Origin of the sequence: Flavobacterium sp. N1994 (genome assembly GCF_025947145.1) — a bacterium.
Taxonomy (GTDB): Bacteria; Bacteroidota; Bacteroidia; order Flavobacteriales; family Flavobacteriaceae; genus Flavobacterium.
This window is the reverse complement of sequence record NZ_CP109999.1, coordinates 3,286,227-3,343,897: the sequence shown is the minus strand read 5'-3', so window position 1 is coordinate 3,343,897 and position 57,671 is coordinate 3,286,227. Positions and strand designations below refer to the sequence as shown.

The following is a 57,671-nucleotide window of genomic DNA, read 5'->3' as shown; positions in this document are numbered from 1 at the left end:
GTTCACCAATAAATGGTTTAACTGGTGGTCAGTCTTTAGCTAATGTATTAGTTAATGATACTCTTAATGGTAACCCTGCAACTTTAGCAACTATTAACTTAACTCAAGTTTCTACAACTAACTCTGGTGTTACTCTTAATCCAGTAAATGGTTCTGTGAATGTAACTCCCGGAACTCCAGCTGGTTCATACACAGTTACCTATCAAATTTGTGAAAAATTAAATCCAACGAATTGTGATACAGCTACTGTTTCTGTTTCTGTTTCAGCTGCTCAAATCATCGCTAATGATGATGCGGGTACTCCTGTAAATGGTTTAACTGGTGGTACGGCTTTCACTAACGTGTTGGTTAACGATACTCTTAACGGTGTGCCGGTTTTAGCTTCGCAAGTAAATACTACTTTCGTATCTTCTACTAATCCTGGAATTACGCTTTCAGGTACTAACGTACTTGTAGCTCCTGGAACACCTGCTGGTTCTTATACTTTGGTTTACCAAATCTGTGAAATCTTAAATCCAACGAATTGTGATACAGCTACTGTTTCTGTTTCTGTTTCAGCTGCTCAAATCATCGCTAATGATGATGCGGGTACTCCTATAAATGGTTTAACTGGTGGTACGGCTTTCACTAACGTGTTGGTTAACGATACTCTTAACGGTGTGCCGGTTTTAGCTTCGCAAGTAAATACTACTTTCGTGTCTTCTACTAATCCTGGAATTACGCTTTCTGGTACTAACGTGCTAGTTGCGCTTGGAACACCTGCTGGTTCTTATACTTTAGTTTACCAAATCTGTGAAATCTTAAATCCAACGAATTGTGATACGGCTACTGTTTCTGTTTCTGTTTCAGCTGCTCAAATCATCGCTAATGATGATGCGGGTACTCCTGTAAATGGTTTAACTGGTGGTACTGCTTTCACTAACGTATTGGTTAACGATACTCTTAACGGTGTGCCTGTTTTAGCTTCGCAAGTAAATACTACTTTCGTGTCTTCTACTAATCCTGGAATTACGCTTTCTGGTACTAACGTGCTAGTTGCGCCTGGAACACCTGCTGGTTCTTATACTTTAGTTTACCAAATCTGTGAAATCTTAAATCCAACGAATTGTGATACGGCTACTGTTTCTGTTTCTGTTTCAGCTGCTCAAATCATCGCTAATGATGATGCGGGTACTCCTGTAAATGGTTTAACTGGTGGTACTGCTTTCACTAACGTGTTGGTTAACGATGCTCTTAACGGTGTGCCGGTTTTAGCTTCGCAAGTAAATACTACTTTCGTATCTTCTACTAATCCTGGAATTACGCTTTCTGGTACTGATGTACTTGTAGCTCCTGGAACACCTGCTGGTTCTTATACTTTGGTTTACCAAATCTGTGAAATCTTAAATCCAACGAATTGTGATACAGCTACAGTTACTGTTACGGTAACACATGCTCAAATCATCGCTAATGATGATGCGGGTACTCCTGTAAATGGTTTAACTGGTGGTACGGCTTTCACTAACGTGTTGGTTAACGATACTCTTAACGGTGTGCCGGTTTTAGCTTCGCAAGTAAATACTACTTTCGTGTCTTCTACTAATCCTGGAATTACGCTTTCTGGTACTGATGTACTAGTAGCTCCTGGAACACCTGCTGGTTCTTATACTTTGGTTTACCAAATCTGTGAAATCTTAAATCCAACGAATTGTGATACAGCTACAGTTACTGTTACGGTAACACATGCTCAAATCATCGCTAATGATGATGCGGGTACTCCTGTAAATGGTTTAACTGGTGGTACGGCTTTCACTAACGTGTTGGTTAACGATACTCTTAACGGTGTGCCGGTTTTAGCTTCGCAAGTAAATACTACTTTCGTGTCTTCTACTAATCCTGGAATTACGCTTTCTGGTACTGATGTACTAGTAGCTCCTGGAACACCTGCTGGTTCTTATACTTTGGTTTACCAAATCTGTGAAATCTTAAATCCAACGAATTGTGATACAGCTACTGTTTCTGTTTCTGTTTCAGCTGCTCAAATCATCGCTAATGATGATGCGGGTACTCCTGTAAATGGTTTAACTGGTGGTACGGCTTTCACTAACGTGTTGGTTAACGATACTCTTAACGGTGTGCCGGTTTTAGCTTCGCAAGTAAATACTACTTTCGTATCTTCTACTAATCCTGGAATTACGCTTTCTGGTACTGATGTACTTGTAGCTCCTGGAACACCTGCTGGTTCTTATACTTTGGTTTACCAAATCTGTGAAATCTTAAATCCAACGAATTGTGATACAGCTACTGTTTCTGTTGCTGTTGGTGCTGCTGCAATTGAAGCTATAGATGACAACTATCTAACTGTTCAATGTTCTAGCGTTGGTTTAATTGGAAATATCTTAACAAATGATACTTTAAACAGTACTGTTGGTTTATCAACCAATGAAGTAAATCTGACTGTACTAAGTGGAAGTTACAATAATTTGAATATTGATACTACTGGAAATGTAAATTTAACTAGTATTGGAAGTTGTGGATCGTATACTTTTACTTATAGAATATGTGAGATCTTAAATCCAAATAATTGTGATGAAGCTACTGTAACTGTTGTTATTCAAGATTTAATTGCTCCTACTTTCACTGCCCCTGCGAATACTGAAATATTCACAACAGCTGATTGTACTTTCGATGCATCGGTAGCTCTAACTGGTGATGTAACTAATGAGGCTGACAACTGTTCGTCTGATTTACAAGCTACATTTACTGATAGTGTGGCTAACGGTCAATGTGCTGGTTCTAAAATAATTACTCGTACTTGGACTCTTGTGGATGCTTGTGGTAATGCTGCGGCTCCTCAAACTCAAACGATCACAGTAACAGATAACATTGCTCCTACTTTCACTACTGCAGCTACAAATATAGTTGTACAATGTAATGGTTCTGGTAATACAGATGAGCTACAAGCATGGTTGAATTCAAATGGTGGAGCTATTGCATCTGATAATTGTTCAAATGTAACTTGGACTAATAATTTCAATGCTATCTCCAACAATTGTTCAGCCGCTGTAACAGTAATATTTACTGCTACTGATGCTTGCAACAATTCATCTACATCTTCAGCTACATTTACAATACATGATACTGTAGCACCTACTTTCACTGCCCCTGCGAATACTGAAATATTCACAACGGCTGATTGTACTTTCGATGCGTCTGTAGCTCTAACTGGTGATGTAACTAATGAGGCTGACAACTGTTCGTCTGATTTACAAGCTATATTTACTGATAGTGTGACTAACGGTCAATGTGCTGGTTCAAAAATAATTACTCGTACTTGGACTCTTGTGGATGCTTGTGGTAATGCTGCGGCTCCTCAAACTCAAACGATCACAGTAACAGATAACATTGCTCCTACTTTCACTGCCCCTGCGAATACTGAAATATTCACAACGGCTGATTGTACTTTCGATGCATCGGTAGCTCTAACTGGTAATGTAACTAATGAGGCTGACAACTGTTCGTCTGATTTACAAGCTACATTTACTGATAGTGTGGCTAACGGTCAATGTGCTGGTTCTAAAATAATTACTCGTACTTGGACTCTTGTGGATGCTTGTGGTAATGCTGCGGCTCCTCAAACTCAAACGATCACAGTAACAGATAACATTGCACCTACTTTCACTGCCCCTGCGAATACTGAAATATTCACAACGGCTGATTGTACTTTCGATGCATCGGTAGCTCTAACTGGTGATGTAACTAATGAGGCTGACAACTGTTCGTCTGATTTACAAGCTACATTTACTGATAGTGTGGCTAACGGTCAATGTGCTGGTTCGAAAATAATTACTCGTACTTGGACTCTTGTGGATGCTTGTGGTAATGCTGCGGCTCCTCAAACTCAAACGATCACAGTAACAGATAACATTGCTCCTACTTTCACTGCCCCTGCGAATACTGAAATATTCACAACGGCTGATTGTACTTTCGATGCATCGGTAGCTCTAACTGGTGATGTAACTAATGAGGCCGACAACTGTTCGTCTGATTTACAAGCTACATTTACTGATAGTGTGGCTAACGGTCAATGTGCTGGTTCTAAAATAATTACTCGTACTTGGACTCTTGTGGATGCTTGTGGTAATGCTGCGGCTCCTCAAACTCAAACGATCACGGTAACAGATAACATTGCTCCTACTTTCACTGCCCCTGCGAATACTGAAATATTCACAACAGCTGATTGTACTTTCGATGCATCGGTAGCTCTAACTGGTGATGTAACTAATGAGGCTGACAACTGTTCGTCTGATTTACAAGCTACATTTACTGATAGTGTGGCTAACGGTCAATGTGCTGGTTCTAAAATAATTACTCGTACTTGGACTCTTGTGGATGCGTGTGGTAATGCTGCGGCTCCTCAAACTCAAACGATCACAGTAACAGATAACATTGCTCCTACTTTCACTGCGCCAGCGAATACTGAAATATTCACAACGGCTGATTGTACTTTCGATGCTTCGGTAGCTCTAACTGGTGATGTAACTAATGAGGCTGACAACTGTTCGTCTGATTTACAAGCTACATTTACTGATAGTGTGGCTAACGGTCAATGTGCTGGTTCAAAAATAATTACTCGTACTTGGACTCTTGTGGATGCTTGTGGTAATGCTGCGGCTCCTCAAACTCAAACGATCACAGTAACAGATAACATTGCTCCTACTTTCACTGCCCCTGCGAATACTGAAATATTCACAACGGCTGATTGTACTTTCGATGCATCGGTAGCTCTAACTGGTGATGTAACTAATGAGGCCGACAACTGTTCGTCTGATTTACAAGCTACATTTACTGATAGTGTGGCTAACGGTCAATGTGCTGGTTCTAAAATAATTACTCGTACTTGGACTCTTGTGGATGCTTGTGGTAATGCTGCGGCTCCTCAAACTCAAACGATCACAGTAACAGATAACATTGCTCCTACTTTCACTACTGCAGCTACAAATATAGTTGTACAATGTAATGGTTCTGGTAATACAGATGAGCTACAAGCATGGTTGAATTCAAATGGTGGAGCTATTGCATCTGATAATTGTTCAAATGTAACTTGGACTAATAATTTCAATGCTATCTCCAACAATTGTTCAGCCGCTGTAACAGTAATATTTACTGCTACTGATGCTTGCAACAATTCATCTACATCTTCAGCTACATTTACAATACATGATACTGTAGCACCTACTTTCACTGCCCCTGCGAATACTGAAATATTCACAACGGCTGATTGTACTTTCGATGCGTCTGTAGCTCTAACTGGTGATGTAACTAATGAGGCTGACAACTGTTCGTCTGATTTACAAGCTATATTTACTGATAGTGTGACTAACGGTCAATGTGCTGGTTCAAAAATAATTACTCGTACTTGGACTCTTGTGGATGCTTGTGGTAATGCTGCGGCTCCTCAAACTCAAACGATCACAGTAACAGATAACATTGCTCCTACTTTCACTGCCCCTGCGAATACTGAAATATTCACAACGGCTGATTGTACTTTCGATGCATCGGTAGCTCTAACTGGTGATGTAACTAATGAGGCTGACAACTGTTCGTCTGATTTACAAGCTACATTTACTGATAGTGTGGCTAACGGTCAATGTGCTGGTTCTAAAATAATTACTCGTACTTGGACTCTTGTGGATGCTTGTGGTAATGCTGCGGCTCCTCAAACTCAAACGATCACAGTAACAGATAACATTGCACCTACTTTCACTGCCCCTGCGAATACTGAAATATTCACAACGGCTGATTGTACTTTCGATGCATCGGTAGCTCTAACTGGTGATGTAACTAATGAGGCTGACAACTGTTCGTCTGATTTACAAGCTACATTTACTGATAGTGTGGCTAACGGTCAATGTGCTGGTTCTAAAATAATTACTCGTACTTGGACTCTTGTGGATGCTTGTGGTAATGCTGCGGCTCCTCAAACTCAAACGATCACAGTAACAGATAACATTGCACCTACTTTCACTGCCCCTGCGAATACTGAAATATTCACAACGGCTGATTGTACTTTCGATGCGTCTGTAGCTCTAACTGGTGATGTAACTAATGAGGCTGACAACTGTTCGTCTGATTTACAAGCTACATTTACTGATAGTGTGACTAACGGTCAATGTGCTGGTTCGAAAATAATTACTCGTACTTGGACTCTTGTGGATGCGTGTGGTAATGCTGCGGCTCCTCAAACTCAAACCATCACGGTAACCGATAACATTGCTCCTACTTTCACTGCCCCTGCGAATACTGAAATATTCACAACAGCTGATTGTACTTTCGATGCATCGGTAGCTCTAACTGGTGATGTAACTAATGAGGCTGACAACTGTTCGTCTGATTTACAAGCTACATTTACTGATAGTGTGGCTAACGGTCAATGTGCTGGTTCTAAAATAATTACTCGTACTTGGACTCTTGTGGATGCGTGTGGTAATGCTGCGGCTCCTCAAACTCAAACGATCACAGTAACCGATAACATTGCTCCTACTTTCACTGCGCCAGCGAATACTGAAATATTCACAACGGCTGATTGTACTTTCGATGCTTCGGTAGCTCTAACTGGTGATGTAACTAATGAGGCTGACAACTGTTCGTCTGATTTACAAGCTACATTTACTGATAGTGTGGCTAACGGTCAATGTGCTGGTTCAAAAATAATTACTCGTACTTGGACTCTTGTGGATGCTTGTGGTAATGCTGCGGCTCCTCAAACTCAAACGATCACAGTAACAGATAACATTGCTCCTACTTTCACTGCCCCTGCGAATACTGAAATATTCACAACGGCTGATTGTACTTTCGATGCATCGGTAGCTCTAACTGGTGATGTAACTAATGAGGCCGACAACTGTTCGTCTGATTTACAAGCTACATTTACTGATAGTGTGGCTAACGGTCAATGTGCTGGTTCTAAAATAATTACTCGTACTTGGACTCTTGTGGATGCTTGTGGTAATGCTGCGGCTCCTCAAACTCAAACGATCACAGTAACAGATAACATTGCTCCTACTTTCACTACTGCAGCTACAAATATAGTTGTACAATGTAATGGTTCTGGTAATACAGATGAGCTACAAGCATGGTTGAATTCAAATGGTGGAGCTATTGCATCTGATAATTGTTCAAATGTAACTTGGACTAATAATTTCAATGCTATCTCCAACAATTGTTCAGCCGCTGTAACAGTAATATTTACTGCTACTGATGCTTGCAACAATTCATCTACATCTTCAGCTACATTTACAATACATGATACTGTAGCACCTACTTTCACTGCCCCTGCGAATACTGAAATATTCACAACGGCTGATTGTACTTTCGATGCGTCTGTAGCTCTAACTGGTGATGTAACTAATGAGGCTGACAACTGTTCGTCTGATTTACAAGCTATATTTACTGATAGTGTGACTAACGGTCAATGTGCTGGTTCAAAAATAATTACTCGTACTTGGACTCTTGTGGATGCTTGTGGTAATGCTGCGGCTCCTCAAACTCAAACGATCACAGTAACAGATAACATTGCTCCTACTTTCACTGCCCCTGCGAATACTGAAATATTCACAACGGCTGATTGTACTTTCGATGCATCGGTAGCTCTAACTGGTGATGTAACTAATGAGGCCGACAACTGTTCGTCTGATTTACAAGCTACATTTACTGATAGTGTGGCTAACGGTCAATGTGCTGGTTCTAAAATAATTACTCGTACTTGGACTCTTGTGGATGCGTGTGGTAATGCTGCGGCTCCTCAAACTCAAACGATCACGGTAACAGATAACATTGCTCCTACTTTCACTGCCCCTGCGAATACTGAAATATTCACAACGGCTGATTGTACTTTCGATGCATCGGTAGCTCTAACTGGTGATGTAACTAATGAGGCCGACAACTGTTCGTCTGATTTACAAGCTACATTTACTGATAGTGTGGCTAACGGTCAATGTGCTGGTTCTAAAATAATTACTCGTACTTGGACTCTTGTGGATGCTTGTGGTAATGCTGCGGCTCCTCAAACTCAAACGATCACGGTAACAGATAACATTGCTCCTACTTTCACTGCCCCTGCGAATACTGAAATATTCACAACAGCTGATTGTACTTTCGATGCATCGGTAGCTCTAACTGGTGATGTAACTAATGAGGCTGACAACTGTTCGTCTGATTTACAAGCTACATTTACTGATAGTGTGGCTAACGGTCAATGTGCTGGTTCTAAAATAATTACTCGTACTTGGACTCTTGTGGATGCGTGTGGTAATGCTGCGGCTCCTCAAACTCAAACGATCACAGTAACAGATAACATTGCGCCTGTAGCTCCTGCAGCTCCAGCTCCAATATTTGCAACTTGTAGTGGTGAAGTTCCTGCTATGATATCACTTACAGCTATGGATAATTGTACTGGTGCTATAACTGTACTAGGAGTTGATACTACTGTTCCTGGACTTTGTCCAAATTCATTCACTGTAACTAGAAAATGGACTTTTGTTGATGCTTGTGGTAACACATCTTCAACATCACAAACGATTAGTGTTAATGATACTATTCCTCCAACGTTCGATCAAAGTGCTCCAGCAAATGTAGCTGCATCTTGTGATAACATTCCAGCTCCTGCAGTTATAACAGCGAGTGATAATTGTGGAACGGCAACTGTGAATATGATTCAAACTGTATTACAAGGAAGTTGTCCATCTAATTATAAAATAATAAGAACTTGGGTAGCTACCGATGCTTGTGGAAATGAGAATCCAATTCGTTTAACTCAAGAAATTGATGTAACTGACAAAACTGGTCCGCAATTGATACCTGTAATTCCTGTTAAAATACCTGCAACTTGTAATAATATCCCAAGTGCTCCAGTATTAACTGCTTCAGACTTTACAGATAATTGTTCAGCAGTTGAACAACCAACGTTCACTCAAACACAATCTCAACCAATAAATGGTGTTTACACTATTACATGGACATGGATAGTGCGTGATGCTTGTGGAAACGAAACTCAAATTATTAGATTTGTTACCGTAACACAAGTAGCTGATGTAACGAATATAAACGTAACTAATGAGATTTGTAATGACCAAATTGGAGTTACAACTGATTTAGCCACTTATTTACCTACTGGAACTCCAACAACTGGAACATGGGTAAACGAGAATAATGTTGGTAGTTTAAACGGTTCAGTTCTTAATGCAGAAGGTGTAGCTGATGGTACTTATACATTCTCATATAATATTCAAACAGGTACTTGTCCTCAAAAAATAAATATAGTTGTACCGATTAAAGAATGTGGTGTTGTTTTACCTTGTGAAAACATAAAAATACATAATGCAATTACACCAAATGGTGATGGACTGAATGAGTTCTTTGATATTGAACATATTGAAGATTTCGGGTGTTATCCAACCAATAAGGTTGAAATTTACAACCGTTGGGGAGTATTAGTATATGAAGCAGACAACTATGATAACAGTTCTAAGAAATTCATTGGTATCTCTGAAGGAAGAGCAACTGTAAGCAAATCTCAAGAATTGCCAACTGGAACGTATTTCTATATTGTACAGTGGACAACATCGGATGGACAAACTGTTAATAAAGACGGATACTTATACCTTACTAGATAAAAAACCCTACTAATTCCTGAGGGTTGAAAAACCCTCAGGATAAAAAATAGAAAATATGAGAACAAAAATTTTAATTTTCGCTTTGATGTTAACGTGTTACACTGGTTTTGCTCAACAAGATGCCCAGTTTACCCAATACATGTATAACACCATAAATATTAATCCCGCCTATGCAGGATCGAGAGGAGTAATGAGTATTTTTGGATTGCATCGTACCCAATGGGTAGGTTTAGATGGTGCACCAGTTACCAATGCTTTCTCTCTAAACACCCCAATCAACAATAGTAATTTAGGTATTGGACTTTCATTAGTTAACGATAGAATCGGACCAACAACTGACAACACTATTTCGGCTGATGTATCGTATACCATTCCAATGTCTGAAGATTACAAATTATCGTTTGGTATAAAAGCTTCTGGAAATATGTTTACTTTGGATGCAGATAAATTAGATCCACAACACCTAAATGATCCAAATCTTCAAAATTATAATAGTAAACTTAAACCAAACTTTGGTGCTGGTCTTTATTTACACTCTGAAAAATTGTATTTTGGACTTTCTGTTCCTAACTTTTTACAAGAAACCAAATACAACGACAATGATGTAGCTGTTTTTCAAGAAAGAATGAACTTCTATGCTATTGGAGGATATGTATTTGATTTATCTGAATCAATAAAGTTCAAACCCGCTTTCTTGACTAAGGTAGTAACTGGTGCGCCATTACAAGTAGATGTTTCAGGTAACTTCTTATTCTTTGATAAATTGATGCTTGGAGCTGCTTATCGTTGGGATGCAGCAGTAAGTGGATTAGCAGGTTTTCAAGTAACTGATGGTTTATTTATTGGTTATAGCTATGATACAGAAACAACCCATTTGAGAAAATATAACTCTGGTTCACATGAGATATTTTTAAGATTTGAGTTGTTCAATAAAGTAAGTAAAATGGTATCACCTAGATTCTTCTAATAACAAGACGATTATGAAAAATAAAATTATATACTTAGTACTAATAACTTTAACTTGTGTTAATAGTTATTCACAAACTAGTAAAAAAGAAGTAAAAGGAAATAAGGAGTATGACAAACTTGCTTATATAGATGCTATTAAAACCTATGAGCGTATCTACAGTAAAGGATATAAATCTCCTGACATGTTACTTAAAATAGGTAATGCGTATTATTTCAATGCTGAATTAGAAAAAGCTAACAAATGGTATGACGAACTTTATGCAACTGCTCCAGATCAAGAAGCGGAATTCTTTTATCGTTTTTCTCAAACATTAAAAGCAACCAAAGATTATACCAAGTCTGATGCCATGATGGCAAAGTTTGGTGAAAAAAGCGGTAATGATACTAGAGCAAAATTATTCTCAAAAAACAGAGATTATTTAGCCGAAATCAAAAACAATTCTGGTCGTTACAAAATTGAAAACGCTGGAATAAATACTAAATATTCTGATTATGGGACTGCCTACATGGGCACTAAAGTAATTTTCTCTTCGGCCCGTGATACTGGAAACTTCTCGAAAAGAATCCATACTTGGACAGGACAGTATTTTACCAATCTTTACGGTTCAACTATGTCAGAAGATGGTTCATTAGGAGCTGTTGAGCGATTTGGCAAAAAGATTAATACCAAGTTTCACGAAGATACTCCAGCCTTTACAAAAGATGGAAAAACAGTTTACTTTACAAGAAACAATTACCTTGACGAAAGAGGATTTGATGCTAGCAAAGTAACCCTTTTGAAAATCTATTCTGCTAAAGTAGACAAAGATGGTAATTGGAATAATATAACTGCACTTCCTTTTAACAGTGATAGTTATCAAACAGCGCATCCAGCATTATCTCCAGATGAAAAAACTTTATATTTTGCATCTGATATGCCGGGAACTCATGGTTTATCCGATTTATACAGAGTAAAATTAAATGAGGATGGTAGTTTTGGTACACCAGAAAATCTTGGCGATGCCATAAATACTGCGGGTAGAGAAACTTATCCTTTTGTAAATGACGATAACGAATTATACTTTGCTTCTGATGGTCAACCTGGACTTGGTGGTTTGGATATTTTTATCACCAGACTTCCTAAAGATGGTAGCCTTAATTTCAAACAAGTATTAAACGTAGGTGAAGAAGCCAATAGTCCAAAAGATGATTTTGCTTTAATTATCAATTCAAAATCTAAAAAAGGATTCCTAAGTTCTAATAGAGATGGTGGTCAAGGAAATGATGATATCTATAAGTTTTTAGAAACAAGACCAATTTGGTGTGAACAACTTCTATTTGGAGTGGTTACAGATGCTAAAACTAAAGTGATTCTTCCAAATGCTAAGTTGATTTTATTTGATGAAAAATTCAAACAACTTAAAGAGACTACTTCTGATAAAGATGGAAAATACCAATTCACTGAAGTGGAATGTGGTACAAAATATTATGTAAGAACATCACTTGAAACTTATACTACTAAAGAATCTCCAGTAATTATAGGTAAAACGGATGGTAAAACTGAGTTGAATATTGAACTTGAAAAAACTCAAAAAGAAGTTAAACCAGGTGATGATTTAGCAGATGTATTTGGTATCAACCTAATCTATTTTGATTTAGACAAATGGAATATTCGTCCAGATGCTGCGGTTGATTTAGCTAAAATCTTAGATGTATTACAACAATATCCAACTATGAAAATTGATATTCGCTCTCATACCGATAGCCGTGCTTCTTTTGCATACAATGAAAAATTATCAGAAAGAAGAGCGAAATCGACAAGAGATTGGTTAATCAAAAACGGTATCTCTGCTGATAGATTAACAGCTAAAGGATATGGAGAAACACAACTAGTTAATAAATGTGCTGATGGCGTACAATGTACTGAAGCAGAACACCAACTTAACAGAAGAAGTCAATTCATCATTACGAGTTTGTAACACAACAAACCCTTATGTCATAAAAAGAAAAGCATCCAGAAATGGATGCTTTTTTTTATCTTTGAAGTATGAATATTACAAAGCTTTTTAGTGATTTTTTTGAGAGTGAAAAAGCTGGTGGATTCATTCTTATTGCCTGTACCCTACTTTCTCTTTTTTTAGCAAACTCTGCTTGGAGTGAAAGCTATTTACATCTTTGGCATCAACCTTTAGGAAATCATTCGATAGAACATTGGATAAACGATGGCCTGATGACAATTTTCTTTTTATTGATTGGTTTAGAATTAGAGCGCGAAATCTATGCTGGAGAATTATCTAACCTAAAAAACGCTCTGTTGCCAATTTCTGCAGCTATTGGTGGGATGTTAATTCCTGCCGGAATATATTTATGGATGAATTACGGAACCGTAACCCAATCGGGAGCAGGAATTCCTATGGCGACAGATATTGCTTTTGCTTTGGGAATTTTATCTTTGTTGGGCAATCGGGTTCCCACTTCCCTGAAAGTATTCTTGACAGCCTTAGCTGTTATTGATGACTTAGGGGCCATTCTGATTATTGCTGTCTTTTACACAAAATCCTTAGTCTGGAGCAATTTATTCATCGCCTTAAGTATTTTTACGTTCCTACTTTTATTAAACCGATTAAAAGTTCGCAATCTAATTCCCTATCTAATTGGAGGCATTGCCATGTGGTATTTTATGCTTAACTCAGGTGTTCATGCTACAATTACGGGTGTATTGTTGGCCTTTGCTATTCCGTTTGGAAACGGAAATGAGAATTCAACATCTTATATTTTACAACACTTTTTACACAAACCCGTTGCCTTTATTATTTTGCCTCTTTTTGCTTTAGCAAATACTGCAATTATTTTAAATTCAAACTGGCATTATGCTATGCTCCATCAATATACTTTGGGAATTGCTCTAGGATTATTAATTGGAAAACCATTGGGAATATGGTTATTTAGTTTTCTTTCCGTTAAACTAAAAATAAGTAGCCTTCCAGAAGATTTAAATTGGAAGTCTATTTTAGGAGTAAGTTTTTTAGGTGGCATCGGATTCACCATGTCAATCTTTATCACGCTACTCGCCTTTTCAGATGAAAATCATATCAACAATGCTAAAATCATGATTCTGATTTCGTCATTAATAGCCGGAATCATTGGGTTACTTTATTTAAAAACAACTCTTAAAAAAGATAATTCGTAATTAATAATTTTTTAATACCATTTCTTCTTCTTGAAATAATAAATCATTCCCAAAAGCAATAGGAACATTAATCCTATAATTATAAAATAACCATATTGCCAATGTAATTCGGGCATATTATCAAAATTCATTCCATAAACACCCACAATAAAAGTAAGTGGCATAAAGAAAACGGAAACTACAGTCAGAGTTTTCATCACCTCATTCATCTTATGGTTTTGGGTTGAAAAATAAAAATTGGAAGCACTATCTAACGTTGTCAAATCGTATTCTATTTGTTCCAAAAGTTCCAAACACTTTTGATGTAATCGTTCAAAAAAACTATAATTATTAGTTTCAATAGCATTGAAAACATTATCGTCTTTGATACTTTTAATGGAATATAAAGAATCGCGTAACGGAATGATAGAGCGTTTCAAAAAGTTATAATTATCTCGGTGTTTTTCTATTTGTTCTAAAATTTGTGGATTAGTGCTTGTCTTTGACAAATTGATTAATTCCTCTACCCTGTCCTCTTCATTTTCGATAGTTATGTAAAAATTCTCCATGACCGAATCAAGCAAAAGAAACAGTAAATAATCTGCTTTTTTATCTCTTACAATACCTGAATGCACTCTCATTCGTTCTCGTATGTGAGTAAAAAAATCACTTCTCTTTTCTTGAAACGAAACTAAAATCCCATTCTTCAACAAGAAACTGATTTGTTCAACGTTGATGTTATTCGAATCTTCTTCGGGTAAAAGCGATTTGATATTGAAAAAAAGCGTGTCGTGATATTCATCTAGTTTGGTTCGTTTGGTAGTGTTTAGAATATCGGAGAGCATAAAATTATCCACTCCCAAATAATCTCCAATGCTTTTTATAACCACCGTATCATTTAAACCATGCACATTTAACCAATTGGTTTTATCAAGATTGACGTGTTTATGGATTTCACTAACTTCAAATTCATGAAACTCGGCTAAATCATTGGTGTCATAAACAAACAATTGTATTTCGGTTTGTGTATACTTGTGAACCCCTGTGTATTCTAATAAAGTGGGTTGCACTTTTTTTCCTTTTTTGTATTTAATTTTTCTCACGAATTCTAAATTTGTTTAAATTTAATACTATTTCTTTTTTTAGAACTATTTTTACCAAAAATCATTATGCAAACCTTACTCATCAACATAAAAGAATTATTGCAAGTTAGAGAAGCCAACATAGAAAAAGTCTCTGGTGCTGCCATGGCGGTTTTACCTTCCTTAAAAAATGCTTTTCTTTTAATTGAAAATGATGAGATTGCCGATTTTGGTTTGATGGAAAATTGTCCCAAAATAAAGGCAGACAAGACTATTGATGCCAAAGGAAAAATGATTTTACCTTCATGGTGCGATAGTCATACTCATATTGTTTATGCGGGCAACCGAGAACAAGAATTTGTGGATAGAATTAATGGATTGACTTATGAAGAAATAGCCAATCGTGGTGGAGGTATTTTGAATTCTGCTAAAAAACTAAATGAAACTTCCGAAGAAGAAATTTATAATCAATCCAAGAAAAGATTAGAAGAGGTAATACAACAAGGAACTGGAGCTGTTGAAATTAAATCAGGTTATGGTTTGACTGTGGAAGGCGAATTAAAAATGCTTCGTGTCATCCAAAAATTAGCAAAAAACCATCCAATTACCATTAAAGCTACCTTTCTTGGTGCTCATGCCTTCCCAACTGAATACAAAGAAAATCATGCTGCTTATATCGATTTAATCATCAACGAAATGCTTCCTAAAATTGCCGAAGAAAAATTAGCCGATTATATTGATGCTTTTTGTGAAACGGGTTATTTTTCAGTAGCTGAAACTGAAAGGATAATGCAAGCTGGAGCAAAATATGGTTTACGTTCCAAAATTCATGTGAATCAATTTACTGCTATCAATGGAATTGCAGCTTGTGTCAAACATAAAGCCCTTTCTGTTGATCATTTAGAAATCGTAACGGATGAAGATATTGAAGTTTTAAAAAACTCTGAAACTATGCCAGTAGCTTTACCAAGTTGTTCCTATTTTATTAGTATTCCTTACACTCCTGCCCGAAAAATGATTTCCGCAGGATTACCATTGGCCCTTGCTTCTGATTTTAATCCGGGTACTACTCCTTCAGGAAATATGAATTTTGTGGTGGCTACTGCTTGTATTAAAATGAAAATGACTCCAGAAGAAGCCATTAATGCCGCCACATTAAATGGTGCTTATGCCATGGGGATTTCAGCTACACATGGAAGTATTACTGTTGGCAAAAAAGCCAATCTCATTATTACAAAAGAGCTTAATTCCTTCTATGAATTGCCTTATGCTTTTGGTTCTAATTTGATTGAACAAGTAATTCTTAATGGAGAAAGTATCTCATAAAAAAGCCCCGATACTTCGAGGCTTCCTATTTTATTTCTTTAAAAAGTTTAGTTTATCTTAAAGAGAAACTACTCTTTGATACCAATTCTCCTTTATCAAACACATTGACAAAATAAGTTCCTTTAGCAAAATCCTTTCCAGGTAATTGTTCTGAAACTTCTACCGTTTTATTTTCATATTTAACAGTAGTTGTAAAACTGTACGTTAATGAATTATCTCCAAAAGTCACTGTAGCTTTGTCGCCTAAAACATTGTTTTTAGAATCGATAACTTGAACATAATACGTTTTATCACCTGATTTGGCAATTTTATTTTCAGCAATAGTAAAACTTACTTGAAGCATGTCAGTTCTGCTAGCTTTGTCGGTAGCAATTTGTTTTCCAGAACTTCTCACTTTATAAGAAGCCGTTTTTAAATTGGTAACGGTAAGTTTAGACCCTTTTTCAACAGTCTTAGCTAATTCTTCATTTTGACCCACTAACACTTGGTTATATTTTTTAGAATCTTCTAATACTACTTTGGTGCTATCTAAGTTAGTCGTCAAGTTTTGATTTTGTGTTTTCAAAACTGCAACTTCTTGCATCAAATTCTGCATTTTTTGCTCTAATGATTTGTATTGGGTTTTGTATTTCAAAAGCGTAGCGTTATCTCCTTTGGCTTGCTTTAATTCGGTCATCAATTTTACAACTTTATCTCTTTCTGCGATGAGTTCATCAGACATTGAAGTGTTTTCTGCAATCGCTGCATCGTAAGTCTTTTTCAAATCGGCCAAGTCTTTGAGAACAGATTCTTTCTCAGATTTTACAGAAGTAACAGTAGTTTGCAACGTTTTTGCATCCGACGTTAATTTAAAAATGTAAACTAAACTAATTATCAATAAAACAGCTAATATTCCTATAATAGCTTTTAATTTCGAATGACTGTTTTGATTTTCCATGTGGTGAATTTTTTATTACTCAAATGTAATACTATTTAGTTTTAGTAACGCAGAATAAGCAATTTTATTATATTTTTGATAAAATATTTTTTTTCAAATGGACAAAATAATTCCTTTTTCTATAACCGATTTAGCAAAAGTTACTAATCACAGAAGTGGTGAAGTTAAGTTTGGTGAAAAAATGCTAACCATTCCCAAAGGGGAAGATTATTACGACTATTTGAAAAACTGCGATGCCCAATATGTGTTAATAGGAATCCCAGAAGATGTTGGTATTCGGGCCAATTTTGGTCGGCCTGGCGCTGATTCTGCTTGGGAAAGCGCTATTAAAAGTATAGCCAACATTCAGCACAATCGCTTTTGCAAAGGAAGCCAGATTTTGGTTTTAGGCAAATTGGATATTGCAGAAGAAATGAATGAAGCTAAAGATTTAGATTTTCATACTACCGCCGACAGAAAAAAACTAAGTTCACTTGTTGAACGTATTGACAAGGAAGTCGTACATGTAATTAGTGGTATCATCAAATGTGGTAAAACACCTATTATTATTGGTGGTGGACATAACAATGCTTACGGAAATATTAAAGGAACTGCACTTGGATTAGGAAAACCTATCAACGCTATTAATTTTGATGCCCATTCTGATTTCAGAATTCTGGAAGGAAGACACAGTGGTAATGGATTTTCGTATGCTTATGAAGAAGGCTTTTTGAAGAAATATTTTATTTTTGGGTTACACGAAAATTATACTTCCAAAAATGTGTTGGATAATCTAAAGAAAATAGAAGACCGGGTTACTTATAATACCTATGACGAAATCAAAGTACGCCAACAAAAGAACTTTCAACAAGAACTGATAGTTGCCTCAGAATTTATCAAAAATGATACATATGGGATTGAAATTGATTTAGACTCTATTCCTAATATTGCTAGTAGTGCTATGACTATGAGCGGTTTTTCGGTAGAAGAATTACGTCAGTTTATTTACTTTTTTGGTAATTCTAAAAATGCAGCTTACCTTCACATTTGCGAAGGTGCTCCCGATTTAGGAGAAGAAAAAAACAATCACCTCATCGGAAAACTGATTGGCTATTTGGTTACGGATTTTATCAAGTCGAGACGAGAATTAGTATTCTAATTTGTCCCAAATTTAAAAACCTTATCTTTGCCACGGCTTACGCTTAATTGTAAGCATATTATATGTTATTCGAAGATTTATCATTATCCAAAAGTATTCAAAGAGCCGTCTTTGAAGAAGGATACACCAGCCCCACTCCAATTCAGGAAAAGGCTATCCCATTTATTTTAGCAGGAAAAGATTTAGTAGGTTGTGCTCAGACTGGTACAGGAAAAACGGCAGCTTTTGCTATTCCTATCATACACAATTTGCATCGTATGATTGGGTCATCCAAAAAAACAAAAGAAATTCGTTGTTTAGTGGTGACTCCAACACGTGAATTAGCCGTTCAAATTGGTGAAAGCTTTGATACTTACGGAAAATATACCAACATTCGACAGTTAACTGTTTTTGGTGGTGTTTCTCAAGTGCCGCAAGTAGACCAATTAAAAAAAGGAGTGGATGTATTAATTGCTACTCCAGGAAGATTATTGGACTTACACAAACAAGGTTTTATCAATTTTGACAGCTTGCATTATTTGGTTTTAGACGAATCGGATTTGATGTTGGATATGGGTTTTATCAATGATGTTAGAAAAATTGTGAAATTGGTTCCCTCTAACAGACAAACTTTATTGTTTTCGGCTACCATGCCGATGGCGATTAGAGAACTAGCTGATACGTTTTTAAACAAACCCGAATATGTATCTGTAACACCTGTTTCATCAACCGCTGAAATTATTGAACAGCAAATTTATTTTGTAGATAAAGAAAACAAACGTGGTTTATTATATCATTTGATACGCAATGAAAACCTAAGTAATGTATTGGTTTTTGTTAGAACTAAGCATGGTGCAGACAATGTGGTAAAAGCATTAAAAAAGCATGGTGTAAATGCAGAAGCTATTCATGGCGACAAATCTCAAACGGCGCGTCAACGAGTTTTAGATAATTTCAAAAGCAAAGAAATTTCGGTTTTGGTAGCTACAGATATTGCAGCTCGTGGTATTGACATTGAAAGTTTGCCTTATGTAATCAATTTTGATTTGCCTAATATTCCTGAGACTTATGTTCACCGTATTGGTCGGACCGGTCGTGCAGGTAATGGTGGGATTTCGATTTCGTTTTGCGGAAGAGATGAAGAACCGTATTGGAAAGATATTTTGAAATTGATTAAAGTCAATGTCAAAACAATGAAAGACCATCCGTTTCCTTGGAAAGAAGGAGAACCTAATCCGGATGCTAAACCTGATTTGAGAAATAAAAAGAAACCCGAAGGAACTAATTCTAGGAAATCGGAAGCTTCTAAGAAAAATAAAAAACGCTGGTATTAATCAGCGTTTTCTTTGTTTTTAACTTGGTTATGAATCACTTGAAACAACTTTGAAGGCTCAAATGGTTTGACCATTATATCGTTCATTCCCGCCGAAATTGCTTCTTCCATTACTTCTTGTTTGTCAAAAGCCGTAAGAGCAATAATCGGAATTTTGATGCCTTTCTCTCTAATTTTTCGGGTGGTTTCAAAACCGTTGATTAAAGGCATATTGATATCCATCAAGATCAAATCAAAAACTTCCCTTTCAATGGCCACCATTGCAGCGTAACCATCATCTACTATAGTGCAAGTCATATTACTGCCTTGTATAATCTTTTTAGTGACTACTTGATTGATTTTATTGTCTTCTACCACTAGAATGTTGTATAAACCTGTAGTAGATAAATCGACTTCAATATTATTGATGATTTCAATTGATTTTTCTTCATCAAATTCAAATCCGATAGTAAAGGAAAAAGTAGTTCCAACGTTTTCTTCACTTTCTAAATGAATTTCACTATCAAATAATTTCACTAAACTCGATACAATTGACAATCCTAATCCGGTTCCTTGATAATCTTCTTCTTTACGTTCTATTTGAACAAATTTGTCGAAGATTTTACTTTGATGCTCTTTAGCAATTCCGATTCCAGTATCTTTGATTTTAAATTCGATAAAATAAACTTTTCCTTCCACTTTTTTCAAATCGGCAATGATAGAAACCTCTCCGTTTTTGGTGAACTTCAACGCATTACTTACTAGATTCATAATGATTTGAGACAATCGTAATTTATCTCCAATTAAAAATTCGGGAATAGCAGTATCGATTTCTAGTGTAAGTTTATCGTTGTTTTTATCTGCAATGTATTCTACAGAGTTTTTGATTAAGGTGATTTCATCTGTTATGTTAAAAATCAAATTCTCTAGTACAATTCGCTTTTCCTCAATTTTATTGATTTGAAGAATATCGTTTACGAGCGACAATAAATATTTTGCCGAAAATTTCAATGATCTCAAATGTGGGCTGTTGCCGAGTTCTTTGTGTTCGTCTAAAATAATATTAGTAATTCCGATAACCCCATACAAAGGCGTTCTCAATTCGTGTGTAATAGTTGATACAAATTGCGATTTGAGTTGAGAGGCTTCTTCGGCTTTTTCTTTGGCAATTAGGAGTTCTTCGTTGGCTTTCTTTAATTCGAGATTTGCTTGTTCTCTTAGTTTTATGTTTTTATAAAGTGTCAATAAAAATAGCAACAAGACAATCAGAATAACTATAAAGAGTATTACCACTAACTTAGATTCTTTAAGGCTTTTTCTGTGAGTCTGATTTATCTTTTCAATTCGTTCTAGTTGAATTTTATATTCATCTAGTTCAATTTGCTGTGCAGCTTTTTGAATATTATTGAGCTTGTCTTTAGAATAAACTATTTTGCTAAGTGAATCTAACTTTGCCTTGTATGCCTGTGCTTTTTGAGGCTCATTGAAATGTTTATGATGTCTAACTAGATTTTCGTATATATTGATTAGAAACGAATCAAACTTATTTTTTTTGGCAATTTTTTCAGCAATGGAATAATATCTTTCAGCTTCTGCTTTTTGATCTCTATTGGTGGTGTAAATACCCATTAACAGATTCATTGACATCTTTGAATCTTCTGATCCGTTTAGCAAGATATTCTCTTTGATGTCTTTCACATAATAATTGCCTTCATCAAACTTATCAATAGAAAAGTAAGCGCTGGCAATATTAACTCGGGTATAATTTATTTCAGTGGTGTCCTTAATTATAGTAGCATAGTACAAAGCCTTTTTATAATAACCAATTCCTTTATTGACGTCAATTTCGTTGAAATAATAGGCGCTTCCTAGATTGCCATAAATCCAATTATAAAGTTTATCCTTGTTGGCTTTTTTTGCATAAGTGAGTGCTTTTTCATAAAACTCGATAGCTTTTTTAGCATCAGAACATTCGTTGTAAATAACCCCAATAGTATTGTAGGATTGTGCTATATAGGAATCATCATTAATCGCAAAAGAATTAATTAATGCCGTTTTTGAAGATTGCAAAGCTTTATCAAATTTCGCATCGTTAAAATCGGCTACAGCTTGATTAAGTAATCTCTCTATCTCATCTTGCTCTGTTTTAAAATCTTGTGCAATGACATTCGAAACAAAGAAAAATAAAAACAATAGTAAACGGATGGATTTGGCTTTAATCATAGGGTCAGTTCATCTTTCAAATATAATTTTTTTATTCAAAAAAAAATCTCGTTTAAACGAGATTTTCAATGTATTGAATTAATTTCTAATTAATTTACGATATTTTATTCGTTTTGGTGTTGCATCTACTCCTAAGCGTTTTCTTTTGTTCTCTTCATATTCCGAGAAACCACCTTCAAAATAGTATACTTCAGAGTTTCCTTCAAAAGCTAAAATGTGAGTGCAAATTCTATCCAAGAACCATCTGTCGTGGCTAATTACAACAGCACAACCCGCAAAGTTCTCTAAACCTTCTTCTAAAGCTCGTAGCGTATTAATATCCAAATCATTGGTTGGTTCATCCAATAACAAAACGTTTCCTTCTTCTTTTAAAGTCATAGCTAGGTGTAAGCGGTTTCTTTCTCCACCAGATAATGCGGCGACTTTTTTGTTTTGATCGCTTCCTCCAAAATTAAATCGGGACAAATAGGCTCTTGAGTTTACTTGTCTTCCGCCCATCATGATTAATTCTTGTCCGTCACAGAAATTCTCCCAGATGGATTTGTTAGGATCAATATTCGAATGTGATTGGTCAACATAAGCAATTTTAACAGTTTCCCCGATTTTGAATTCACCACCATCCGGTTTTTCTTCTCCCATAATCATACGGAAAATAGTCGATTTACCAGCTCCATTAGGGCCAATAATTCCCACGATTCCAGCTTGTGGTAAAGTGAAATTTAAGTTGTCGTATAATAACTTTTCTCCAAAAGCCTTAGCTACTCCTTTCGCTTCGATGACATTAGTTCCTAATCTTGGTCCGTTAGGGATGTAAATTTCTAACTTTTCGTCTAGTTCTTTTTGGTCTTCGTTTAAGAGTTTGTCATAGTTTTGCAAACGTGCTTTTTGTTTGGTTTGTCTTCCTTTAGCACCTTGACGAACCCAGTCCAACTCACGTTCTAACGTTTTTCTACGTTTGGAAGCGACTTTTTCTTCTTGTTCCATACGTTTTGATTTTTGGTCTAGCCAAGAAGAATAATTCCCTTTCCACGGAATACCTTCTCCTCTATCCAATTCTAAAATCCAACCTGCTACATTATCTAAGAAATATCTATCGTGCGTTACGGCAATTACGGTTCCTGAATATTGTGCCAAATGTTGCTCTAACCAAAGTACACTTTCTGCATCTAAGTGGTTGGTTGGCTCATCCAATAACAATACATCTGGTTGTTGCAAAAGCAAACGACACAAAGCCACACGACGTTTTTCACCACCTGACAATACGCTGATTGGCATATCACCTTCAGGAGTTCGAAGAGCATCCATGGCTACTTCTAATTTATTGTCAATTTCCCAAGCACCGCAAGCATCAATACGGTCTTGCAATTGCGCTTGACGGTCCATCAGTTTGTCCATCTTATCCGCATCTTCATACACTTCTGGCAAACCAAACATATCGTTGATTTTATTGAACTCGTCTAAAAGTGCCATCGTTTCAGCAACTCCTTCTTTTACGATTTCAATAACGGTTTTGGTCTCGTCTAGTTGTGGTTCTTGCTCTAAGTAACCTACTGTATATCCTGGTTGAAAAACTACGTCTCCTTGGTAGTTTTTATCTACTCCAGCAATAATTTTTAACAAAGAAGATTTTCCTGAACCGTTTAGTCCGAGGATTCCAATTTTCGCTCCGTAGAAGAAACTTAAATATATATTTTTTAAAACTTGCTTATCACTTCCTTGGTACGATTTGCTCAATCGTTGCATGGAGAAAATTACTTTCTTATCGTCAGACATTTTTTAGATTGTTAGATTAATGAATTATTAAATTGAATTATAGTCGTCCTTTTAGAGAGCTGAACACCCAAGCATTGGCTAAAAACCCAACACCTACAGCTCCAAAGCCCCAACCTGCAACATCGGCATAACGATAAATTCCTAATCCTATTAGAATAAATCCCATGATAATCATAATTAAGGTTGCCCATCCTAAGACGGTATTTTTATTCATTCCCATATTCTGTGGTTTTTAATTTTGGAGAGCAAATTTAGTGAAAAATGTTGATAATTTATGGTTTGTAAACAACTCCTTCTTTCATTACAAAAACTACATTATTTACTGTAGTTATATCTTGTGTTGGATCCCCTTCAGTAGCAATAATATCGGCCAAGTAGCCTGATTCAATAACTCCGATTTGCTTATCCATATCAAGAAGTATAGCATTAGTTACAGTAGCTGCTTGTAATGCTTTCATAATTGGCATTCCTGCTTCGGTCATATAGATAAACTCTCTAGCGTTTTGACCATGTTCAAAAACACCAGCATCAGTTCCGAAAGCTATTGGCACACCTTTTTTGTAGGCTTTGGCAAAAGTCCCTTGGATTCTTGGCCCGATGGAAAGTGCTTTAGGAACGACAATTACAGGATAGTAATTAGGTTTTTTAGCATTTTCCTCTACTGTTTTTCCAGCTATAATTGTTGGTACTAAATAGCAATTGTTTTTTATCATTAAATCCATGGTAGCTTCACTCATTTCGGTTCCGTGTTCAATGGTTTTTACACCAGCTCTTACGGCTCTTTGCATTCCTTCATCACCGTGGGCATGGGCTGCTACTTTCATTCCATAATCTTTAGCCGTAGTGACTATTGCTTCAATTTCTTCTTGAGTAAACTGTGGGTTTCCACTGCTTTTGGCAACACTTAAAACCCCACCAGTCGCTGTAATCTTAATCCAATCGGCTCCATTTTTATACCTTTGACGTACGGCTTGACGAGCATCTTCTACACTATTTACCACCCCTTCTTTTGGTCCTGGATTACCCATTAAATCTTTGCGATATCCATTAGTTGGATCAGCATGACCACCCGTTGAGGCCAATGCTTTTTCGACAGTAAATATTCTGGGTCCTATAACTTTCCCAGCATTGATAGCATTTCTCAAAGAAACATTTACTCCGCTTCCTCCTAAATCTCTCACTGTAGTAAAACCTGCCATTAAAGTTTTTTTGGCGAAACCTTCGGCGTTATAAGCAACATCGGCGTCATTTAATGTAAACTCTTCTAAATAAGCTGTTGGACTAGTTTGTTCTTCTAAATGCACGTGCATGTCTATCCATCCGGGCATTACTGTTTTACTTTTTAAATCGATTACTTTTGAACTGGAATCCGTGGGGGCAATAAATCCATCTTGGATACTTTTGATGGTTTTCCCGGAAACAATAATGGTTTTATTTCCCAATACTTTTCCGTTTCTAGTATCGATAAGTTTGCCACATTGAATAAAGGTTTCTTGACCAAAAACAAATGTGGCCATTAGTAATGAACTGAATAGTAGTAGTTTTTTCATTGGAATAAAATTAAACTGATAAAGATAGTAATTCTTAGGAATGAAAGCCTTCTTCAAAAAAGAAAATCTTCCTTAGGTTAGTTGAATATACTAACCAGCATCTCTTTGTATAAATCCGAATCACTTAGATTAGCGGCTCCTACCCCTTTGCTCTTTACATCTATATCACGTAAAGTAGCTACTATACCGCTTACTTTTCGCATAGGGTAATTTTTGGCTGCTCCAATATAATCATTAACAAAATACGGATTAACCTTTAACGTCTTGGCTACATTACTGGGAGACTTGTCTTTTAATCCGTGGTATTGCAACAAGGCTGAAAAAAAGCTAAACACTAATCCGGTTGTTAGAACCAAAGGATTGTCTTTGGTGTTTTGGGCAAAATAACTAGCAATTTGATAGGCTTTTAGTTGGTTCTTTTCCCCGATAGCTTTTCTGAATTCAAAGACATTAAAGTCTTTACTGAAACCAATATTTTCTTCAATATGATTGGGAGTTATCGTGCTGCCTTTCGGTAAAATGATTTCAAGTTTGGTTAATTCGTTGGCAATTCTACTCAAATCATTTCCTAAAAATTCAACCAACATAGCATTGGCTTTAGGTTCTATAGTAAAGCCTCTTCCTTGCAGTACTCTGTTAATCCATTGCCCTACTTGGTTTTCATATAGTTTTTTACTTTCGTAAACTAAACCATGTTTGTCTAAAGTCTTGGTGATTTTTTTGCGTTTATCTAACGTTTTGTATTTATAAGCTAGTACTAAAACCGTTGTAGGTTGAGGGTTTTCAGCATAACTTTCGAGTTTATCAATGGTCTTAGCCAAATCCTGTGCTTCTTTGACAATCACCACTTGACGCTCTGCCATCATTGGATATCGTTTAGCATTGCTCACAATATCATCAATGGTTGTATCTCTTCCATAGAGCACCATTTGATTGAACCCTTTTTCATCCTCTGAAAGTAAATTTTCTTCTAAGTATTCTGTTATTCTATCAATATAATAAGGCTCTTCTCCCATCAAAAAATAGATAGGCTTAATGTTACCGGCTTTTATGTCGTTGATGATTTTTACAACCTCATCCATTTTATGGAAATTTTTAAATTTTGACCCGTGCTATAGCGAACGGATGTTAATAATTTTAAATTTTAAATTACATTTGCTTTATGCAAAAACTTAATTTTCCTTCGTATTCGTTTCGCTTCAAAAATAGTGAAAATAAAGTGGCTATTTTTGATGAAATCAGGAAAAAATTTATTCTTCTTACTCCCGAAGAATGGGTGCGTCAACACACAGTTCAATTTCTGTTACAAGACAAAAATTATCCAAAATCGTATCTTAACGTTGAAAAATTGATTAAAGTCAATGATTTAAAGAAACGCTATGATGTGGTTGTTTTTCAACCTGATGGCGGTATTTATTTACTTATAGAGTGTAAAGCTCCCGAAGTGAAAATTACTCAAGATACATTTGATCAAATTGCTCGTTATAATTTGACCCTTAAAGCTACTTACTTGATGGTAACCAATGGTCTAAATCATTACTTTTGTCAAATGGATTTTGAAAAGGAAACTTATATTTTCTTGAAGGAATTACCAAATTTCTCAAACGATTAACTTTTGAAAAAAATAGCTGTTGTCATATTAAATTGGAATGGAGCCAAACTGTTAGAAGAATTTTTACCTTCGGTAGTTCGATATTCTGATGAAGCTAAAGTATACGTTATTGATAACGCTTCAACTGATGATTCTATTACCATCCTTAAATCCCAATTTCCATCCGTTACCATTATTAAGAATGATGGTAATTATGGGTTTGCCAAAGGGTATAATGTAGGTTTGGAACAAGTAGAGGAAGACTATTATGCCTTAGTGAATTCGGATATTGAGGTAACTGAAAATTGGCTTACTCCCATTCTGTCAATTTTTGATTCCGAATCCTCTGTTGGTATCATTCAACCTAAAATTTTAGATTATAAAAACAAAACTTACTTTGAATATGCTGGTGCTGCTGGAGGTTTTATAGATCAATATGGCTATCCTTATTGTAGAGGGCGTATTTTTGAAACTATTGAAAAGGATGCTGGGCAATACGATGACGAAGTTGATATCTTTTGGGCCAGTGGGGCTTGTTTTTTTATTCGGAAAGAAGTGTATCGAAACCTAAACGGATTTGATAGTGATTTTTTTGCGCATCAGGAAGAAATTGATTTGTGTTGGAGGGCCTTTAACTTGGGTTATAAAGCTAAATATACCTTCAAATCAAAGGTCTATCATGTTGGTGGCGCCACGTTAAACGAAAGCAATCCAAAGAAGACTTTTCTAAATTTCAGAAACTCCCTTTTAATGCTCACTAAAAATTTGCCTAAAAATAAATTAGTGCCCATCCTTTTTATACGTCTTGTTCTTGATGGATTAGCTGGAGTACAATTTATTTTTAAAGGAAAATTTATTCATTGTTGGGCTATTATCAAAGCTCATTTTGCTTTTTACAGCTTGATAAACAAAACTTTAAAGAAACGAAAAGGAAAAACCTTAAATAATTACTATCATTTTAAAAGTATTGTATACCGCTACTTTATAAAAAGTGGCACTATTTTTGAAAGGTAATTTTAACAAGAGTTTATCATTTAATTTGATTCTCTTAGACTGAAATAATCCGTACTTTTGTTAAAATTTTAATCAAACACTTATGAAAAAAGTAATTTTTGCCCTTTCGTTACTAGCCCTAACATTGACTTCATGTGGCTCCAAGAAAAAAATTGCCGCTTTAGAAGCTCAAAACAAAGAATGTCAAGATTTATTGAATTCAACTACCATGAAATTGAATTTGTGTTTGTCTGAAAAAGACGCACTTTCTAAACAAAATGATTATTTAAAACAAAACAATTCCGATTTGATTAATAACTCAAAAGAATTAACCGTTTTAACTACTAAAGGGGCTCAAAACCTGGAGAAATCATTAGAAAGTTTGAAAGAGAAAGATTTAAAAATCTCTAGGCTTCAAGATGCTTTAACCAAAAAAGATAGCGTAACCTTAGCCTTAGTAACTAGCCTAAAAAGTTCTGTAGGCATTGCTGATCCAGACATTGAAATTAACGTAGAAAAAGGGGTAGTTTTCATTTCTATTGCTGACAAATTGTTATTCAAAAGCGGCAGTTATACTGTAAGTGATAAAGCCAAAGATGTATTAGCTAAAGTAGCTAAAGTGATTAATAGTCGTCCAACATTTGAATGTATGGTAGAAGGTCATACGGATAACGTTCCGTTTACTGGCAATGCTGTTTTGCTTGACAACTGGGATTTAAGTGTTAAGCGTTCCACAGCTATTGTTAGAGTTTTGACAAAAGATCTAGGTGTTAAACCTTCTCAATTAATCGCAGCTGGTCGAAGTGAATTTATTCCGTTAGTAGATAACACAACAGCCGATAATAGAGCCAAAAACAGAAGAACTCGTATAGTAGTATTACCAAAAATTGACGAATTCTACGATATGATTGAAAAAGAAATGAAGAATCAGAAGAAATAAAATCGGATTACGAAATAGCAAACGTCTCAAGAAATTGGGGCGTTTTTTTTATTAAAAAATATCAGGATCTCCTTTTCCTTCACGAACAACAATTGGTTCGTAGCCTGATAGATCAATAATGGTAGACCCAATATTATCGCCATACCCGCCATCAATAACCATATCGACAACATGTTGCCATTTTTCAAAAATCAATTCTGGGTCGGTAGAATATTCTAATACTTCATCATCATCGTGGATGGAAGTGGAAACTATTGGATTTCCAAGCATCTTTACAATTTCTAACGCGATATTGTTAGCTGGAATTCTGATTCCGACGGTTTTCTTTTTACGGAATTCTTTAGGTAAATCATTATTCCCTGGAAGGATAAAAGTATAAGGGCCTGGCAAGGTTCTCTTCAAAATCTTAAAAGTAGCAGTATCAATTTGGCGAACATAATCAGAAAGATTACTCAAATCGCTACAAACAAAAGAGAAGTTCGCTTTTTCTAATTTGATGCCTTTGATTTTAGCAATTCTTTCAAGCGCCTTCGTGTTGGTAATATCACAACCTAATCCATAAACCGTATCGGTTGGGTAAATTACCAAACCTCCGTTACGCAATACCTCCACTACTTTTTTGATAGCCGCTTCGCTGGGTTTGTCCTCGTATATTTTGATGAATTCGGCCATTACTTTTATTTATCTGTTTTTGGAGTTACTAATAATCCCATTAGTAAGGAAATTACAATACCCACTGCAACACCAATTATAACTCTTTTGGTGGTAATTGCTTGATGATTTATGTATTTTGGAATGATATAAACATTCATAAGTGTCATTACCACAAACCAATAGATTACAAATTTCCAATTCGATTTTAGTTTTTCCATAGCTACTTTATCCTATTACATCCAACTTAGCAAAACGCAGTAATAACTTTTTTATACCTCCTACTTCAAATTTAATTTCAGCTTTTTTATCTGCTCCTATCCCTTCCATGTTGAGCACCTGTCCTTTGCCAAAACGTTCGTGCATTACGATGTTTCCTATAGTTAATTTACTATCAAATAAATTAGTATTATTCGATGGCGCATTGCCTACAGGTTTCAATTTACGAATATTAACCGAAGAAACGGGTTCTTCTCCATATCTTTTGGGTGGCGTTCCAGCAACTGGTTTTTCTAATCTGAGTTTTGATTTATCAATATCACCAAAAATATCCAAATCGATACTAGGTTTGTATTTATAACCACCAGCATCAGATGGATTGATGTATTCTAAATACTCGTCTTTGATTTCTTCAATGAATCTAGATGGTTCTGCATCTGTCAATTTCCCCCAGCGGTAACGAGATTGCGCATAGGTTAAATACGCTTGATGTTCCGCTCGAGTTAAGGCCACATAAAACAAACGTCGCTCTTCTTCTAATTCACTTCGAGTATTTAAACTCATAGCACTTGGGAATAAATCTTCTTCCAATCCAACTACAAATACATACGGAAACTCAAGACCTTTGGCTAAGTGAATCGTCATCAAGGCTACTCTGTCGTCATCACCAGTATCGTTATCTAAATCAGTAGCCAATGCCACATCTTCCATGAATTCTGATAAGGCTCCACGAGCTCCATCTATTTCTTTTTGACCTTCAATGAAGTCTTTGATACCCCCATCAAGGTTTCGATATTTTCAATTCGGGCAATCCCTTCTGGAGTTCCGTCTTTTTTGAGTTCTTGGATTAATCCTGTCTTCTTAGCAACGTGTTCTGTTAAAACAAACGCATCTTGTTGTTCATTGATGATTTGAAAACTTTTAATCATGTTTACAAAATCTTCCAACTTTTGTTTGGTTCCTGAATTGAGTTTTAAATCAATTTTATCAATGTTTTCCATTACTTCAAAAATGGAACGCTTGTAATGATTGGCAGCAATAGTTAGTTTTTCGATAGTAGTATCTCCAATTCCTCTTGCTGGATAGTTAATTACACGCACTAAAGCTTCTTCGTCTTTTGGGTTGATGACCAAACGCAAATAACACAATACATCTTTGATTTCTTTTCTTTGATAGAAAGACAAACCACCATAAATTCTATAGGGTATATCACGTTTACGCAAAGCATCTTCCATAGCACGAGATTGTGCATTGGTACGGTATAAAATGGCAAACTGTCCGTTTCGCATTTGATTGCGCATCTTTTGTTCAAAGATTTCACTGGCTACAAATCGGCCTTCTTCTCCATCGGTAATGCTGCGATGAACTTTTACTTTGGGTCCGAAATCATTAGCAGTCCATACTATTTTCTCGAGCTTGGTTTTATTTTTATCGATAATGGAATTGGCTGCTTCCACTATATTTTTGGTGGAACGATAGTTTTGTTCGAGTCGATAGGTTTTTACATTCTCGTAATCCTTTTGAAAGTTGAGAATGTTATTGATATTCGCCCCACGGAAAGCATAGATACTTTGAGCATCATCGCCTACGACACAAATGTTTTGAAATCTATCCGATAAAGCGCGAACAATTAAGTACTGAGAATGATTGGTATCTTGGTACTCATCTACTAAAATATATCTAAATCTATCTTGATATTTAGCCAAAACATCTGGAAAACGATTCAGTAATTCATTAGTTTTTAATAATAAATCATCAAAATCCATCGCCCCAGCTTTGAAACATCGGTCTACATAATTGGCATAGATTTCACCCAAGCGAGGCTTTTTGCTCATAGCATCTTGCTCTTGTAACTCGGGATTATTTAAGTACGCTTTGACCGTGATTAAAGAGTTTTTATAAGATGATATTCTGCTCAAGATTTGTTTGGGTTTGTAGATATCTTTATCCAACTGCATTTCCTTGATAATTGCTGAAATTAATCGAACGCTATCTTGGGTATCATAAATCGTAAAGTTGGAAGGATAACCCAATTTATCTGCTTCACTTCTTAAGATTCTGGCAAACACCGAGTGAAATGTTCCCATCCAAAGGTTTTTGGCTTCATTTGTTCCAACAATATCCGAGATACGCTTTTTCATTTCTCGCGCGGCTTTGTTGGTAAAGGTTAGTGCCAAAATATTAAAAGCATCGACACCCAAACTCATCAAATAAGAAATACGAACGGTAAGTACCCGCGTCTTTCCAGAGCCAGCACCAGCAATGATAATCATGGGGCCGTCTTTTTGGAAAACAGGAGCCTGTTGGGCTTCGTTGAGTTGGGAAATGTATTTTTGCATAGTTACTTTTCAGAAAGTTCAAATTTAACGTTACTAAACTTGAATTGCAACCCTATTTATTGCTAATTATCAACAGTTCAAAACGCCAAATTTTAGGTAGATAACGTCAAGTATGGAGTGCTTAACGCCAAACTTGGGGTTCTTGACGTAAAATTTGGGGTTATATAACGTAAAACTTGACGTTCTTGACGTAAAACTTGACGTTCCTGACGCCAAATTTGGGGTTCTTGACGTAAAATTTGGGGTTATTCTGTTATATTTGTCAAAATTTTTGAATTAAGAAATGTTATGAATACAGATAAGATTTTAGAATTACTAATGTACACTGTTCCCTCTTTAATTACTGGAGGTGTGGCTTATTATTTGTTTGCTACTTATTTCAAGGACCAGCAAAACACGCGTCGTTGGTTATTGCAAAAAGAGAATCAAAAACATTCATTGCCCTTGCGTTTACAAGCGTATGAACGATTGGCTTTGCTTTTAGAACGTATTAATCCGTCAAAACTGTTGATTAGAGTCGCCCCTATAAACGATAATAAAGAAGCTTATCAAAACCTTTTGATACAACATATTGAACAAGAGTATGAACATAATATTACACAACAAGTGTATGTAACCGATGATTTATGGACTATGCTTTTGACTGCCAAAAACACTATTATTCAAAATATTAGAAAAGCTACTTTGGATGAAACCGTTACCAATGCTGACCAACTAAGAGAGAAAATATTAAGTAACCTTCTCGAAGGACAGACTCCGACTAGCATTGCTTTGAGCTATTTAAAAAATGAAGTTGCCGAAGTTTTAGGATAACAAAAAAGCCTTCTCAATTGAGAAGGCTTTTTTTATTTCTTGAAGTTACTTATTCCCTCTTTTAGCCAAGCTAGATACTCATCAATGTTTGGAGTGTAAGCAACGGGAATATTTAATTCTTTTTCATTTAAATCTAAAAGAACATATAAAGGTCTTGAATTATTATTGAACCGTGTAATTTGAAATTCACTCCATTTCTTCCCTACAGTGTTGATTTCTTTCCCTTCTTTAGTAACAAATTGTTCTCCTTGAGGTAATTCTTTTTTATCATCTCCGTACAAGGATATCAGTACTACATTATTTTTTAGAATATCTAATACTTTCTCATCAGACCATACATTGCTTTCCATTAATCGGCAATTGACACATTGCTTTCCAGTGAAGTCAATCATAATTGGTTTATTAACCTTTTTTGCATAATCCACTCCCGTTTTATAATCGGTAAAAGAAATCAAGTTATGTACTGTCAATTCAGATCCTGCGGGTAACTGTTTGTCATATTCCATCGACTTACTTCCAAATCCATGTGGGCTCTCACTGTAAGTTTGTGGTGGTGGAAAAGCAGAAATTAATTTAAGCGGTGAACCCCAGAGTCCAGGAATTAAATAAACAGTAAATGCCAACGAAAGCATTGCCATAAGTAATCTGCCAACTGATAAATGAGATAGCGGACTATCATGGGGTAATGTAATTTTTCCAAAAAGATATAATGACAATCCTGCAAAAACAGCTATCCAAATAGCAACAAAAACTTCTCTGTTCAACCAATGTAAATCCAAACCTATATCAGCATTTGATAGAAACTTGAATGCTAGTGCTAATTCGACAAATCCAAAAACTACTTTAACTGTATTCAACCAACCACCCGATTTTGGCATATTACCTAATAAAGTAGGTGCTAATGCAAAAAACATAAACGGTAATGCTAATCCAAACCCGAATCCAAGCATAGCTATTGATAGAATTGTTGCTCCTCCATCAGAATCTAAAGACGTTCCAAAAACTAAACCTAAAGCAGGGCCAATGCATGAAAAAGAAACTATGATTAAAGTTAATGCCATGAAAAAGATGCCTATCAATCCACTTTTATTAGAGGCTTTATCTACCTTATTTGATAAACTAGATGGCATTGTTATTTCAAAAGCACCAAAAAATGAAATGGCAAAAATTATAAATATTAAAAAGAAGAAGATGTTAACATAAACATTGGTTGAAATTTCGGAGAATACATCCCTACTAATACCTTCAAAAATATGGAACGGTAAAGTTATAACACAACAAATAAAGACAATACAAGCTCCGTAAAAAATGGCATTAAATCTTCCTTTAGATTTATTTTTAGCTTGCTTCAAAAAGAAGCTTACAGTCATTGGTATCATTGGGTATACACATGGTGTAAAGGTTGCCGCCAAACCTCCTAAAAAGGCTAAGAAGAAAATCATCCAAAGTCCTTTTTTCTCTTCTTTTTTGGGAGCTTCAACCACAGCTTTTGATTCTGATTGAACAGAAACTGTGTCTACTGGAGTTGTCTTTGTGGTTATAGTGTCAGTATTGGTAACAGCTTTTTCCGTTTTTTCTGTTGTAGGGATTTTAAAAACAAATTGTTGTGGGTCTTGAATACAAGCATTTTTACAAACCTGATAATCGGCTTTGACTTTGATAGAGGTTACTTTTGGATTGATGATTTTTACCTTTTGAGTAAATGTTACTTGCTTTTCAAAGTAATATTCATCCACTCCAAAAACATCATTGAAGGCTTTTATATAAGGACTCTCTTTAGTCTTTCCGACTAATTCATAGTTCCCTTTTGGGTTGTCATATTTGAATTCGGCTGGTAAAGAACCTCCATCTGGCGTGTATTGAGAGTAGAGATGCCAACCTTCATCGATCTTTCCTTCCATAACCAAATTGAATTCGGTTTCAGTTAGTTTATCTACTTTAGTCGTCCATTTTACTGGTTTTACTATTTGGGCATTACTATTGGCAAAAGCCAAAAAACTCAAAAGAAAAAAAAGTACTTTCTTCATTAGTCGGTATAATTTATTTTTACAATTCTTGTTGTCTTGTTATCCGTTTTAAATCGGTTGTCTTGTCGTTTTCCGATAACCCAAACGATTTCATTTTCTGAACATAAAAGCCAAGTATTTGATTTGTCTAACAACGAAAACTTTTCATCTTTGAAATACTTACTCAATTTCTTTTTGCCTTCCATTCCGAAAGGATAGAAATAATCTCCTTCCTCCCATTTTCTAATAACTAACGGATAAATTAGCTTATCTTCATCAACAAAGATAGTATTAGTTGTCGCAACTGAAATGTCATCTACGTTACAAAACGCCAGTTTTAAGGGAAATTTAACTTCTTTATCTTCTTTATTAATCCAAAAATGGACATGCTCCAGCTCCGTTTGTTTTGGAAATAAAATCAAATGATTTCTATCTTTCAACACAATATACTTTTCTGAAAACACTTGTTTCCCCGATTGTGCTTTTAGCAAATCATAAATATCATTCCATGCCGTAAAGCTATAGGATTGTAGCCATTGGTATAAATACCCTTTGTAATTGCGATAGGTCAGTAATTTTGCAATATCTATTTTGATAGTATCTTCCTCCGAAACTACTTCTTTGTATACCATTTGCGAAGCGTCATTCACGAGCGATTGCGATTGTTGCAAACTGGTAATGGTATTTTGAAAAGAGTCTAACAAACTTGGATTGAGTTCTTTTAAAACAGGAACTACATCATGGCGCAATTTATTCCTCCAATATTTATCAGAGGCATTGCTGCTGTCTTCACGCCACAGAATAGTATTTTCTTTAGCAAAAGTTTCGATTTCGTTTCTGGAAAAAGCTAGTAAAGGTCGGACAACATGCCCGTTTTGTTGCGGAATTCCAGTAAAGCCCTCTAATCCTGAGCCTCGGGTTAGATTGATTAAAAAGGTTTCTAAACTATCATCTGTGTGATGGGCCGTTACAATGTAATCGTAACTGTTGTTTATCAAAAGGGTATTGAACCATTCATAGCGAAGGTTTCGGGCCACCACTTGAATCGAAAGTTTTTGTTCTTCGGCAAATTTTTTGGTTTCAAACCGATTGACATAAACCAAGATTCCTAATTTTTCGCATTCGGATTGTACAAATCGTTCGTCTTCATCGCTCTCAGCACCACGTAACTGAAAATTACAATGAGCAACTCTAACATCCAGTCCAGATTGTAAACATAAATGCAACAACACCATACTATCTATACCTCCGCTGGTTGCCAAAAGCAATTTTTTTCCTTTAAGAAAAAGAAGATTGGAGTTGATGTGATTTTGAAATTTCTGAAGCATATTCAAAAGTAGTTATTTTAATTTAACTCAACACTTCAAACATGGCTTTGGCTTTTAGCAAACATTCTTCGTATTCCAGTTCGGGAACAGATTGCGAAGTAATGGCGCTTCCTACTGAAAAAGAAAGATACTGTTCTTTAGCATTGTATAAAATACTTCGGATAACGACATTGAAATCGAAATCATTATCGGGAGTGAAATAGCCTACTGCTCCGCTATATAAACCGCGTTTGGTTTCTTCTAATTCCTCGATAATTTTCATGGCAGAAATTTTGGGTGCTCCAGTCATGCTTCCCATTGGAAAAGTCGTTTTAAGAATTTCTATCGGTGAAGTCGAAGGGTCTGCTGTCGAAACCACTGTTGATATCATTTGATGCACTTGTTCAAAAGAATAAATACCACATAATTCTTCTACTATAACAGAACCTTTGTTAGCGGTATGGGATAAATCATTTCGAACTAAATCCACTATCATGATGTTTTCAGAACGTTCTTTTGGGTTGGTCGCTAATTCGGTTTTTGAATTTTCATCTAAAACAGCATCCTTAAATCGTTTGGCAGTCCCTTTTATGGGTTGGGAAATGATTCTGTCGCCTTCTTTCCTAATGTACCGTTCAGGAGAAGCGCAAAGCAAATACTGATGCTGATTTTTAAAAAAAGTCGCAAAAGGCGGTTTGGAAATACTATTCAGTTTCTGATATATTTCTAACGGATTTATAATCGCTTTTTCAGCATAGAATTCCATGCAAAAATTAGCTTCATAAATATCACCATGATGGATGTGTTCGAGCATAGTAGTAACCTTGGCGATGTAGTTGTATTTTGAAATTCGTTGCTGAATTTGAAATGGTGAATGGTAAATTGTTTTGAATGGTAAATTGTTTTGAATGGCTAGAAAATCAGATTCTATTTCGTCATCGCATAATCGCAAGTACTGCACTTCAACTTGATTTCCTTTTACCAACATTATTTTTTTGGGTTGAAAGAAAAATAAATCGGGAAATCCTAAACCGTCAAAATTATTGGATTGCAAGACTTCGGTATCATTTTTTAAATCATAGGATAGATACCCAAACAGCCAATCTTTGGTTTGTTGTTGGTACTGTTTTAAATCCTCAAAAGCATTGTGATAATCGGTTTTTACAGATGTGAAAGCATCCACAGCCAAGACACAATCATAGCTAGCATATTTTTGATGGTAGTCGTTCGAATCCAAAAAAACTACTTCTTGAAACTGTTGTGCCCATTGTAAAAGCTGTTGCTTAAAAAGCAATGGATTGGCAATAGTTCTGGTGATTTTTGTTCTCAAAAACGAGGCATTTTAATGGCTTTCAAAATTACGACAAAAAAATATTCTTTCATTTTATATTCATTGGCAATTTTTTGGCACGGTTTTTAGTAAGAGTAGATTTAGTGTTTAACAAGAAATTCGTTTTTAGCTATTGATAGAAAATTACACTTTACTTTTTTAAAATTTTCAAAACTGGATTTGTACTCTATTAATAACTATTTAAAAATGAATGTAAAATGAAACACTTATCAAAATTGGGTTGGGCCTTGTTCTTAATTGGACTTGCCGTTGCGTGTAAACAAGCTGATGCAGTTGCTGATGCTAAAACTGAATCCTCATCTGAGGCTACCGCTGACACTACTGCTGTTGGAAGCATTTCTTCTAATGCTGTTGTTCAGAAAAATGAAATCCCCCGAAAGTTTGTTCGAACTGCCGATTTAAAATTCAAAGTCAAGGATGTGGCTAAAACTACTTATGCTATTGAAAACATTGTAGCTAAGAATGGCGGCTTTGTAACGTTGTCCGATTTAAAAAGTAACATCAGTGAAAAATCGGAAACGAAAATTAGTCAAGACAGTACTTTAGAAACTACACGATTTACCGTTGACAATACGATTACACTTCGAGTTCCTAATACACAATTGGATACCGTATTAAAATCGATGGTCAAGGAAGTAGCTTTTTTGGATAGTCGATTAATCAAAGCGGATGATGTGGCTTTGCAAATGTTGACCAATACATTAGTTCAGAAAAGATTAGCTGCTCATCAAACTAGATTGGCCAAAGGGATTGATACTAAAGGGAAAAAATTGAATGATATTACCAATGCTGAAGACAAATTACTAGACCGAGGAAAGGAAAGTGATGATACGGTTATCCAAAATTTAAGTTTACAAGATCAAGTTAATTACAGCACCGTAACGCTTTATTTATACCAAAGAGAAAGTGTTTTACAAGAAATTGTAGCCAATGAAAAAAGTAGTAATGCTTACCGACCACATATTGGGTTGCAAATTTGGGAAAGTTTGAAAACAGGTTGGTTTATGTTTGAAGCAATTGTTGCTTTTGTGGTGCAACTTTGGCCATTGCTTCTAATACTTGCTTTAGGAATTTTTGGTTACAGAAAATTTGTCAAAAAATAGCATCTCTTTTTTTTGATTAAGAAAAGAATACCATTGGAAACTCCTTTGGTATTTTTTTTTAACTTTGAAATACTAACCTAAAAAAATTTAACTATTATGAAAATTGCAACCCTTGTTGTCCGAGTATTGATAGGGCTTTTGCTTTTATTTGCTTCTATCACGTATTTCTTTAATCTTATAGAGCAACCTGAAACTACAGGAAACATGAAGACCTTCGAATTGGGTTTAGCCGCTTCTGCCTATTTGATGCCATTGGCCAAAGCAGTTGAATTGCTTTGTGGTTTATCTTATGTAAGTGGTAAGTATGTTACTTTGGCTAATATTGTACTTCTGCCAGTAAGTTTAAACATTTTACTAATCAATTACTTTATGGCTCCTGAAGGTTTACCTATTGCTCTTCCAATGTTTTTAGGAAACCTCTTTTTAATTTATCGCAATTGGAATAATTATAAAACAGTATTTACTCCATAAAAAAAGTCCCCAAAAGGGGACTTTTTCATTACTATAATTTGACTTAAACCAAATCAAATCTATCTAAATTCATTACTTTATTCCAAGCTTTTACAAAGTCATTTACAAATTTTCCTTTGGCATCACTTTCAGCATAAACTTCAGCTAAAGCTCTTAGTTCAGAATTGGAACCAAAAATTAAATCGGCTCTTGTAGCGGTCCATTTTGAAGCTCCAGATTTTCTGTCTTTCCCTTCAAATGCTTCTCCTTTGTCATCCGTTGCTTCCCATTTAGTTCCTAAGTCCAAAACATTCACAAAGAAATCATTACTTAAAACGCCTGGTTTAGTAGTGAATACTCCGTTTTTAGAACCGTTGTAGTTGGCATTTAAAACACGTAGACCTCCCACTAAAACAGTCATTTCCGGTGCAGTAAGCGTTAAGAGTTGCGCTTTGTCAACTAATAAAGCTTCTGTTGGTGATACACATGATGCTGCTTTGTAATTTCTGAATCCATCAGCTTTTGGTTCTAACACTTTGAAAGAATGAACATCGGTTTGCTCGATGGTGGCATCGGTTCTTCCTGGAGTGAACGGAACTTTAACATCATAACCTCCGTCTTTTGCTGCTTTTTCAACTGCTGCGCCACCTGCCAGAACAATCGTATCAGCTAAAGAAACTTTTTTGTTACCGCTTTGTTTTGCGTTGAAATTATTTTGAATACTTTCTAAAGTGGTTAACACTTTGTTCAACTGAGTTGGATTATTTACTGCCCAATTTCTTTGTGGCTCTAAACGGATTCGGGCTCCATTAGCACCTCCACGTTTATCAGAACCTCTAAAAGTTGCTGCCGAAGCCCAAGCTGTTGAAACCAATTCTGAAACCGATAAGCCTGAAGCTAAAATATCTAATTTTAATTGAGCGATATCTTGCTCATTCACCAACTCGTGATTTACTGCTGGTACTGGATCTTGCCAAATTAGTTCTTCCTGAGGTACTTCAGTTCCTACGTATCTTACTTTAGGTCCCATATCTCTGTGTGTCAATTTGAACCAAGCTCTAGCAAAAGCATCTTGAAATTCAGTAAAGTTTTCAAAATATCTTCTTGAAATAGGCTCATAAATCGGATCCATTTTTAAAGCTAAATCGGCTGTAGTCATAACTGGTGCATGACGTTTATTTGGGTCATGAGCATCTTCTACTAATGTAGCAGCTGACTCATCTGTTGGAATCCATTGGAATGCGCCTGCTGGACTTTTAGTTAACTTCCAATCAAATTTGAATAAGGTTTCGAAATAACCGTTATCCCAAGTAGTTGGATTTGGTTTCCAAGCTCCTTCTATTCCACTAGTAATAGCATCCCCAGCTTTTCCAGTTCCGAATGCATTTTTCCATCCCATTCCCATTTCTTCAATGCTAGCTCCTTCTGGTTCTCTTCCCACCAATTCTGCATCTCCAGCACCATGTGCTTTTCCAAAAGTATGACCTCCAGCTACTAAAGCCACCGTTTCTTCGTCGTTCATGGCCATTCGAGCAAAAGTTTCTCTGATGTCTTTTCCAGATGCTACTGGATCCGGTACACCATTAGGTCCTTGTGGATTTACATAAATCAATCCCATTTGAACCGCAGCTAGAGGATCTTCTAATTCTCTGTCTCCGCTATATCTTTTGTCACCCAACCATTCTGTTTCTTTTCCCCAATTGATGTCTTGTTCTGGTTCCCAAACGTCTTCTCTTCCACCAGCAAAACCAAAAGTTTTGAATCCCATCGATTCTAAAGCACAGTTTCCGGCTAAAATCATTAAATCTGCCCATGATAAACTCTTACCATATTTTTGTTTGATAGGCCAAAGTAACATTCTCGCTTTATCTAAGTTTCCGTTATCAGGCCAACTGTTTAACGGAGCAAAACGTTGATTACCTGTTCCGGCTCCACCACGTCCGTCTGAAATTCTATAAGTTCCAGCACTATGCCAAGCCATACGAATAAACAATGGACCATAATGTCCATAATCTGCAGGCCACCAATCTTGCGAATCGGTCATTAAAGCGAAAATATCTTTTTTAACGGCTGCTAAATCAAGACTTTTGAACGCTTCTGCATAATTAAAATTTTCATCTAGTGGGTTTGATAAAGTAGAGTGCTGTCTTAAAATATTTAAGTTTAAACGATTCGGCCACCAGTCATTATTTGAGGTTCCGCCTCCAGCAGTTTGATTAGAATTTCCGTGACCAAAAGGGCATTTGCCTTGAGATGTGTCATTTCCCATGTTTGTTAAGATTTATGTTGTTATTGTGTAAAATTACATTTTTGATAGCCCAAAACTAATGATAAACATCATATTCAACTATAATATTTAATTATATATTACTATTAATTGATTGTCAAAACTTATATCAAAGATTTGAAGCTATCCTATTGTTTGGTTTTATATATTTGTTTTTCCAAGAACCAAAAAACAACCGTATGCGATTCTCCCATTTATTCCGAAAAAAAACAGTTCAAGATATTTTAAATCAAGTAGCTAAGAATGAAGCGGATGGACATCAGGCATTAGGTAAACATTTAACAGCACGTGATTTAACCGCTTTTGGTATAGCAGCCATTATTGGAGCTGGAATATTTAGTACCATTGGAAAAGCCAGTGCCGATGGAGGTCCGGGAGTTATCTTCTTATTTATTTTTACCGCTATTGCTTGTAGTTTTGCGGCTTTTGCTTATGCCGAATTTGCTTCAATGGTCCCCGTTTCAGGAAGTGCTTATACTTATTCTTATGTAGCTTTTGGTGAAATTATTGCTTGGATAATTGGTTGGGCTTTAATTATGGAATATGCCATTGGAAATATTACCGTAGCCATTTCTTGGAGTGATTATTTTACAGGCTTACTTGAAAGTGGTGGCATTCATTTACCCCAATGGGTTCAGATGGATTACCTCACGGCTTCCAATGGTTTCAAAGATGCAACAGCACTAATGCAAAACGGCAAAGTCTTTGAAAATTTACCAGATAGTTTGAAAGCAGCTTATACCGCATGGACTACCTCTCCTACTATTGGTTCTTTCCATTTAGTAGCCGACTTACCCGCTTTATTTATCATTATCATCATTACTTATTTGGTTTACCGAGGGATGAAAGAGTCTAGAAATGCTAGTAATTTGATGGTTGTTATCAAACTTTGTATCATTCTATTGGTAATTGCTGTTGGTGTATTTTATGTTGACACAGCCAACTGGCATCCTTTTGCACCAAATGGTGTTGGAGGCATTCTTAAAGGAGTTTCGGCTGTATTCTTTGCTTATATTGGTTTTGACGCCATCTCTACTACAGCAGAAGAATGTAAAGATCCACAACGAGATTTACCGCGTGGTATGATGTGGGCGATTATCATTTGTACTATTCTTTATGTCGTTATCGCTTTAGTGTTGACTGGAATGGTGAATTATGCCGACTTAAATGTGGGTGACCCTTTAGCCTTTGTATTTGATAAATTGAATTTGAAATGGATGTCGGGCATCATTGCTGTTAGTGCTGTCGTTGCTATGGCCAGTGTTCTATTAGTTTTTCAAATGGGACAACCTCGTATCTGGATGAGTATGAGTCGGGATGGATTGTTACCAAAACGCTTTTCGAAAGTGCATCCTAAATACCATACCCCTTCTTATGCTACTATAGTAACTGGATTTGTCGTGGCTATTCCTGCGTTATTTTTGAATTTAACTATGGTAACCGATTTATGTAGTATTGGAACCTTGTTTGCCTTTGTATTGGTTTGTGCAGGTGTTTTAGTATTGCAAAACAAACCTGATATTCCTCGAGGTAAATTTAAAACTCCGTATGTCAATTCTAAATACGTCTATCCTTTGTTATTACTAATTGGAATTAGCATTGCTTTTACAGTTAATAAAGAATCGACTTTGAACTTCCTTACCAATGAAAAACAAATCAATGCACCAGCAGATATTGTCAAATCCTTAAGCAAAGAAGATAGCAAGAAAGTATATGATTATTTGAGTAGTCTCAAAAAAGAAGTAAATACACCCGACGTAGAAAAATTATTAAGCGAATTCAGTTTAAATGAAACGACATACAAACAAGTAGTAGACAATATGCCGATTGACAATTCTTTAAAATATGAAAGTGGTTTCAGTTTGTTTAAACACAAAATTCCGATGTGGATATTCCTGATAGCACTATTGTTCTTCGCCGTTTGGTCATGGAGACAAAACCTATCATTGATTCCGTTATTGGGATTAATTTGCTGTTTGTATATGATGGCGGAGCTCAGTATTTGGAACTGGATTTATTTTACTTGTTGGTTGCTCATTGGACTAACCATTTATTTTGGTTTTAGTCATAAAAACAGTAAGCTGAATCAAAAATAAGCTTAAATAAAAAACCCGATTTCTAATTGAAATCGGGTTTTTATATATTCTACTAAATAGTTATTTTTTCAACTGAAAATCTGGATGACCACACTGCCATAAGACAAAGGCAAACTGGTCAGCAAAGTTAGCATAGGTTACATCTCTATCTTCTGTGAAATGTCCGTTATCATAGTTTACTTTCATAAATACTGGTTTCCCAGATGTAGAAGCATTTTGAACTGCAGCTGCAAATTTTCCAGGTTGCCAAGCTACCACTCTTGGGTCATTCCAACCTCCTACACAAATCACTGCTGGATAATTAACCCCATCTTTAACGTGTTGCATTCCATCCATTTCATATAACGCTTTAAATTCTTCTTCTATAGTAACGGTTCCAAATTCTGGGATATTTACTGGTCCGTTTGAGGTAAACTCACCTCGCATTGTATTGGCGCAACCTACATTACAAATAGCTGCCGCAAACAAATCGGGTCTTTCTGTAATGGAACGTGATATTAGAATTCCTCCTGCGCTAGTTCCTGTTCCTGCTAATTTTTTAGGCGATGTATAGCCATTCGCTACGAGATATTCTCCGCAACTGATGAAGTCTTTCCATGTATTAGGTTTAGTAATTTTAAAACCTGCTTTATACCATTCTTCTCCCTTTTCACTACCACCACGAACGTGCGGTATAGCTACCACTACTCCTCTTACGGCTAATGAATTTTCCATTGCGTTAAAGTAGGGAGACATACTAGAACCATATGCCCCATAACTATCCATTAAACAAACATTGGAACCATCCTTTTTTAGCCCTTTTTTATAAATGATAGACAAAGGAATCATTACTCCATCATGACCTTTTACTTCCACCTCTTCAACAACAAGGTTTTTATAGGAGTCTGGATAAACTGCTGTTTTATTGAACGGACTTGGTCCAAAACTATTTTTTACTGCATTGTATTTAAACTCTGCAAAAGGCTTGTTCCATGAGGTGATAATCACGAATATATCATTGGATTTTGTATCAATAGTAAAAGTATATGCCAAACCACTAAAAGGCATTTTCACTTCATCAGTCACACCAGTTTTAAGGTTGTATCTGAACAAATGATTATTAATTCCATCGCTATAATTGAGCAACATATAGTCTTTACAACGAGAGAAAGATTCGAGTGTTTGTGATTTCTTTTCTGGTCCAATGGTTTTTGCGGTTGACCAATTTGGGTTTTTCAAACTAGTCTCTACGAGTTTATAATTTTTAGCGCCATTATAAGTTATAGCAAAAACTCTATCACCAACCATATCAAACCCACGCACTAGTTTGTCGTTGGTTGTACACAATGTTTTCCATGGTATATTCCCTGAAAATGCTTCGCTAATTGGAGCGTAAAAAAGTTTCATTTCATTTTGTACCGTACCTTCAGCAGCGAAAATGTACTGTCTAGAATCTTCAGCAAAAAAAGCAGAGGGATAGGATTTAGATTCAATATTTAGTTTTGGATAAGCTTCGTTGCTAAAAAAATCACTATCTTTTGTATTGTCTGTGCCCAATTTATGCAACTTTGTTTTAGGATTTAATCGAGCCGTTGGATCCGTATTGTCAGCTGATTTTATCCACATGTACATAAAAGAACTGTTGTCAAAGGTCCATCCTCCTATGCCAGCAGTATTCGTTATAACATCGGATGAAAACTTTTTAGTATCCACATTCATTACTTGAATAGTAGATACTTCAGCTCCATTTTCAGAATAAGCTATGAGTAGTTTTTTACCATCATAACTTGGCGAAATCTGTTGCACAGAAAGTGTTTTACCAGCTATGAAAGTTAAGGGGTCAAATAACAATTGTTCGGGACCTGTTTCTCCTTGTCTAAAATAAACTTTACTTACCTTTTCCCCTGGCATTGTCTTTTGATAAAAAACTCTTCCTCCTTCTTTAGAACGAGAACGAAAGACCGGTGGTTGTAATTTGTCTAAACTTTTCCATTCAGCAATTAGTCCATCTCTACCCGAAATTTTATTTAGAGTAGCATTAGTTAAATCTGCTTGATCCTTGAACCAAGACACCACATTTGGGTCTTTCATATCCTCAAGCCAACGATAAGAATCGGTATAAGTTTGTCCAAAATAAGTATCCGTAACAGGTACTTTTTTTGTGGTAGGGTATTTCCATTGCGCCAACAGATTAGCACTAAGCAATAGAAAAGTAAAAGCAATACTTGTTTTCTTCATAATTGTTTTAGTTTGGTTTGTTAGAATTTAATAATCTTTTGAGTTTCTTTACCGGAATCCGTTTCCACAGTAATAAAATAAGTGCCTTTTGATAGCGAACTTATATCTAATGTTGTTGTATTTCCGTATAGCATCGTCGTTTGACCTAGAATATTTGTAACGGTCGTTTTATATATTGGTTGATCATTTGAAATCATAATATTTACAATCCCAGAAGTTGGATTTGGATAAATTGTTATCTGTTGTTTGTTAAAATCATTTACTCCCATATTAACCTGTACTGGAATATCACAGTTGCCGCCGTTATAAACTATTACATTACCACTAGTGTTGTAATTGGTAAAAACCAATTGATTCTGTTCGCCATCGTCTGTACAAATAGAAACCAGATTTGGATTGTTTTCTATTCTGAATGCATAAAATAGCAGATCCGGATCACTGGAAGAATAAACTCCGTTTCTAACATTTATGGTTTGAAGGTTAGGACAATTCATTGCATACAAATTTAAAACAGAAGATTGGGAACAATCAATCATCGCAATCGAAGTATTATTTAATTCGAGATAATTTAAATTTGCCAATCCATTAACATTGATAGCGTTTAACGGATTGCTGGAAGCATTTAGATATTGCAAGCTGCTCAGCGAACTTAAATTGATGTTGACCAGTTGATTTCCTGAACACATAAGCGACCTTAAATTTACAAGTCCAGTCAGATTCAGCAAGCTCAGTTGGTTATCGATACAGTAACCATAAATTAGTGAAGGCAGTATTGACAAATCCAAACCAGTCAATAAATTTTGAGTGACATCAATATTTTCAAGTAGTGGATTATTATTGAAACTAATGCTTGTTAAATGATTGTCATAAACCCACAATTGAACTAGGTTGGTCAAGTTGTCCGTATTAATCGTAGTTAAATCATTATGGTTGAAATTCAGTTTCCTCAGGCTGTTTAGACCCGAAACTGTAACATTGGTGAACAAGTTATCATTGGCTATCAGTTCCTGAAGCTGTGTCAGTGGAGCTATGTTGATTGATGAGATTTGATTTCCAGCGCAGTTCAGCACCTTTAAATTGGTAAAGTTTTCAATTCCGTTCAAATCATGTATATCGTTAGTCGTGTTGTAAACATTAGTTGAAACATTCAGTTCAGCAATGTTCAACGCCTCACTCAACTGGATCTGACCGTCATTATTTGTGTCAACGGCAACAGCCCATCCTATCGAATTTCTTGCTATCTGGTTGGACGAAGTTGAGCTTAGTAACATCGCTTTAAGATTAGTGTCAGGAATTGTAATAATCTGAGCGGAGACACCTAAACCCAAAAACAATAAATAAAATGAGAGGTAAAAGTTTTTCATAATCAAAAAGTTAGAGGTTTTAAAGTTATTAAATAATCTTTAATTGTAATCAATAAATTACAAAAAAAATCCGTTAAAGAATTTTCTCTAACGGATTTCCTATACTATCTAACTTTTTTACTGATAACCCACTTTTGCTTTTCAACAGCCAGTTCCTGAAGTTCTTATTTAAATTTATTGGTTTTTACCAACTGCAAAAGGAAAAATTTCTTCTTAACGGTAACGGTAAGCACAATCAGACTTGTATATAATAAGGATAACTTTTTACTGTTAAAGTTTCTCCTTTTGAACATCATTTTTCATTGTTTTTTCAAAACAATTATTGCTAATATTCTTTTATAAATTTACAAAAATAAAAAAGCATTTATTCTGATTTTCAAAATTTTAACACCAAAAAAGCCGTTTCTTTTTATTCTTGTATTCTTAACCTTATTAATAAAAAAGAAAGCTACAATTTCTCTTATAATTGATGGCAAAAAGAGAGATTCGATTACGAATTATGGTTAGCTAAAAAAGAGTATTAATAACTGAGCTGCCACTATTCTTAAAATCATTGTCAAAGGATAAACGGTAGCATAAGTGGAAGATGGAATATCATTGCCTGCTATTTTTAGTGCAAAGGTCAATGCTGGTGGGTCTGTTGAAGCTCCGGCTAAAAGTCCACAGATTTCAAAGTAGGACTTTTTAAACCACACAACAGCTATTATTCCTACCAATAACAAAGGGACTATAGTTATTACTATTCCCATACTAATCCATAAAAGACCATTGCCACTGGCAAAAGCTTCCGCTACTTTAGAACCACTTCCCAATCCCACACTAGCTAGGAAAAGCGTTATTCCCAATTCTCGTATCATCAAATTGGCACTGGTGGTGGTGTAATTGTTTAAGTAAAGTTTGTTTCCAAATCGACTTAATAACAAAGCTACAATCAGAGGCCCTCCAGCCAATCCAATTTTTACTGGCACTGGTATATTTGGAATTTGAAAAGGAATGCTGCCAAAAATTATCCCAAGTACAATCCCCATGAATATGGGCGCTAAGTCAGGGACTTCCAATCGTTTCATAGAGTTTCCTAGAATATTGGTGATGCGTTCTAATCCTTCTTTGGTTCCTACTACTTTGATAATATCTCCCAGTTGCAGTGCTATATTCCCATTGGGCACCATTTCGATACCTGCTCTGTTTAAACGAGTGAAAGTAAAATCGTGTTGGTTAATTTCTGGAATATCTCCTAATCGAGTATGGGTAATGGCTTTATTGGTTACTATAATCCGATTGGATACCAAATTACTGTCCATAGCTGTTTTTAAATCCATGGTGCTCTCTGAACCTATCAGCAGGTGTAATTTTTCAAAAAGATGTTGAGGAGCAACAATCAGTAATACATCGCCTTCGGCTAGGGTTTCATTGGCAGTTGGTGTAATTACTTTTCCGTTATGAAACATTCTAGAAACGACAATAGGTGTCGGCAGCATTTCAAAAATAGTATGCAATGAATTCCCTATTAACCCTTTGTTTTCTAAGTTTAAATGTTTAGAAATTACCTTATCTTTACGGGAATTATTGACTTCTTCGTGTTTCTCCGTTTCGTGTTCAATATCTACCTTGAATATCTTTTTCAGCAATAGCATCGTAATAATAATTCCAAAAACTCCAAAAGGATACGCCACTGCATACGCAAGCGTTACAATAGAATTATCTGCTTTTAAATGATGTAAATTACTTAAGGTAGTTTGAGCAGCTCCAAGACCAGGTGTATTGGTAACAGCACCGCTCATTACACCCGTCATAACGCCTATTGAATTTCCAAAAGCGAAATACAATACTATTGTGGTAACAACTCCAATAATAACTATCAAGGCTGATAACCCATTAGAAACAAGAGCATTTTTGTTTAGTGAAGCGAAGAAACCTGGCCCCACTTGTAATCCGAGTGTGTAAACAAATAATACTAATCCGAATTCTTTCAAGAAATCTCTCAGTTCTTCATTCAGCGAAACACCTAAATAGGAAAAAAATATTCCAACAAAAAGCACCCAAGTGACTCCTAACGAAATACCAAAAACTTTAATCTTTCCTAGCCAAATACCTAGTGCAATGACTAAACCAAAAATGATAATGGTTTGCGGAATGGACTCTTTAGTAACTAAATCTATTATCCAATTCATGGCTTTTAGGTTTATTGTAATTTCAATGGAAAGTTACTATTATTTCCATTGAAATTACAAAAGGATTTATTTATAAATGAGGACCAGCAGCTACTAATCGTTTTCCTTCTTCGGTATTGGTATACTGTTGGAAGTTTTTAATGTAACGAGCGGCTAAATCTTTGGCTTTTCGTTCCCATTCTGCTTTGTCTTTATAAGTGTCTCTTGGGTCAAGAATTCCTTCGCTTACTCCTGTTAAAGCTGTTGGGAAGGTTAAATTCAAGTACGGAATGTTATTGGTTTCCGCTTTATCAATCTCACTATTGATTATAGCGTCGATGATGGCTCTGGTATTTTTTAATGAAATTCTTTTTCCAGTGCCATTCCATCCAGTGTTTACTAGATAAGCCTTGGCATTGTGCTCTTTCATTTTTCCAATTAAAGTTTTAGAATACATCGTTGGATGTAAGGTTAAAAACGCTTCCCCAAAAGCTGGTGAGAAAGATGGTTCTGGTTCCGTAATTCCTCTTTCTGTTCCTGCTAATTTAGAAGTATACCCACAAAGGAAATGGTATTGTGCTTGATCGTCATCTAATATGGAAACGGGAGGTAATACTCCAAAGGCATCAGCAGATAAGTAAATAATTTTACTAGCATGCCCTGCTTTAGAAGGCAAAACAATCTTATTGATGTGATATATCGGATAAGACACTCTAGAGTTTTCGGTGATAGAATGGTCAAAATAATTTATTTCACCATATTCATCCACAATCACGTTTTCAAGTAAAGCATCTCTTTTGATGGCTCTCCAAATATCAGGCTCTTGCGCTTCAGTCAAATCAATTACTTTAGCGTAGCATCCTCCTTCATAATTAAAGACGCCGTTGTTATCCCAACCGTGTTCGTCATCACCAATTAAATATCGTTTTGGATCGGCAGAAAGCGTGGTTTTCCCAGTACCTGATAATCCGAAAAATACGGCTACATCTCCTTGTTCTCCCACATTCGCTGAACAGTGCATAGACGCCATCCCTTTAAGAGGTAGGTAATAGTTCATCATAGAGAACATTCCTTTTTTCATTTCCCCACCGTACCAAGTACCGCCAATGATTTGGATTTTCTCGGTCAAGTTGAATAAAACAAAGTTCTCAGAATTTAATCCTTGTTCTTTCCAATCAGGGTTGGTTACTTTTGAACCATTCATAACTACAAAATCAGGTTTGCCAAAATTTTCCAATTCATAGATAGAAGGTCTGATAAACATATTGGTTACAAAATGAGCTTGCCAAGCAACTTCCATCACAAAACGCACTTTCAATCGGGTATCGGCATTGGTACCACAAAAAGCATCTACCACGTAGAGTTTTGGAGAAGTAGACAATTGCTGTAAAACCAGATGTTTTAAATCATCCCATATTTCTTTTGTAGTAGGGAAATTCACTTTGTCATCCCAATAAATAGTATCTTTAGTAATATCGTCTTTCACAATATATCTATCCTTAGGAGAACGTCCTGTGAAGATTCCTGTTTTAACAGCTACTGCTCCAGTATCAGTCAAAGCGCCTTTTTCGTATCCTTTTCTTTTATGAGAAACTTCGGCTTGGTATAACTCTTCGTAAGTTGGATTGTAAACTACTTCATGATATCCTGTAATCCCTAAGTCGTGTAATTCTTGAATGATTTTAATGTTTTTCATAATAAATAATTTTTGAGTTACCATTTTGCTCTTAGGCAAGTGATAAACTTACACTCCAAAGTTCCCTTTTTTGTAGCTTGAAAAAAGTGATATTTATCATATAAAAAATAAATCTACGAAAACGTTTTCTTTGACTGGCAAGGGATACAGCGTGATGACGTGATGTCTTACTGCATAAAAGAATACAGGAAAAAGAAATGGAAATTTCATTTTTAAAATAAAAGTGACTTTAAAATGAATGGCTCAAAATGGCCCCTAAAAAACGTCAGCTAAAGCACAAAACAATTTCCTTTTTAAAAAAACAATCTGTAAAACGATATACCAAAAAACATTTGTAATTTTGTGACGCAAAAAATAAAACAACAAACCATAAACACATACTTATGAGTTCATTTGACGTAGTCATTATAGGTTCTGGTCCCGGCGGATATGTTTCAGCTATTCGTTGTGCCCAATTGGGTTTCAAAACCGCAATCATCGAAAAATACAGTACTTTAGGAGGAACTTGCCTTAACGTAGGTTGTATTCCCTCTAAAGCCTTATTAGCCTCATCGCATCATTATGAAGAATTACAACATTTTGCCGATCACGGAATTGAAGTGGCTGGCGAAGTAAAAGTGAATTTAGAAAAAATGATTGCTCGCAAACAAGCGGTGGTCGACCAAACTTCGGGTGGCGTTAAATTCCTTATGGATAAAAATAATGTCACTGTTTTTGAAGGCTTAGGTTCTTTTGTAGATGCTACTCACGTGGCCATTGCCAAAGCGGATGGAACATCGGAAACAATTGAAGCTAAAAATATTATTATTGCGACGGGTTCAAAACCATCTAATTTGCCTTTTATTAAATTAGATAAAGAAAGAATCATCACTTCGACAGAAGCCTTAAAATTACCAGAAGTTCCTAAACATCTAGTAATTATTGGTGGGGGGGTTATCGGAATTGAATTAGGACAAGTTTATTTAAGACTTGGAGCTCAAGTATCCGTTGTGGAATTCATGGACCGAATCATCCCAGGAATGGACGCTGGTCTGTCAAAAGAATTGACGAAAGTCTTGAAAAAACAAGGCATGAAATTCTACACCTCACACAAAGTGAAATCGGTAGAAAGAAAGGGAAATACCGTTACGGTTCAAGCCGAAAATGCTAAAGGAGAAATCATTACTTTAGAAGGTGATTATTCTTTAGTATCTGTGGGTCGTCGTCCTTATACTGACGGATTAAACGCCGACAAAGCTGGAGTGAAAATTACGGAACGCGGTATGGTGGAAGTCAATGATCATTTGCAAACTAACATTCCAAATATCTATGCCATTGGAGATGTTGTTCGTGGCGCCATGTTGGCTCACAAAGCGGAAGAAGAAGGGGTTATGGTAGCCGAAATTTTAGCAGGTCAAAAACCACACATCGATTATAACTTAATTCCGGGAGTAGTGTATACTTGGCCTGAAGTAGCTGCTGTTGGTAAAACCGAAGAGCAGTTAAAAGAAGCTGGAGTAGCCTACAAAGCAGGAAGTTTTCCTTTCAAAGCCTTAGGAAGAGCAAGAGCTGGTGGCGACACCGATGGATTTGTAAAAATCTTAGCCGATGCGAAAACCGATGAAGTACTGGGAGTTCACATGATTGGTGCTCGTTGTGCCGACTTAATTGCCGAAGCCGTAACTGCTATGGAATTCAGAGCCTCTGCGGAAGATATTTCAAGAATGTCACATGCACACCCGACCTTTGCAGAAGCTATCAAAGAAGCCGCATTAGCAGCTACTGATAATAGAGCATTGCACGTATAATTTACGATTTTGATTATAAATAAAAAGTCCCGATTACTCGGGACTTTTTTATGCTTTGAAGTATTTTTTTCTGAGCCAAAAGGCAACATTGACTAAAATAATCAGTGCTGGCACTTCTACCAAAGGGCCTATGACCCCAGCAAAAGCTTGACCACTATTGATGCCAAATACACCTATGGAAACCGCTATAGCTAATTCAAAATTATTCCCTGAAGCCGTAAAAGATAAGGCTGCTGCATCTCGGTAAGGGGCTCCAATTTTTTTGGATACAAAAAACATCAGGAAAAACATAACCGCAAAAAAGAGGACTAAGGGAATAGCAATGCGGATGACATCCATTGGTAAATCCACTATCATGGCGCCTTTTAAACTAAACATGACTACAATGGTAAAAAGCAAGGCTATTAAAGTTATAGGAGAAACAAAGGGAAGGAACTTTTGGTTAAACCATTTATCGCCAATATATCTTTTAATTAAGAACCTGCTAATAACCGCCAAGGCAAAAGGAATCCCTAAATAAATACCGACTGTCTTTGCAATTTCTGCTACGGTAATATTCAATTCGAGACCTTTGATGCCAAATAAGGGTAACATAATTTTCAAATAAAAATAAGCATACAAACTGAAAAAGAACACTTGCAATAGACTATTAATTCCAATCAAACCTGCTGTCAATTCTCTGTTTCCTTCAGCTAATTCGTTCCAAACTATCACCATAGCAATACAAGGTGCTATACCAATAATAATGAGTCCTGTCATATATTCTGGATAGTCTTTTAGGAAAAAAGTCGCCAATAAAAACATTAAAAACGGTCCAACTATCCAAGTGATAAAAAAGGAAGCTCCCAATAGTTTGGGTTGTCGAAACATTTGGGGCACTTTAGAAAAATCTATTTTAGTGAGTGGTGGATACATCATCAAAATCAAACCAATGGCTAACGGAATATTGGTCGTTCCCGAAGAAAAGGAATTGATAAAGCTAGAGGAACTTGGAATAAAATACCCAATCCCCACTCCTACTACCATCGCTAAAAAAATCCAAAGCGTTAAAAAGCGGTCTAAGAATCCTAATCTTTTTTTCATGGTCTAGTGTTTTATTTGGGAGAAAACATAAAACATTTCAGAGGCAATTTCCATGCTGCGCTCCCTGTATTTTACATCCATCAAATCGGTTCCATCAAATGCTTTTGGATCCTCATACCGAATGGGTAAACGCTTTTCAGCTCCCGCAATAAAAGGACATCCTTCATCGGCTGAGGAACAAGTCATGATGGCTGCAAATTGAGCTTTGGGATTAAAAGCATCGTCAAAAGTTTTGGAAAAACAAAGCACAGGATGCTGATTTTCGGAAAACTTTACAGCATAAACTAGATTCGAATTATCCGAAAGCTTTTGGATTTGAAATCCTTGATAAGTCAAAGTCTCGGCTACTTTCGGAAACATAGCCGTGGCTTCCGTTCCGCCCGAATAACAAAATACATTTTTGATGCCGAAGTGAAAAGCCATCGTTTGTGCCCAAATTTGAGACAAATGACTTCTCCTCGAATTGTGAGTACAGATAAAATTCAGTCTAATCTCCTTGGTATGATTGACTTTATCTTGAATAAAATCGATTAAAGGTTGTAGCACGGCTTTGCGTTCTTCGGAAACAGCATCCATGGAGATGCCTTGAATAGTTTTGGATAAATTTTCTACCATAAATTCAAAATTAACAACAACCAGCACCAGGAGTGCAACAAGCTGTTTCTTTATTGACCCACTCTACTATTGTAGCTTTCATTTTGTCGGCCGGAATACCGCAATGATCATTGGCCAAACATGTTGTCTCTTTTGGTGTTAGTACAAATGTACCGTCAACAAAATCCAAACCGAATTTCCCGATTGTCATCGCATCTTGATATTCTACTTCTAACTCAAAATCATTATCTCCTATTAGTTTTTTGGAAGCCTCAATAATTTTAAATACTTTACTTGGTGCTAAACGATGTTCTAAATCGCCGGCAAACCAGACTTGGAAAGTAATTACTTTTTCCTCGTGAATGGTGTTTCCACAATCGATAAAGTTTTTGGTAAGCAAACCCATTTCGGTAATGTGAAAATGATATGGAACTCTTGTTCCGTTTGGAAGTTGGATATCGAAATTTTCAACTTGTTCTAATTTGCTTTTGAATTCTGATAATTTCATGATTAGATGTATTAAAATTTAACAACATTTCTTTTTTAATTGGGAATTGATACTGGTAAAGTAACTTTCTACTTTCTTTAAAGTATTTTCATCAATACAATAACAAATCGCGGTTCCTTCAATAGTGCCTTTGATGATTCCTGCATTTTTTAATTCCTTCAAATGCTGCGAAACCGTCGGTTGTGCCAAGGGCAATTCGTTGACAATATCACCACAAATACAACTATCTGTCTTAAGCAAATAGTCAACAATCGCTATTCTGGCTGGATGTGCCATCGCTTTAAACAAAGAAGCTAATTCATTTTGTTCATCCGAAAAATGTTCTGTTTTGGAGGCTCCCATAAGTATCTCTATTTGTATATTGCAATATTACGATAAACAAATAGTACCTTCCCAATATTTTCTCTTTTTATTTTTCAAAATCCTAAATCCTAATCCACTAATCCTAATTATTTTTACTACTTTTGGCACTTTAATTTTTATAAAAAAATGGCAACAATTACATTAGGAGGAAATCCAATACATACCAGTGGTGAATTACCAAAAATAGGTTCAAAAGCACCTGATTTCGAATTAGTAAAAACCGATTTAAGCAAAGCTAGACTAAGTGATTTTGCGGGTTCTAAAGTGATCTTAAACATTTACCCAAGTGTTGACACTGGAACTTGTGCCACTTCTACAAGAACTTTCAATGCTAAAGCTTCTGAAATGGAAAACACTAAAGTAGTGTGTATTGCTCGCGATTTGCCTTTTGCCTTCAAACGTTTTTGTGGTGCTGAAGGATTGGATAACGTTATTTGCTTATCGGATTTTAACACTGGAAACTTTGGTAAAAACTACGGTTTAGAAATGACCGATGGCCCTTTAGCTGGATTGCATTCTAGAGTCGTGATTGTTTTAGATGAAAATGGAGTGATTCAATATACTGAACAAGTTCCCGAAATAGCTGACGAACCTAATTACGGAGCCGCTTTGGCAGCACTATAATTTTTGACTTATGGAATTCCAAAAAGACAACTCTTTCTTTACCGGACGATTAAAAAGTATTGGTTTTGCTGTAAAAGGAGCCTATAAATTAATCACCACGGAACATAGTGTTATGGTACAGTCGTCATTGGCTGTAATCTTAATAATCGCTGGATTTGTTTTTCATATTTCAAGAGAAGAATGGATGCTACAAATTTTAGCTTTTGGTTTGGTTTTATCGGTAGAGAGTTTGAATACGGCCGTTGAAAAAATTGCCGATTTTATTCATCCCGAATTTCATGACCGAATTGGCTTTATCAAAGACATTGCTGCTGGTGCGGTGATGTTTGCTGCGATGGCTGCCATTGCTATTGGATTATTAATTTATGTTCCCAAATTTTAATAATCTCTCGATTAAATTTCTATTTTTATAGCGTTTATAACTAACTAATGGCAAAGACAGTAAAAAAAGAAAGTCCAGACAAAACGAAAGATCCCAACTTGGAAATCAAAATCCTAAAAACTAAAAAGCAATACCGCATGCTTTTCGGGTTTCTTTTGGTGTTAGTCTCTATTGCCTTCTTGGTTTCTTTTATTTCCTTTTTTGTATCTGGTCAAGCCGACCAAAGTGCTGTGGATTCTTTAACCGACAGAAGCCAAGCCGTAGAAAACTGGTTAGGTAAATTTGGCGCCTATTTTGCCGATTTGTTTATTTATCGTGGTTTTGGTGTAGCGTCCTTCTTATTTGTCAAGCTATTGTTTTTAAGCGGTGCTTTCTTATTGCTAGATTTACCCATCCGAAAACTGAAAAACACTTGGTTCTGGGATTTATTTGCTATCATTGTATTATCGATAACGTTTGGTTTTTTCTCCACTACTATTCCCGAATTAGGCGGAACCGTTGGCTATGAAATGAACCAATTCATTCAAGATTATATCGGTAAAACAGGAACGCTTTTAGGGATTATCTTTTTCATTATCATCTATTTAATTTTCAAAATAAAAATATCGCCTGATGCTGTAAAAACTTTCTTCGAGAAGAAACACAGTGATATCAAAGAAGATTTAAGTGCTTTAACTTCCACCGAGAACGGAACCGATTATAATTTAGAAGAATTTGCTGTAAAAGAAGAAGAGGAAGAAGAATTGGAAGAGCCTGTATTAAAACCTTCTCCATTTGAAATCAATAAGGAAAGTTTAAAACCTACTATTGAAAATGCTTCCGAGATTAATTTGGAACCTACGCTTAAAATGACGGTGACTCCTACTCCAACACCTGAACCACAAATCATTGAAACCAATGACGAAGCGTTTGTAATAGAAAAAGTACCAGATGAAGATATTGTAGAAGAAAATTTGGCAGCCAAATTAGTGGCTGATTTTGGTTTGTTTGACCCTACGCTAGAGTTATCCAATTACAAGTTCCCTACTATTGATTTATTAAAAGAATACGGTTCCGTTGGTATCACCATCAACCAAGAAGAACTAGAAGAAAATAAAAACCGAATTGTAGAAACACTAAAAAACTACAAGATTGATATTGCTCAAATCAAAGCTACTGTAGGACCCTCAGTAACCTTATATGAAATCGTACCTGAAGCTGGGATTCGTATTTCTAAAATCAAAAGCTTAGAAGACGATATTGCCTTATCATTAGCCGCCTTAGGAATTCGTATCATTGCTCCTATTCCAGGAAAAGGGACTATTGGTATTGAAGTACCGAATAAAAACCCAACGATGGTGCCTATGCGTGCCGTAATTGGTTCGGCTAAATTCCAAGAAGCTGAAATGGAATTGCCTATCGCTTTAGGAAAAACTATTTCTAATGAAACCTTTGTGGTAGATTTAGCCAAGATGCCTCACCTTTTGATGGCGGGGGCTACAGGACAAGGAAAATCAGTTGGACTAAATGCGGTCTTGACTTCGTTGTTATACAAAAAACATCCAGCAGAAGTGAAGTTCGTTTTGGTCGACCCGAAGAAAGTAGAGCTTACGCTTTTCAATAAAATAGAACGTCATTATTTAGCCAAACTCCCAGATGATGGTGATGCTATTATTACGGATAACACC

Annotated in this window: 39 protein-coding genes and 1 pseudogene (2 of these 40 cut by a window edge); 18 read left to right on the top strand and 22 right to left on the bottom strand. The window is 35.9% G+C overall.

The features are described 5' to 3' along the window. From OLM53_RS14805 to nhaA, 4 genes are all read left to right on the top strand, one after another. Window positions 1-9,653, top strand: partial view of a gliding motility-associated C-terminal domain-containing protein gene (locus OLM53_RS14805; RefSeq protein WP_264521002.1) — the 3' portion only. Its footprint begins 3,208 nt before the window's first position; the window shows 9,653 of its 12,861 coding nt (coding positions 3,209-12,861); the start codon falls outside the window, past its left edge; the stop codon is at window positions 9,651-9,653. 55 nt (window positions 9,654-9,708) lie between these two features. Next, window positions 9,709-10,620: a type IX secretion system membrane protein PorP/SprF gene (locus OLM53_RS14800; RefSeq protein WP_264521001.1), complete on the top strand. Its 912-nt coding sequence runs from the start codon at window positions 9,709-9,711 to the stop codon at window positions 10,618-10,620. Window positions 10,621-10,633: 13 nt separating this feature from the next. After that, entirely contained in the window at window positions 10,634-12,580 is a 1,947-nt protein-coding gene (locus tag OLM53_RS14795; protein WP_264521000.1) for an OmpA family protein, read from the top strand. Window positions 12,581-12,648: 68 nt separating this feature from the next. After that, window positions 12,649-13,791: a Na+/H+ antiporter NhaA gene (gene nhaA / locus OLM53_RS14790; protein ID WP_264520999.1), complete on the top strand. Its 1,143-nt coding sequence runs from the start codon at window positions 12,649-12,651 to the stop codon at window positions 13,789-13,791. 11 nt (window positions 13,792-13,802) lie between these two features. On the opposite strand, the gene corA is transcribed toward nhaA, so the two are convergent. Then, entirely contained in the window at window positions 13,803-14,873 is a 1,071-nt protein-coding gene (gene corA / locus OLM53_RS14785) for a magnesium/cobalt transporter CorA (RefSeq protein WP_264520998.1), read from the bottom strand. A 66-nt stretch (window positions 14,874-14,939) separates the two neighbouring features. Here corA and hutI point away from each other — a divergent pair, with 66 nt between their 5' ends. Then, the gene (hutI, locus tag OLM53_RS14780) at window positions 14,940-16,178 is read left to right on the top strand and encodes an imidazolonepropionase (RefSeq protein WP_264520997.1); all 1,239 of its coding nucleotides are present in this window, start codon (window positions 14,940-14,942) and stop codon (window positions 16,176-16,178) included. Between the two features lie 52 nt (window positions 16,179-16,230). Here the strand turns inward: hutI and OLM53_RS14775 are convergent, their stop codons facing one another. Then, on the bottom strand, window positions 16,231-17,115 hold the full coding sequence (locus OLM53_RS14775) for a hypothetical protein (RefSeq protein ID WP_264520996.1): 885 nt from the start codon (window positions 17,113-17,115) through the stop codon (window positions 16,231-16,233). 97 nt (window positions 17,116-17,212) lie between these two features. On the opposite strand from OLM53_RS14775, the gene OLM53_RS14770 reads away from it, so the two are divergent. Both OLM53_RS14770 and OLM53_RS14765 read left to right on the top strand, forming a co-directional pair. Further along, entirely contained in the window at window positions 17,213-18,253 is a 1,041-nt protein-coding gene (locus OLM53_RS14770) for a formimidoylglutamase (protein WP_264520995.1), read from the top strand. Between the two features lie 62 nt (window positions 18,254-18,315). Then, a complete protein-coding gene (locus OLM53_RS14765) occupies window positions 18,316-19,566 on the top strand; it encodes a DEAD/DEAH box helicase (RefSeq protein ID WP_264520994.1) in 1,251 nt (416 codons plus the stop codon). Here OLM53_RS14765 and OLM53_RS14760 read toward each other — a convergent pair. The 5 genes from OLM53_RS14760 to holA form a co-directional block, all read right to left on the bottom strand. Then, on the bottom strand, window positions 19,563-21,767 hold the full coding sequence (locus OLM53_RS14760) for a response regulator (protein ID WP_264520993.1): 2,205 nt from the start codon (window positions 21,765-21,767) through the stop codon (window positions 19,563-19,565). The genes OLM53_RS14765 and OLM53_RS14760 overlap by 4 nt on opposite strands. A gap of 78 nt (window positions 21,768-21,845) precedes the next feature. Then, a complete protein-coding gene (gene ettA / locus OLM53_RS14755; protein ID WP_264520992.1) occupies window positions 21,846-23,540 on the bottom strand; it encodes an energy-dependent translational throttle protein EttA in 1,695 nt (564 codons plus the stop codon). A 37-nt stretch (window positions 23,541-23,577) separates the two neighbouring features. Next, a complete protein-coding gene (locus OLM53_RS14750; RefSeq protein ID WP_264520991.1) occupies window positions 23,578-23,760 on the bottom strand; it encodes a CAL67264 family membrane protein in 183 nt (60 codons plus the stop codon). Between the two features lie 52 nt (window positions 23,761-23,812). After that, a complete protein-coding gene (locus OLM53_RS14745; RefSeq protein WP_264520990.1) occupies window positions 23,813-25,090 on the bottom strand; it encodes a metal-dependent hydrolase family protein in 1,278 nt (425 codons plus the stop codon). Window positions 25,091-25,167: 77 nt separating this feature from the next. Then, window positions 25,168-26,172, bottom strand: a complete 1,005-nt coding sequence (gene holA, locus OLM53_RS14740; RefSeq protein WP_264520989.1) for a DNA polymerase III subunit delta — start codon at window positions 26,170-26,172, stop codon at window positions 25,168-25,170. 80 nt (window positions 26,173-26,252) lie between these two features. Between holA and OLM53_RS14735 the strand changes: the two genes are divergently transcribed. From OLM53_RS14735 to OLM53_RS14725, 3 genes are all read left to right on the top strand, one after another. Then, complete coding sequence (locus tag OLM53_RS14735; protein ID WP_264520988.1) at window positions 26,253-26,702, top strand: type I restriction enzyme HsdR N-terminal domain-containing protein; 450 nt, start codon at window positions 26,253-26,255, stop codon at window positions 26,700-26,702. A 3-nt stretch (window positions 26,703-26,705) separates the two neighbouring features. Beyond that, the gene (locus OLM53_RS14730) at window positions 26,706-27,695 is read left to right on the top strand and encodes a glycosyltransferase family 2 protein (protein WP_264520987.1); all 990 of its coding nucleotides are present in this window, start codon (window positions 26,706-26,708) and stop codon (window positions 27,693-27,695) included. A gap of 82 nt (window positions 27,696-27,777) precedes the next feature. Continuing rightward, the gene (locus tag OLM53_RS14725; protein WP_264520986.1) at window positions 27,778-28,614 is read left to right on the top strand and encodes a flagellar motor protein MotB; all 837 of its coding nucleotides are present in this window, start codon (window positions 27,778-27,780) and stop codon (window positions 28,612-28,614) included. A gap of 51 nt (window positions 28,615-28,665) precedes the next feature. Here the strand turns inward: OLM53_RS14725 and OLM53_RS14720 are convergent, their stop codons facing one another. The 3 genes and pseudogenes from OLM53_RS14720 to OLM53_RS14710 form a co-directional block, all read right to left on the bottom strand. Further along, window positions 28,666-29,286 (bottom strand): L-threonylcarbamoyladenylate synthase, encoded by a 621-nt coding sequence (locus OLM53_RS14720; RefSeq protein ID WP_264520985.1) that lies wholly within the window; start codon window positions 29,284-29,286, stop codon window positions 28,666-28,668. 5 nt (window positions 29,287-29,291) lie between these two features. Further along, window positions 29,292-29,486: a hypothetical protein gene (locus tag OLM53_RS14715; RefSeq protein ID WP_264520984.1), complete on the bottom strand. Its 195-nt coding sequence runs from the start codon at window positions 29,484-29,486 to the stop codon at window positions 29,292-29,294. Window positions 29,487-29,493: 7 nt separating this feature from the next. Then, window positions 29,494-31,823 (bottom strand): annotated as a pseudogene (locus OLM53_RS14710) (ATP-dependent helicase). A gap of 288 nt (window positions 31,824-32,111) precedes the next feature. On the opposite strand from OLM53_RS14710, the gene OLM53_RS14705 reads away from it, so the two are divergent. Further along, window positions 32,112-32,636 (top strand): hypothetical protein, encoded by a 525-nt coding sequence (locus tag OLM53_RS14705; RefSeq protein WP_264520983.1) that lies wholly within the window; start codon window positions 32,112-32,114, stop codon window positions 32,634-32,636. 32 nt (window positions 32,637-32,668) lie between these two features. On the opposite strand, the gene OLM53_RS14700 is transcribed toward OLM53_RS14705, so the two are convergent. Genes OLM53_RS14700 through OLM53_RS14690 form a run of 3 tightly spaced genes read right to left on the bottom strand, consistent with a single transcriptional unit; the run spans window position 32,669 to window position 37,279 of the window. Then, window positions 32,669-34,663 (bottom strand): protein-disulfide reductase DsbD family protein, encoded by a 1,995-nt coding sequence (locus OLM53_RS14700; protein WP_264520982.1) that lies wholly within the window; start codon window positions 34,661-34,663, stop codon window positions 32,669-32,671. Further along, window positions 34,663-35,970, bottom strand: coding sequence for a tRNA lysidine(34) synthetase TilS (tilS, locus tag OLM53_RS14695; protein ID WP_264520981.1), 1,308 nt, complete (start codon window positions 35,968-35,970; stop codon window positions 34,663-34,665). The genes OLM53_RS14700 and tilS overlap by 1 nt, the downstream gene beginning before the upstream one ends. A 22-nt stretch (window positions 35,971-35,992) precedes the next feature. Then, complete coding sequence (locus tag OLM53_RS14690) at window positions 35,993-37,279, bottom strand: anthranilate synthase component I family protein (protein WP_264520980.1); 1,287 nt, start codon at window positions 37,277-37,279, stop codon at window positions 35,993-35,995. Between the two features lie 218 nt (window positions 37,280-37,497). Here OLM53_RS14690 and OLM53_RS14685 point away from each other — a divergent pair, with 218 nt between their 5' ends. Together OLM53_RS14685 and OLM53_RS14680 are read left to right on the top strand one after the other, a co-directional pair. Continuing rightward, complete coding sequence (locus OLM53_RS14685; RefSeq protein WP_264520979.1) at window positions 37,498-38,403, top strand: DUF4349 domain-containing protein; 906 nt, start codon at window positions 37,498-37,500, stop codon at window positions 38,401-38,403. Between the two features lie 96 nt (window positions 38,404-38,499). Further along, window positions 38,500-38,874 (top strand): DoxX family membrane protein, encoded by a 375-nt coding sequence (locus OLM53_RS14680; protein ID WP_264520978.1) that lies wholly within the window; start codon window positions 38,500-38,502, stop codon window positions 38,872-38,874. A gap of 43 nt (window positions 38,875-38,917) precedes the next feature. Here the strand turns inward: OLM53_RS14680 and katG are convergent, their stop codons facing one another. Next, complete coding sequence (katG, locus tag OLM53_RS14675) at window positions 38,918-41,122, bottom strand: catalase/peroxidase HPI (RefSeq protein ID WP_264520977.1); 2,205 nt, start codon at window positions 41,120-41,122, stop codon at window positions 38,918-38,920. Between the two features lie 197 nt (window positions 41,123-41,319). On the opposite strand from katG, the gene OLM53_RS14670 reads away from it, so the two are divergent. Further along, complete coding sequence (locus OLM53_RS14670) at window positions 41,320-43,236, top strand: amino acid permease (protein ID WP_264520976.1); 1,917 nt, start codon at window positions 41,320-41,322, stop codon at window positions 43,234-43,236. Between the two features lie 60 nt (window positions 43,237-43,296). Here OLM53_RS14670 and OLM53_RS14665 read toward each other — a convergent pair whose 3' ends face one another. From OLM53_RS14665 to pckA, 4 genes are all read right to left on the bottom strand, one after another. Then, window positions 43,297-45,453: a prolyl oligopeptidase family serine peptidase gene (locus OLM53_RS14665; RefSeq protein ID WP_264520975.1), complete on the bottom strand. Its 2,157-nt coding sequence runs from the start codon at window positions 45,451-45,453 to the stop codon at window positions 43,297-43,299. Window positions 45,454-45,473: 20 nt separating this feature from the next. Then, window positions 45,474-46,817 carry a T9SS type A sorting domain-containing protein gene (locus tag OLM53_RS14660; RefSeq protein WP_264520974.1) on the bottom strand — a complete coding sequence of 448 codons (1,344 nt, stop codon included), beginning with the start codon at window positions 46,815-46,817 and terminating at the stop codon, window positions 45,474-45,476. A gap of 503 nt (window positions 46,818-47,320) precedes the next feature. Next, the gene (locus OLM53_RS14655; RefSeq protein WP_264520973.1) at window positions 47,321-48,988 is read right to left on the bottom strand and encodes a putative transporter; all 1,668 of its coding nucleotides are present in this window, start codon (window positions 48,986-48,988) and stop codon (window positions 47,321-47,323) included. 70 nt (window positions 48,989-49,058) lie between these two features. Beyond that, complete coding sequence (pckA, locus tag OLM53_RS14650) at window positions 49,059-50,663, bottom strand: phosphoenolpyruvate carboxykinase (ATP) (protein WP_264520972.1); 1,605 nt, start codon at window positions 50,661-50,663, stop codon at window positions 49,059-49,061. A 383-nt stretch (window positions 50,664-51,046) separates the two neighbouring features. On the opposite strand from pckA, the gene lpdA reads away from it, so the two are divergent. Next, window positions 51,047-52,450, top strand: a complete 1,404-nt coding sequence (lpdA, locus tag OLM53_RS14645; RefSeq protein WP_264520971.1) for a dihydrolipoyl dehydrogenase — start codon at window positions 51,047-51,049, stop codon at window positions 52,448-52,450. 48 nt (window positions 52,451-52,498) lie between these two features. Here lpdA and arsB read toward each other — a convergent pair whose 3' ends face one another. The 4 genes from arsB to OLM53_RS14625 are packed head-to-tail and all read right to left on the bottom strand — an operon-like array spanning window position 52,499 to window position 54,977. Further along, the gene (gene arsB / locus OLM53_RS14640; protein WP_264520970.1) at window positions 52,499-53,533 is read right to left on the bottom strand and encodes an ACR3 family arsenite efflux transporter; all 1,035 of its coding nucleotides are present in this window, start codon (window positions 53,531-53,533) and stop codon (window positions 52,499-52,501) included. A 3-nt stretch (window positions 53,534-53,536) separates the two neighbouring features. Next, entirely contained in the window at window positions 53,537-54,148 is a 612-nt protein-coding gene (locus tag OLM53_RS14635; RefSeq protein WP_264520969.1) for a low molecular weight phosphatase family protein, read from the bottom strand. Between the two features lie 10 nt (window positions 54,149-54,158). After that, window positions 54,159-54,635: a DUF6428 family protein gene (locus OLM53_RS14630; protein ID WP_264520968.1), complete on the bottom strand. Its 477-nt coding sequence runs from the start codon at window positions 54,633-54,635 to the stop codon at window positions 54,159-54,161. An 18-nt stretch (window positions 54,636-54,653) separates the two neighbouring features. Further along, on the bottom strand, window positions 54,654-54,977 hold the full coding sequence (locus OLM53_RS14625) for an ArsR/SmtB family transcription factor (protein ID WP_264520967.1): 324 nt from the start codon (window positions 54,975-54,977) through the stop codon (window positions 54,654-54,656). Window positions 54,978-55,124: 147 nt separating this feature from the next. Between OLM53_RS14625 and tpx the strand changes: the two genes are divergently transcribed. The 3 genes in view from tpx to OLM53_RS14610 are tightly spaced (at most 47 nt apart) and all read left to right on the top strand, a layout consistent with a single transcriptional unit that may run on beyond the window. After that, window positions 55,125-55,622, top strand: a complete 498-nt coding sequence (tpx, locus tag OLM53_RS14620) for a thiol peroxidase (RefSeq protein ID WP_264520966.1) — start codon at window positions 55,125-55,127, stop codon at window positions 55,620-55,622. Between the two features lie 10 nt (window positions 55,623-55,632). Then, the gene (locus tag OLM53_RS14615; protein ID WP_264520965.1) at window positions 55,633-56,004 is read left to right on the top strand and encodes a diacylglycerol kinase family protein; all 372 of its coding nucleotides are present in this window, start codon (window positions 55,633-55,635) and stop codon (window positions 56,002-56,004) included. Window positions 56,005-56,051: 47 nt separating this feature from the next. Then, window positions 56,052-57,671, top strand: partial view of a DNA translocase FtsK gene (locus OLM53_RS14610; RefSeq protein WP_264520964.1) — the 5' portion only. It continues 831 nt past the right edge of the window; only the first 1,620 of its 2,451 coding nucleotides appear in the window; the start codon lies at window positions 56,052-56,054; the stop codon falls past the right edge of the window.

What these genes read in the sequence shown, in the direction of transcription:
- OLM53_RS14800 (WP_264521001.1), top strand. Translation starts at nt 9,709, where the DNA reads ATGAGAACAAAAATTTTAATTTTCGCTTTGATGTTAACGTGTTACACT.
- OLM53_RS14795 (WP_264521000.1), top strand. Translation starts at nt 10,634, where the DNA reads ATGAAAAATAAAATTATATACTTAGTACTAATAACTTTAACTTGTGTT.
- nhaA (WP_264520999.1), top strand. Translation starts at nt 12,649, where the DNA reads ATGAATATTACAAAGCTTTTTAGTGATTTTTTTGAGAGTGAAAAAGCT.
- hutI (WP_264520997.1), top strand. Translation starts at nt 14,940, where the DNA reads ATGCAAACCTTACTCATCAACATAAAAGAATTATTGCAAGTTAGAGAA.
- OLM53_RS14775 (WP_264520996.1), bottom strand. Translation starts at nt 17,115, where the DNA reads ATGGAAAATCAAAACAGTCATTCGAAATTAAAAGCTATTATAGGAATA.
- OLM53_RS14770 (WP_264520995.1), top strand. Translation starts at nt 17,213, where the DNA reads ATGGACAAAATAATTCCTTTTTCTATAACCGATTTAGCAAAAGTTACT.
- OLM53_RS14765 (WP_264520994.1), top strand. Translation starts at nt 18,316, where the DNA reads ATGTTATTCGAAGATTTATCATTATCCAAAAGTATTCAAAGAGCCGTC.
- OLM53_RS14760 (WP_264520993.1), bottom strand. Translation starts at nt 21,767, where the DNA reads ATGATTAAAGCCAAATCCATCCGTTTACTATTGTTTTTATTTTTCTTT.
- ettA (WP_264520992.1), bottom strand. Translation starts at nt 23,540, where the DNA reads ATGTCTGACGATAAGAAAGTAATTTTCTCCATGCAACGATTGAGCAAA.
- OLM53_RS14750 (WP_264520991.1), bottom strand. Translation starts at nt 23,760, where the DNA reads ATGGGAATGAATAAAAATACCGTCTTAGGATGGGCAACCTTAATTATG.
- OLM53_RS14745 (WP_264520990.1), bottom strand. Translation starts at nt 25,090, where the DNA reads ATGAAAAAACTACTACTATTCAGTTCATTACTAATGGCCACATTTGTT.
- holA (WP_264520989.1), bottom strand. Translation starts at nt 26,172, where the DNA reads ATGGATGAGGTTGTAAAAATCATCAACGACATAAAAGCCGGTAACATT.
- OLM53_RS14735 (WP_264520988.1), top strand. Translation starts at nt 26,253, where the DNA reads ATGCAAAAACTTAATTTTCCTTCGTATTCGTTTCGCTTCAAAAATAGT.
- OLM53_RS14725 (WP_264520986.1), top strand. Translation starts at nt 27,778, where the DNA reads ATGAAAAAAGTAATTTTTGCCCTTTCGTTACTAGCCCTAACATTGACT.
- OLM53_RS14720 (WP_264520985.1), bottom strand. Translation starts at nt 29,286, where the DNA reads ATGGCCGAATTCATCAAAATATACGAGGACAAACCCAGCGAAGCGGCT.
- OLM53_RS14715 (WP_264520984.1), bottom strand. Translation starts at nt 29,486, where the DNA reads ATGGAAAAACTAAAATCGAATTGGAAATTTGTAATCTATTGGTTTGTG.
- OLM53_RS14705 (WP_264520983.1), top strand. Translation starts at nt 32,112, where the DNA reads ATGAATACAGATAAGATTTTAGAATTACTAATGTACACTGTTCCCTCT.
- OLM53_RS14700 (WP_264520982.1), bottom strand. Translation starts at nt 34,663, where the DNA reads ATGAAGAAAGTACTTTTTTTTCTTTTGAGTTTTTTGGCTTTTGCCAAT.
- tilS (WP_264520981.1), bottom strand. Translation starts at nt 35,970, where the DNA reads ATGCTTCAGAAATTTCAAAATCACATCAACTCCAATCTTCTTTTTCTT.
- OLM53_RS14685 (WP_264520979.1), top strand. Translation starts at nt 37,498, where the DNA reads ATGAAACACTTATCAAAATTGGGTTGGGCCTTGTTCTTAATTGGACTT.
- OLM53_RS14680 (WP_264520978.1), top strand. Translation starts at nt 38,500, where the DNA reads ATGAAAATTGCAACCCTTGTTGTCCGAGTATTGATAGGGCTTTTGCTT.
- katG (WP_264520977.1), bottom strand. Translation starts at nt 41,122, where the DNA reads ATGGGAAATGACACATCTCAAGGCAAATGCCCTTTTGGTCACGGAAAT.
- OLM53_RS14670 (WP_264520976.1), top strand. Translation starts at nt 41,320, where the DNA reads ATGCGATTCTCCCATTTATTCCGAAAAAAAACAGTTCAAGATATTTTA.
- OLM53_RS14665 (WP_264520975.1), bottom strand. Translation starts at nt 45,453, where the DNA reads ATGAAGAAAACAAGTATTGCTTTTACTTTTCTATTGCTTAGTGCTAAT.
- OLM53_RS14660 (WP_264520974.1), bottom strand. Translation starts at nt 46,817, where the DNA reads ATGAAAAACTTTTACCTCTCATTTTATTTATTGTTTTTGGGTTTAGGT.
- OLM53_RS14655 (WP_264520973.1), bottom strand. Translation starts at nt 48,988, where the DNA reads ATGAATTGGATAATAGATTTAGTTACTAAAGAGTCCATTCCGCAAACC.
- pckA (WP_264520972.1), bottom strand. Translation starts at nt 50,663, where the DNA reads ATGAAAAACATTAAAATCATTCAAGAATTACACGACTTAGGGATTACA.
- lpdA (WP_264520971.1), top strand. Translation starts at nt 51,047, where the DNA reads ATGAGTTCATTTGACGTAGTCATTATAGGTTCTGGTCCCGGCGGATAT.
- arsB (WP_264520970.1), bottom strand. Translation starts at nt 53,533, where the DNA reads ATGAAAAAAAGATTAGGATTCTTAGACCGCTTTTTAACGCTTTGGATT.
- OLM53_RS14635 (WP_264520969.1), bottom strand. Translation starts at nt 54,148, where the DNA reads ATGGTAGAAAATTTATCCAAAACTATTCAAGGCATCTCCATGGATGCT.
- OLM53_RS14630 (WP_264520968.1), bottom strand. Translation starts at nt 54,635, where the DNA reads ATGAAATTATCAGAATTCAAAAGCAAATTAGAACAAGTTGAAAATTTC.
- OLM53_RS14625 (WP_264520967.1), bottom strand. Translation starts at nt 54,977, where the DNA reads ATGGGAGCCTCCAAAACAGAACATTTTTCGGATGAACAAAATGAATTA.
- tpx (WP_264520966.1), top strand. Translation starts at nt 55,125, where the DNA reads ATGGCAACAATTACATTAGGAGGAAATCCAATACATACCAGTGGTGAA.
- OLM53_RS14615 (WP_264520965.1), top strand. Translation starts at nt 55,633, where the DNA reads ATGGAATTCCAAAAAGACAACTCTTTCTTTACCGGACGATTAAAAAGT.